This is a genomic window from Komagataeibacter xylinus NBRC 15237, assembly GCF_001571345.1.
GTDB lineage: Bacteria > Pseudomonadota > Alphaproteobacteria > Acetobacterales > Acetobacteraceae > Komagataeibacter > Komagataeibacter xylinus.
In genome coordinates, this window is record NZ_BCTP01000024.1 from 1 (window position 1) to 45,641 (window position 45,641).

At 64.1% G+C, this 45,641-nt stretch carries 48 protein-coding genes, 1 tRNA gene and 1 pseudogene; 28 read left to right on the forward strand and 22 right to left on the reverse strand.

From position 1 onward, the window contains the following. From GXY01S_RS18160 to GXY01S_RS10370, 4 genes are all read left to right on the forward strand, one after another. On the forward strand, positions 1–144 hold a 144-nt coding region (locus GXY01S_RS18160), incomplete at its 5' end, for a carbohydrate porin (RefSeq protein ID WP_174520947.1). Positions 145–353: 209 nt separating this feature from the next. Then, entirely contained in the window at positions 354–932 is a 579-nt protein-coding gene (locus GXY01S_RS10360; RefSeq protein WP_061274802.1) for a hypothetical protein, read from the forward strand. 166 nt (positions 933–1,098) lie between these two features. After that, positions 1,099–1,731, forward strand: coding sequence for a hypothetical protein (locus tag GXY01S_RS10365; RefSeq protein WP_242501171.1), 633 nt, complete (start codon positions 1,099–1,101; stop codon positions 1,729–1,731). A 17-nt stretch (positions 1,732–1,748) separates the two neighbouring features. Further along, the gene (locus GXY01S_RS10370; RefSeq protein WP_061274806.1) at positions 1,749–2,246 is read left to right on the forward strand and encodes a peptide deformylase; all 498 of its coding nucleotides are present in this window, start codon (positions 1,749–1,751) and stop codon (positions 2,244–2,246) included. Between the two features lie 91 nt (positions 2,247–2,337). Here the strand turns inward: GXY01S_RS10370 and GXY01S_RS10375 are convergent, their stop codons facing one another. Beyond that, positions 2,338–3,066 (reverse strand): response regulator, encoded by a 729-nt coding sequence (locus GXY01S_RS10375; RefSeq protein ID WP_061274808.1) that lies wholly within the window; start codon positions 3,064–3,066, stop codon positions 2,338–2,340. A 5-nt stretch (positions 3,067–3,071) separates the two neighbouring features. Next, positions 3,072–3,776 carry a phosphate signaling complex protein PhoU gene (phoU, locus tag GXY01S_RS10380; protein ID WP_061274869.1) on the reverse strand — a complete coding sequence of 235 codons (705 nt, stop codon included), beginning with the start codon at positions 3,774–3,776 and terminating at the stop codon, positions 3,072–3,074. A gap of 179 nt (positions 3,777–3,955) precedes the next feature. Between phoU and GXY01S_RS10385 the strand changes: the two genes are divergently transcribed. After that, the gene (locus GXY01S_RS10385; protein ID WP_061274810.1) at positions 3,956–6,277 is read left to right on the forward strand and encodes a TonB-dependent receptor; all 2,322 of its coding nucleotides are present in this window, start codon (positions 3,956–3,958) and stop codon (positions 6,275–6,277) included. Here the strand turns inward: GXY01S_RS10385 and GXY01S_RS10390 are convergent. After that, on the reverse strand, positions 6,226–7,599 hold the full coding sequence (locus GXY01S_RS10390) for an MFS transporter (protein WP_061274873.1): 1,374 nt from the start codon (positions 7,597–7,599) through the stop codon (positions 6,226–6,228). The genes GXY01S_RS10385 and GXY01S_RS10390 overlap by 52 nt on opposite strands. Further along, a complete protein-coding gene (gene panB, locus GXY01S_RS10395; RefSeq protein WP_061274871.1) occupies positions 7,596–8,426 on the reverse strand; it encodes a 3-methyl-2-oxobutanoate hydroxymethyltransferase in 831 nt (276 codons plus the stop codon). The genes GXY01S_RS10390 and panB overlap by 4 nt, the downstream gene beginning before the upstream one ends. A gap of 426 nt (positions 8,427–8,852) precedes the next feature. On the opposite strand from panB, the gene GXY01S_RS10400 reads away from it, so the two are divergent. The 3 genes from GXY01S_RS10400 (at position 8,853) to sodC (ending at position 12,992) form a co-directional block, all read left to right on the forward strand. Next, positions 8,853–9,848, forward strand: coding sequence for a hypothetical protein (locus GXY01S_RS10400; RefSeq protein ID WP_061274812.1), 996 nt, complete (start codon positions 8,853–8,855; stop codon positions 9,846–9,848). Positions 9,849–10,046: 198 nt separating this feature from the next. Next, a complete protein-coding gene (locus GXY01S_RS10405; RefSeq protein ID WP_061274875.1) occupies positions 10,047–12,041 on the forward strand; it encodes an AAA family ATPase in 1,995 nt (664 codons plus the stop codon). Between the two features lie 390 nt (positions 12,042–12,431). After that, positions 12,432–12,992, forward strand: coding sequence for a superoxide dismutase[Cu-Zn] (gene sodC / locus GXY01S_RS10410; protein ID WP_061274814.1), 561 nt, complete (start codon positions 12,432–12,434; stop codon positions 12,990–12,992). A gap of 98 nt (positions 12,993–13,090) precedes the next feature. Here the strand turns inward: sodC and GXY01S_RS10415 are convergent, their stop codons facing one another. Beyond that, positions 13,091–13,936 (reverse strand): acid phosphatase, encoded by an 846-nt coding sequence (locus tag GXY01S_RS10415; protein ID WP_174520948.1) that lies wholly within the window; start codon positions 13,934–13,936, stop codon positions 13,091–13,093. A 166-nt stretch (positions 13,937–14,102) separates the two neighbouring features. On the opposite strand from GXY01S_RS10415, the gene GXY01S_RS10420 reads away from it, so the two are divergent. Next, a complete protein-coding gene (locus GXY01S_RS10420; protein WP_061274818.1) occupies positions 14,103–14,312 on the forward strand; it encodes a hypothetical protein in 210 nt (69 codons plus the stop codon). 119 nt (positions 14,313–14,431) lie between these two features. Here GXY01S_RS10420 and GXY01S_RS10425 read toward each other — a convergent pair whose 3' ends face one another. Together GXY01S_RS10425 and GXY01S_RS10430 are read right to left on the reverse strand one after the other, a co-directional pair. After that, on the reverse strand, positions 14,432–15,196 hold the full coding sequence (locus GXY01S_RS10425) for an SDR family NAD(P)-dependent oxidoreductase (protein ID WP_061274819.1): 765 nt from the start codon (positions 15,194–15,196) through the stop codon (positions 14,432–14,434). Between the two features lie 102 nt (positions 15,197–15,298). Then, positions 15,299–15,655: a YidB family protein gene (locus tag GXY01S_RS10430; RefSeq protein WP_061274820.1), complete on the reverse strand. Its 357-nt coding sequence runs from the start codon at positions 15,653–15,655 to the stop codon at positions 15,299–15,301. Between the two features lie 232 nt (positions 15,656–15,887). Between GXY01S_RS10430 and GXY01S_RS10435 the strand changes: the two genes are divergently transcribed. The 4 genes from GXY01S_RS10435 (at position 15,888) to GXY01S_RS10445 (ending at position 18,770) form a co-directional block, all read left to right on the forward strand. After that, entirely contained in the window at positions 15,888–16,205 is a 318-nt protein-coding gene (locus tag GXY01S_RS10435) for a hypothetical protein (RefSeq protein ID WP_061274821.1), read from the forward strand. Positions 16,206–16,209: 4 nt separating this feature from the next. After that, on the forward strand, positions 16,210–16,386 hold the full coding sequence (locus GXY01S_RS18165) for a hypothetical protein (RefSeq protein ID WP_156470307.1): 177 nt from the start codon (positions 16,210–16,212) through the stop codon (positions 16,384–16,386). A 56-nt stretch (positions 16,387–16,442) separates the two neighbouring features. Then, entirely contained in the window at positions 16,443–17,855 is a 1,413-nt protein-coding gene (locus tag GXY01S_RS10440) for a cryptochrome/photolyase family protein (protein WP_061274823.1), read from the forward strand. A 270-nt stretch (positions 17,856–18,125) separates the two neighbouring features. Then, positions 18,126–18,770, forward strand: coding sequence for a hypothetical protein (locus GXY01S_RS10445; RefSeq protein ID WP_061274825.1), 645 nt, complete (start codon positions 18,126–18,128; stop codon positions 18,768–18,770). A 276-nt stretch (positions 18,771–19,046) separates the two neighbouring features. On the opposite strand, the gene GXY01S_RS10450 is transcribed toward GXY01S_RS10445, so the two are convergent. The 3 genes from GXY01S_RS10450 to GXY01S_RS10460 form a co-directional block, all read right to left on the reverse strand. Next, positions 19,047–19,253, reverse strand: coding sequence for a hypothetical protein (locus tag GXY01S_RS10450; RefSeq protein WP_061274827.1), 207 nt, complete (start codon positions 19,251–19,253; stop codon positions 19,047–19,049). Positions 19,254–19,370: 117 nt separating this feature from the next. After that, the gene (gene grxB, locus GXY01S_RS10455; protein WP_061274829.1) at positions 19,371–20,015 is read right to left on the reverse strand and encodes a glutaredoxin 2; all 645 of its coding nucleotides are present in this window, start codon (positions 20,013–20,015) and stop codon (positions 19,371–19,373) included. Between the two features lie 10 nt (positions 20,016–20,025). Then, positions 20,026–20,211 (reverse strand): YqaE/Pmp3 family membrane protein, encoded by a 186-nt coding sequence (locus GXY01S_RS10460; protein ID WP_061274831.1) that lies wholly within the window; start codon positions 20,209–20,211, stop codon positions 20,026–20,028. A 161-nt stretch (positions 20,212–20,372) separates the two neighbouring features. Between GXY01S_RS10460 and petA the strand changes: the two genes are divergently transcribed. After that, positions 20,373–21,008, forward strand: a complete 636-nt coding sequence (petA, locus tag GXY01S_RS10465) for a ubiquinol-cytochrome c reductase iron-sulfur subunit (RefSeq protein WP_061274877.1) — start codon at positions 20,373–20,375, stop codon at positions 21,006–21,008. Positions 21,009–21,210: 202 nt separating this feature from the next. Here the strand turns inward: petA and GXY01S_RS10470 are convergent, their stop codons facing one another. From GXY01S_RS10470 to GXY01S_RS10480, 3 genes are all read right to left on the reverse strand, one after another. Further along, the gene (locus GXY01S_RS10470) at positions 21,211–22,302 is read right to left on the reverse strand and encodes an L-dopachrome tautomerase-related protein (RefSeq protein ID WP_061274879.1); all 1,092 of its coding nucleotides are present in this window, start codon (positions 22,300–22,302) and stop codon (positions 21,211–21,213) included. Between the two features lie 279 nt (positions 22,303–22,581). After that, on the reverse strand, positions 22,582–23,118 hold the full coding sequence (locus tag GXY01S_RS10475; protein ID WP_061274833.1) for a DUF1269 domain-containing protein: 537 nt from the start codon (positions 23,116–23,118) through the stop codon (positions 22,582–22,584). Between the two features lie 133 nt (positions 23,119–23,251). Next, complete coding sequence (locus tag GXY01S_RS10480; RefSeq protein ID WP_061274835.1) at positions 23,252–23,986, reverse strand: lytic transglycosylase domain-containing protein; 735 nt, start codon at positions 23,984–23,986, stop codon at positions 23,252–23,254. A gap of 140 nt (positions 23,987–24,126) precedes the next feature. Here GXY01S_RS10480 and GXY01S_RS10485 point away from each other — a divergent pair, with 140 nt between their 5' ends. From GXY01S_RS10485 to GXY01S_RS10500, 4 genes are all read left to right on the forward strand, one after another. Next, positions 24,127–24,336: a hypothetical protein gene (locus GXY01S_RS10485; RefSeq protein WP_061274837.1), complete on the forward strand. Its 210-nt coding sequence runs from the start codon at positions 24,127–24,129 to the stop codon at positions 24,334–24,336. Continuing rightward, the gene (locus tag GXY01S_RS10490) at positions 24,333–25,235 is read left to right on the forward strand and encodes a TrbG/VirB9 family P-type conjugative transfer protein (protein WP_082770836.1); all 903 of its coding nucleotides are present in this window, start codon (positions 24,333–24,335) and stop codon (positions 25,233–25,235) included. Before GXY01S_RS10485 ends, GXY01S_RS10490 begins: the two co-directional genes overlap by 4 nt. After that, positions 25,232–26,203 (forward strand): TrbI/VirB10 family protein, encoded by a 972-nt coding sequence (locus GXY01S_RS10495; RefSeq protein ID WP_061274839.1) that lies wholly within the window; start codon positions 25,232–25,234, stop codon positions 26,201–26,203. The genes GXY01S_RS10490 and GXY01S_RS10495 overlap by 4 nt, the downstream gene beginning before the upstream one ends. 90 nt (positions 26,204–26,293) lie before the next feature. After that, entirely contained in the window at positions 26,294–26,632 is a 339-nt protein-coding gene (locus tag GXY01S_RS10500; protein WP_061274841.1) for a hypothetical protein, read from the forward strand. A gap of 90 nt (positions 26,633–26,722) precedes the next feature. Here GXY01S_RS10500 and GXY01S_RS18170 read toward each other — a convergent pair whose 3' ends face one another. After that, positions 26,723–26,953, reverse strand: a complete 231-nt coding sequence (locus GXY01S_RS18170; protein ID WP_146222784.1) for a hypothetical protein — start codon at positions 26,951–26,953, stop codon at positions 26,723–26,725. Between GXY01S_RS18170 and GXY01S_RS10510 the strand changes: the two genes are divergently transcribed. Both GXY01S_RS10510 and GXY01S_RS10515 read left to right on the forward strand, forming a co-directional pair. After that, positions 26,954–27,268, forward strand: coding sequence for an antibiotic biosynthesis monooxygenase family protein (locus GXY01S_RS10510; protein WP_061274845.1), 315 nt, complete (start codon positions 26,954–26,956; stop codon positions 27,266–27,268). Positions 27,269–27,415: 147 nt separating this feature from the next. Further along, positions 27,416–27,790 (forward strand): annotated as a pseudogene (locus GXY01S_RS10515) (SMP-30/gluconolactonase/LRE family protein); the annotation flags it as partial. Positions 27,791–28,048: 258 nt separating this feature from the next. On the opposite strand, the gene fumC reads toward GXY01S_RS10515, so the two are convergent. Both fumC and GXY01S_RS10525 read right to left on the reverse strand, forming a co-directional pair. Beyond that, positions 28,049–29,503: a class II fumarate hydratase gene (fumC, locus tag GXY01S_RS10520; protein ID WP_061274849.1), complete on the reverse strand. Its 1,455-nt coding sequence runs from the start codon at positions 29,501–29,503 to the stop codon at positions 28,049–28,051. A 165-nt stretch (positions 29,504–29,668) separates the two neighbouring features. After that, on the reverse strand, positions 29,669–32,008 hold the full coding sequence (locus tag GXY01S_RS10525) for a TonB-dependent receptor (RefSeq protein WP_082770837.1): 2,340 nt from the start codon (positions 32,006–32,008) through the stop codon (positions 29,669–29,671). A gap of 231 nt (positions 32,009–32,239) precedes the next feature. On the opposite strand from GXY01S_RS10525, the gene GXY01S_RS18175 reads away from it, so the two are divergent. Further along, a complete protein-coding gene (locus GXY01S_RS18175) occupies positions 32,240–32,509 on the forward strand; it encodes a hypothetical protein (RefSeq protein WP_129551461.1) in 270 nt (89 codons plus the stop codon). 83 nt (positions 32,510–32,592) lie between these two features. Here GXY01S_RS18175 and GXY01S_RS10530 read toward each other — a convergent pair whose 3' ends face one another. Beyond that, positions 32,593–33,222, reverse strand: a complete 630-nt coding sequence (locus GXY01S_RS10530; RefSeq protein WP_061274883.1) for a LysE family translocator — start codon at positions 33,220–33,222, stop codon at positions 32,593–32,595. Between the two features lie 112 nt (positions 33,223–33,334). On the opposite strand from GXY01S_RS10530, the gene GXY01S_RS18180 reads away from it, so the two are divergent. The 4 genes from GXY01S_RS18180 to GXY01S_RS10545 are packed head-to-tail and all read left to right on the forward strand — an operon-like array spanning position 33,335 to position 36,027. Continuing rightward, positions 33,335–33,532 carry a hypothetical protein gene (locus tag GXY01S_RS18180; RefSeq protein ID WP_129551462.1) on the forward strand — a complete coding sequence of 66 codons (198 nt, stop codon included), beginning with the start codon at positions 33,335–33,337 and terminating at the stop codon, positions 33,530–33,532. Continuing rightward, positions 33,529–34,260 (forward strand): metal ABC transporter ATP-binding protein, encoded by a 732-nt coding sequence (locus GXY01S_RS10535; RefSeq protein ID WP_370664432.1) that lies wholly within the window; start codon positions 33,529–33,531, stop codon positions 34,258–34,260. Before GXY01S_RS18180 ends, GXY01S_RS10535 begins: the two co-directional genes overlap by 4 nt. Beyond that, positions 34,257–35,129, forward strand: coding sequence for a metal ABC transporter permease (locus GXY01S_RS10540; protein ID WP_061274855.1), 873 nt, complete (start codon positions 34,257–34,259; stop codon positions 35,127–35,129). The genes GXY01S_RS10535 and GXY01S_RS10540 overlap by 4 nt, the downstream gene beginning before the upstream one ends. A 1-nt stretch (position 35,130) precedes the next feature. After that, positions 35,131–36,027 carry a metal ABC transporter solute-binding protein, Zn/Mn family gene (locus GXY01S_RS10545; protein WP_061274857.1) on the forward strand — a complete coding sequence of 299 codons (897 nt, stop codon included), beginning with the start codon at positions 35,131–35,133 and terminating at the stop codon, positions 36,025–36,027. Here GXY01S_RS10545 and GXY01S_RS10550 read toward each other — a convergent pair. Beyond that, positions 36,005–37,798 carry an ABC transporter ATP-binding protein/permease gene (locus GXY01S_RS10550; protein WP_242501176.1) on the reverse strand — a complete coding sequence of 598 codons (1,794 nt, stop codon included), beginning with the start codon at positions 37,796–37,798 and terminating at the stop codon, positions 36,005–36,007. The two genes, GXY01S_RS10545 and GXY01S_RS10550, sit on opposite strands and share 23 nt — an antisense overlap. A gap of 341 nt (positions 37,799–38,139) precedes the next feature. Here GXY01S_RS10550 and GXY01S_RS10555 point away from each other — a divergent pair, with 341 nt between their 5' ends. After that, complete coding sequence (locus GXY01S_RS10555; RefSeq protein ID WP_061274859.1) at positions 38,140–38,589, forward strand: DUF2501 domain-containing protein; 450 nt, start codon at positions 38,140–38,142, stop codon at positions 38,587–38,589. Between the two features lie 160 nt (positions 38,590–38,749). On the opposite strand, the gene GXY01S_RS10560 is transcribed toward GXY01S_RS10555, so the two are convergent. The 4 genes from GXY01S_RS10560 to GXY01S_RS10575 are packed head-to-tail and all read right to left on the reverse strand — an operon-like array spanning position 38,750 to position 44,080. Next, positions 38,750–40,435 carry an ABC transporter substrate-binding protein gene (locus GXY01S_RS10560; RefSeq protein WP_061274861.1) on the reverse strand — a complete coding sequence of 562 codons (1,686 nt, stop codon included), beginning with the start codon at positions 40,433–40,435 and terminating at the stop codon, positions 38,750–38,752. A 17-nt stretch (positions 40,436–40,452) separates the two neighbouring features. Continuing rightward, entirely contained in the window at positions 40,453–41,082 is a 630-nt protein-coding gene (locus GXY01S_RS10565; RefSeq protein WP_061274863.1) for an SCO family protein, read from the reverse strand. Further along, positions 41,082–43,850: a DNA polymerase I gene (gene polA, locus GXY01S_RS10570; RefSeq protein ID WP_061274865.1), complete on the reverse strand. Its 2,769-nt coding sequence runs from the start codon at positions 43,848–43,850 to the stop codon at positions 41,082–41,084. Before polA ends, GXY01S_RS10565 begins: the two co-directional genes overlap by 1 nt. Before the next feature lie 14 nt (positions 43,851–43,864). After that, complete coding sequence (locus tag GXY01S_RS10575) at positions 43,865–44,080, reverse strand: zinc-finger domain-containing protein (RefSeq protein ID WP_061274867.1); 216 nt, start codon at positions 44,078–44,080, stop codon at positions 43,865–43,867. A 76-nt stretch (positions 44,081–44,156) separates the two neighbouring features. Between GXY01S_RS10575 and GXY01S_RS10580 the strand changes: the two genes are divergently transcribed. Then, positions 44,157–45,239, forward strand: a complete 1,083-nt coding sequence (locus GXY01S_RS10580) for an alpha/beta fold hydrolase (RefSeq protein ID WP_165165717.1) — start codon at positions 44,157–44,159, stop codon at positions 45,237–45,239. A gap of 55 nt (positions 45,240–45,294) precedes the next feature. After that, a tRNA-Arg gene (locus GXY01S_RS10585) sits at positions 45,295–45,371 on the forward strand. Positions 45,372–45,641: the final 270 nt, after the last annotated feature.

Below are 45,641 nucleotides of genomic sequence, written 5' to 3' on the forward strand. Positions count from 1 at the left end.
CAGGTCACGCCATGGATGGTCATGCAGCCTGACTTCCAGTACGTGTGGAACCCGTCGGGCGGCGTGCCGGATTATGGCGTGAGCTACAATCGCCGTGTGGGCAACGAGGCCATTTTTGGCCTGCACAGCAGCATTACGTTCTGATGGGCACCCCCGCCACCCCGCGCATGCGGGGCTGGTCGGGCGCGATCGTGCTGCTGCTCATGGTACTGCTTTTAGCAGCCCGGACGGGCCAATGCCCCCCATCCCCGCAACGATACATCCCGGTAAAGGCAAAAAGCACAGGGCCGCATTGAGCATTTGTATTCTTGTTACGTCCTCCCCCCGCCTTATAAACAACGGGGGAGGAATCCATGTCCTACTACGACAGGTTTGATGATGTCCGGACCATCATGCGCACGGCGGCAAACGGGCGCTGGCTGGCATGCTCCCCCACCGACCCCAAAGGCAGGACCACCTTCATCCTGCTCGACATCTGCAACATCATCCAGTTGAAGCTGGAATATGATGGCGCGGCCCTGTACCGCAATATCGGCGATGCCGTGCGCTATCCGCTGCATGATTTTGATGATCCCATCCATGAACTTGCGGAAAGGCTGGGCGTAAAGGCCATCACGCACATCATGCAGCCGGACTATATCGTGCTGCGTGACCTTGAGGATTATGAAATACTGGGCGCGGGCGCGCCAACACGGGCGCAGCCCGGCCCGGCCTATACCGCGTGCAGCATGATCCATTGCGCGACATACGCCCAGTATGCCCGCCCGCCCACGCCGGTATGCATCGTCCATGAGTACGCCAGCATGACCCTGCGCTATAACCCCACCTTTGCGCGCAGCAGGCCCCAACAGCGCAGGCGGCGTGGCTTCCTCGGGCTGTTGAAATGGTTCTTCACGCCGCCGGGCCGCGGTGGCGGAAAATCCGCGGCGTAAGGCCGCCCGCATGCGCTGGCGCGTAGCTGCCTTGAAAAAACATCGCAGCCATCAGGCAAAAAACAGTTTCACGCCTTCTTTTTGCATTATATGCAGCCTTGATGATCCGGCCCGAACAACCCGCCGCATGACGGGTTTGCGCGCCCCGCCAAAAAGGAAAAAACCGTTGCGCCGTCTTGTTGCTTTATGTCTTCCGCTCGCCATGGCCGCCTGCGCGCAGCATGCACCCCGCCCCATGGTCAATTACTGCAGCCAGCCCGCCATTACCGCGGCCATCGTGCGCACGGCAAACCAGGGCGCGCCCACGGCCTCGCCCGCCATCCGTTTCGAGGGGGGCACGGTCAAGAGTTCGGTCTATAACGACCACGTCCAGGTGCTCGCCTGCCATGGCAGCCTCGTGCGCGGCGATGGCACGCGCGAGAATGGCGTGGCCATTGCCCGCCTGTCGCACATGCATACGGACTGGAAAGCCCTGTGGAGCACCACGGCAGCCACCCACCAGTGGATGTCGGATGCCGATATAGCGCGCAACCAGCAGGACCGTTACGCCAATTATTACGAACACACGCCGCAGGCCTGCAAGCCCTACGCGCATGACCTGTTCTATGGCGCCCCGAAATCGGACAAGGAAACCGACCACCTGCGCGAGACGCTGTATGACTGCCTTGCCGAGCATAACGTCAAGCCGCTGCGCCCCGTATCGGGCGTGGAGCATACCTACAGCCCGTTTGGCCTGAATTTCTACATTCCCTACTACACCAACCTCAACGCGGATGATAACGGTCCCTTCCTGTACTGAAGCCTGGGAACTCCGCCATGGCCATCGTGCCGATCATCCGCTACCCGCATGCCTGCCTCGAACAGGTCGCCCGCCCCGTTGACGCCACCAGCGCCGAAACGGCCCGACTGGCCCACGACCTGCTTGACACCCTGCGCGCGGCACCGGGCCTGGGGATTACCGCCAGCCACGTGGGCCAACCCCTGCGGCTGGTGGTGATCGACCTGCATGATGGCGCGGGCGCGCATGTCTATGCCAACCCCGAGATCATCTGGCACGCGGATGACACCGCCACGATGGAGGAAGGCAGCCTGTCCATGCCGGGCATCCACGCGCCCGTCACCCGGCCTGCACGCGTGCGGGTGCGCTACGACCGTCCCGACGGCACCGTGGCGCAGGACGAGGCCTGCGGCCTGCTGGGTGCGTGCCTGCAGCACGAGATCGACCAGATCAATGGCCTGTTCTGGACCCGGCGTCTGTCACGCCTGCGGCGCGAGCGCGCGCTCAGGCGGTATGCCAAGCTGGAGCGGGGATAAGCGTTTTCAGGTGCCGCCTTTTTTCCCAAAAAAGGCGTATTTTTCGAAGCTTTTTGAAAAAAGCTTCACCAGAAACCTTTATCGGTTTTCTTCAGTCCGCCTGGCCGTCATCGAGCATGTAGCCACTTGAGCGCACGGTGCGGATCAGGTCCGCCCCGCCCGTGGCGTTGAGTGCGAGGCGCAGGCGGCGGATATGCACGTCCACCGTGCGTTCCTCCACATGGATGCGGTCATCCCACGCGGCGGCCAGGATTTCAGCGCGCGAGAACACCCGGCGCGGATGGCGCATGAGATGCAGCAGGATGCGGTATTCGGTCGGCCCCAGCGCAATGGTGCTGCCCGCGCGCGACACGCGGCGGCCGCCATGGTCGATCGTGACATCGGCAAAGGTCAGGACATCGCCCTCCGCCACGGCAGCAGCCGCAGCCCCGCGTCCGGCGCTGCGCCGCATCACCGCGCGCACGCGCGCATGCAGCACGTCCATGCCGCAGGGCTTGACGAGGTAGTCATCCGCCCCGGTATCGAGCGCATGAATGGAATCCTGCTCCTCGCCGCGCGCGGTGAGCATGATGATGGGCAGGTAGCGCGTGGCCGCCGCCATGCGCAGCCTGCGGCACAGATCCACCCCCGACAGGCCGGGCATCATCCAGTCAAGCAGCACCAGGTCGGGCTTCCAGCTCGTTACACCGGTCAGCGCATCAAGCCCGTTATCGACCGGCATGACCGTATGCCCTGCCGCCTCGAGGTTATAGGTGAGCATGACGGACAGGGCGGCGTCGTCCTCCGCAACAAGGATGCGGAGCGGTTGATCAACCTGCACGGGGTCTAGCTTCCCTGGCCCGAGAACCCGCCGCGTGGCCGCACCACGGGCAGGATCTCGCCGGTGGCGGTGTAGTACACGCGCTCGGCAATGTTGGTGGCGTGGTCACCGATGCGCTCAAGGTTCTTGGCAATGAACAAAAGGTGGGTGCACGGCCCGATATTGCGCGGGTCTTCCATCATGTAGGTTACGAGTTCGCGGAACATGGCGTTGTAGAGTTCATCCACCGCCGTGTCGGACTGCCACACCTCGCGCGCAAGATCGGGGGTGCGCTGGCTCATGGCATCAATGGCGCGGCGCAGGTTGTCCTGCACCAGGCGGCCCATGCTGCGCAGGCCGCTGAGCGAGATGCGCGAGGCCACCAGTTCGGCCCGCAGCGAACGCCGCGCGATGGAGGCGGCGCAGTCGCCGATGCGTTCCATGTCACCGGTAATCTTGAGGGCCGAGACCACCTCGCGCAGGTCGCCCGCCACGGGCGAGCGCAGGGCGAGGATGCGGATCACCATTGCCTCCACATCGCGCTCGAGCGCATCGACCTGCGGGTCGAGGTCGGCTGCAATGCCGGCGGCGTTCTCGTCACGGTCGGCAATGGCGGCAACGGCCTGCGAGGTCTGGCGTTCAACCAGACCACCCATGCGCGCCATCATGGAGCGCAACTGCTCGAGTTCCTGCTCGTAACTGCGTACGATATGTGCTGATTCCTGTCCCACCACCCGCAACCTTTTTGCCTGCCTGCCCGCGCCATTCCGCACGATCCGCCCGATAACAGGGCTTACGATGCCTTACGGGACTATACTATATCGGTCCCCGATTTGTTCAAGACGATGTCATATCCCACCCGGATGAGACAGAATAATGAAATAAAAAGATATTTTTCAGGAACGCCCCCATGCCGCGCCCGCCTAGCCGCCCCGTTGTGTTCCCTGCGCCCTCCGCTGGCCGCCTGAATGTGCTCACGGTCGCCCTCAGCACCCTGCTTGGCCTCGGGCCGGGCATGGCGGCGGCTGATGACGCCACCACCACGCCTGCTGCTGCAAAACCGCCCCGCCCGCCTGCCACGGGCAAGGTGGAGCGGCTGACCGTGACCAGCCAGCGCGTGGTGGGCACCGAGCCCGGTGGCGGGCTGATCCGGGTGGAGGATGCAGCGAAATCGGTCAGCACCATCGGCACGGATTTCATGCGCAAGCAGGCGCCGAGCGCCACGGCGTTCGACATGGTCAGCCTGCTGCCGGGTGCGAATGTCTCCTCATCCGACCCGCTGGGCTTTTCACCCCAGACCAATATCAGCGTGCGCGGACTGGGCGGGGATTCGCTGGGCTACGTGCTCGAGGGCATGCCGCTCAATGATATTGCCTATTACAACGGCTATCCCGGCCAGTTTGCCGATACCGAGAACTACCAGAGCGTCTCGCTCGCACAGGGCTCGGCGGATCTCGACTCCCCCGTGCTCAACGCGGCGGGGGGGCTGATGAGCATGACCTTCCGCGACCCTTCAATGCGGGCGGGAGGATATGCCGATGTATCCTACGGCTCCTACAACACCAACCGCCAGTTCCTGCGGCTTGAAACCGGGCAGATCGGGCATACCGGCATCAGGGGCTTCGTGTCCTACTCGCATGGCTATACCGATAACTGGCGCGGGCCGGGCCATGACGAGCGCCAGCATATCGACTTCAAGTTCCTGCGCGAATGGGGGCAGGGCAACCGGGTCTCGCTGATCGGCACATGGAACACGATGGTGGCCAGCTACTACCCGCCGGTCGACAAATCCGACTGGCAGGCCCAGGGCGTGCATGGCGCGGCCAACAACCTCGCCGCCACCTACAACCCCAATAACGCAGCAGGCGGCACCGATTACTGGGCGCTGTACCGCCAGCCCGAGCGCATTGCCTACCTTGCCGCCCCTGCCCGCTTCATGCTGGCGCGCGGGCTGCACCTCAAGGTCACGCCCTATGCGCAGTGGAGCTACGGCAACGACCCCGGCGGCACGACGCTGGGCGATGCCGGGCTTGCAGGCGGGGCGGATGCGGTGGTGCGCTCGAACTGGACCCAGACCAGCTACCGCTCGGGCTTCAACGCAACCCTCGACTGGCAGCTTGGCAACCATGACCTCGTGTTCGGCTACTGGTACGACTACTCCGATGACAGCGAGCACCAGCCCTTCACGGCCGTGAACGCGCAGGGGTATGCACCCGATATCTGGGTAGACCGCATCAGCCGCACCCTGCTCGACGGCAGCGGCCAGCAGGTCGATGCGGGCAGCTACCACATGATATCCCAGACCAACGCGCTCTATATCGGCGACCGGATGCATTTCCTGCACAAGAAGCTGATGGTGGATGTGGGCTTCAAGGAAGTGATGCTCGACCGCACCGGCACCACCACATCGGGCGGCGTGCAGACGGCGGCAGGCAGCAACAGCGCAACACCGTTGCCACGCATCGCCATCCGCTACCAGATCACGCCACGGCACATGGTATTCTTCAACACCACCACCAATTTCCGCACGCCTGATGAAAGCGCGCTGTTTGGCGGCGTGACGGCCAGCGGCATCACGACACAGCTCAAAAACGAATATTCCGTGTCGGAGGAACTGGGCTACCGCTACAATGGCGACCTGATCGTGGGTAGCCTGACACTGTTCAACTATGACTTCACCAACCGCGAAATCCAGACCCTGCTCAACGTGAATGGCGCACAGGTCGATTCCACCATCAATGGCGGCGGCCAGACCTCACGCGGGGTGGATGTGGAGATCGGCCTCAAGCCGTGGCACCATTTCGCGCCCTACCTGTCGGGGGAGTACCTGCACGCGACCATCGACAGCGACATTCCATCGGCTACCGGCACGCTGGCAACCCGTGGCAAGACAGCGGTGGAAAGCCCGACGCTGCAGGCATCGGCGGGGCTGAGTTATGATGACGGGCATTTCTTCGGGCTGGCCTCGGTGCATTATACCGGGCGGCAGTATTCAACCTTCATGAACGACGAGCGCATGCCCGACCACACCACGGGCAACCTCGCCATCGGCTACCGCATGGATGACCATGCCTTCCTCTCGCACCCCGAATTCCGCATGAACTTCATCAACATCACCAACCAGCATTACCTCTCCGGCGTGGCCACCCCCACGCTGACCAAGGCCGACGGGCCGCAATATTACGTGGGCGGCGGACTGGCCGTGCTGTTCACCGCCGCCACGGGGTTCTGAACCGCAAGGCCACGCAGCACCACCGTGCCCGCCAGCAGGTACAGCACGGCAGGCACCAAAAGGCAGCCCGCATGAATGCCCGCCTGCGCCTGTGCCGTCTGATGTCCCGCGCCACTGACCAGCCCCGCCGCCGCCAGCACGCCCGCCAGCAGGCTGCCACCAATATCAAACGCCATTTTTGACGCCATGGAATTGAGCGCCCAGCCCAGCCCCACCGTGCGCAGGCCATCCGCCCCGCCTTCGTGCCGCATGGCATGCGCCAGCAGGGTGAAGCAGGCCGGGTTGCACACGCCCACGCACAGCCCGAACAGCCCCAGCCCCGCCCCGGTCAGGTCCAGCCGCGCCGGCAGCCCATAGGCCAGCAGCAGGACAGCCCCCGCCGCCACCGTGCCGTGGCGCATGACCACGCCTGCGCCCCACCGTGCGCACAGGGGCAGGGAAAGCCCGCACCCGGCCAGCACCATCAGGCTCATCATGCCCAGCAGCCAGCCCGCCATGTGGTCGCCCGCATGCAAAACGTAGCGCACGTCATAGACCAGTGCGCCAAACAGGAAGGTGCTGCCCAGCATGGTCAGCAGCATGGCCCCCGTCAGCCGCCGCCAGGCCCGGTTGGCCAGCAGCGATGCAACGAGCTGCCGGGGGGCCGCATCGCCGCCATCCGTCGCCACCCGCTCGTGGCACAACCGCGCAGGCAGCCACACCAGCGCGCCCACCACGCACACCACCACCACCATGAACAGGGCAAAGCCCGCCTGCCGGTTGCCGTGGCCCAGAAAATCCACGGCAGGCAGGGTGACCATGCTGACCGCAAGCCCGCCAAGTGTTGCCCCCACCATGCGGCTCGTGGCCAGGCGCAGGCGGATGGCGGGATCGGATGAAATCAGGCTGGTCATGACCCCGTAGGCGGTATTGACCACTCCGTAGCTTACGCACAGCCCCATATAGGCCGTGCCCGCGCACAGCCCGCGCGCCACGATGGGCCAGCCGCGCGGCAGCGGCACGAAGGTCAGCACCACCAGCACCATGAACGGCACGAGCCCGCCGCGCAGCAGCGGCAGGGCCTGATGGCCCGCGGGCCTGCGGTCGATCCACAGCCCTACGACAGGATCGGTCACGAGGCTTGCCGCGCGTGCGGCAAGCAGCATGAACCCCACCATGCGGGCAGGGAAAAAGCAGATATCGGTATAGAAATACGCCAGGTAGCTGAGCATCAGCCCCCAGATGATGTTGAACCCCGCATCACCCGCGCCAAATGCCACGATCTCCTTCAGCCCCACGCGGAGGGCGGAAGGAGGCGGCACCGGCGCGGGCGGGCGCATCATCCCGGCGTCACTGCGCGGCGGGTGCCAAAACATTCTTCCGGCCCCGGAAAGTCGCGGGTGCGCACATCCTCGGCATAGCGGGCAACCGCGCCGTCAATCACATCGCCCACATCGGCGTAACGGCGCACGAAGCGCGGGGTGTCCGTGCCGAACATGCCCAGCATGTCATCAACCACCAGCACCTGCCCATCGCACGCAGGCGAGGCCCCGATGCCGATGACCGGCACCGGCACGGCAGCCACGATCTCGCGCGAGACGGATTCGACCGTGCCCTCGAGCACCACGGCAAAGGCGCCAGCACCCGCAATGGCATGGGCATCATCACGCACCTTGCGCGCCTGCGCCGCGTCACGCCCCTGGGTGCGGAAGCCGCCCGTGGCGTTGACCGCCTGCGGCATCAGCCCCACATGCCCGCAAACGGGAATGCCGCGCTCGGCCAGAAAGTGCACGGTTTCGGCCATTTCCACCCCGCCCTCAAGCTTGACCGCGCCACAGCCGGTCCCTGCCATGAGGCGGGCGGCGTTGCGAAAGGCCTGCTGCGGTGATTCCTGATAGGAGCCAAAGGGCATGTCCACCACCACCAGCGCGCGCTGCGAGGCACGCACCACGGCAGCGCCATGGGCAATCATCATGTCCATGCTCACGGCCAGCGTATCGGGCATGCCGTACACCACCATGCCCAGCGAATCCCCCACCAGCATCACGTCAACATGCGCATCGAGCCTGCGGGCCATGGGCGCGGTATAGGCCGTAAGCCATACACCGGGTTCCCCGCCCTTGCGCACATCGCGGATGGTCCGCCGCCGGGGCTGTTCGCCCTTGCCCATGCCTGCCATTTTCCTGCCATATCCGTTGCGTTACGATGATATCTGGATATTGCAGGCCATCGGTCTTGGCAAATCCCCCGGTCGCCTGAATGGGCACGCGCCCAATTCAGGTGGAACCACAGCACGCGCCGCACCGTTGACTTACAGAACTGAAAGAGACCTATCCATCCGGCCGGGGGGAAACCTGTCCGGGATTTAATGTGATATTAATTACTATTATCACATAATATGCCTATGATATACATCAATACGGCATCAAACGATCCATCATGCAGGCCTCACCCCCCTAACAAGGCGCATGCCGTATCCCCCATGTGACCCGCCCCCATCCACTGTGGCGCATGGTTCCACGCGGCGCAGGCCCCTCCTGCCCGCTCCACCACCAGTACCAACCGTTCTGGCCACAGATACTTCAAGGACCGTCCGATGCGTGAAACACGTACCGCCCTGGCTGCCTGGCATCTGCAGCATTCCCGCCCCGAATGCCTGGTAAGCTACTTCGACCCCTGGCAGCCCGTGGCTCGGCAGCTTGACCTGCTGGCCAGCCGCTTCGGGGCCGTAAAAGCCCTGTGCGATGCCGAACGCGACAGCCTCGCCACCGAGGATGACGCGTTGGCGCAACTGCGTGATTCGCTGGCCTTTCACCTGCTCAGGGCCTGCGTGTGGTGGCAGGTCGATTTCTCGCCCCGCGCCGTAACGGGGCTGTCGGCGCCCAAGTTCATGGAGCATGCCCACCGCCATACCGCACGGCATGTGGATGACGAGACGATGCTCGATGTCATGACATGGCAGCATTACATGCACCGCGCCGATAGCGGCCACATCATGGTGACCGGCACCGACCCGCTCTATCGCGGCAACACCACCATCGTGTACGGCATCGACGGGCATCGGGGCTTCCGCTTTGGCATGCAGCGCCCCGGCCAGCCACTGGCGTGGAACGACATCACCCATCCGGATTTCATCGCCGCCAGCCTCAACGCCCGCGCGCTGCACTGCCTGATCGAGACGGAATGCGCCGCCATTGGCGAATGGGACCAGGCGCGTGAGGAGCATATCCAGGCCGCCCGCCACCACGCCCGGCACTTCCACATCGTGGGGCAGGCCGATCCCGTGGCGCGCTATGCGCGCGCCCTGGAGCAGTTCAGCCGGTGCCAGTCGCGTTTCGGGCGCTTTGCGTTCGAGAACATCGTCAACCACATGGCCTTTGCCGTAGCCCACGCCGCCCATGAGCAGGGGCTGAGCCTTGCCGAACTCCTGCACCAGGGCGACGGGCACCCGGTCAGCCCCAACATGGTCGACAGCCTGAAGCGGCGCGCGCACGCCCATGTCACCACCGGCACCGACCCGCTGCGCCAGGCGCAGTACGTGGCCATGCTCAACCGGGTTGAAACCGGCTTCGCCCTCTCGGGCGGGCAATAAGAGGCCATAAGACCGGGGGGAAGAGAAAACATATTCTTCTCCCCCCACGACATCCGGGCCTGCACTCCCTATATTCAGCAGGAATAGCAGGAGACCCGATATATGGCATTGGCCAAAAGCAGACGACCGGCACCCCGCCGCAGGACGGTACAGCCCCGCTCGCCGCGCGTTCGCGGCGAGACACGCCGCCTGCTGGAAATGCTGTGCGTGCTGCATGGGTCGATCCATCGCGGATCGCGTGATGCCGGTGCCCTCGTGCGCTGCGTGGTGCAGGCCCAGCCCGATCTTGGCCTGCCCGACAAGGACCTGCCCGCCGCCCCCCGCCATGATGGCGAGAACCCGCCCACCGCCACGGAATGGAAGCGCCTGGGCCATGCGCTGGAGGAAATCCGCCTCCAGCACATGAACGACCGGGGCTACGTGGATGCCTGGCTTGATGAACTCAGCCATGCCACCGGCCTTGGCAGCGTGGCCAGCGAGGTGCTCGGCCTTGCCATGTGCTACCGCCTGAACGGGCATTTCGAGCAGTTATGGGATGATCTGTGCGAGAACCGCTCGCGCGGGCCATTCCTGTGCGAGGACATTCCGCTGCTGCACCTGCTGCTCGGCCAGGAGGAGGACGCGATTGCCACCGCCCTCGCCCCCGATGGCCAGTTGCGCATGAGCGGCCTGATGACCGTGGACGAGGATGGCGACATCACGCTCCTGCCCCGGCTGATGGCGCTGATGAACCGCCGCGCCAGCGTGGTGGGCGATATCCGCTCCATGCTGCTCGGCCAGCCCCGCACGGCCACCCTGCCGTGGGAGGCCTTTGCCCATCTGGGCCAGCAGGCCGAGATTGCGGCCAAGCTGCTCAAGGCGGCGGTCGCCACCCATGCCAGCGGCATCAACATCCTGCTTTATGGGCCGCCGGGCACCGGCAAGACCGAGTTCGCGGCCACCCTCGCGCGGCATATAGGGGCGACGCTGTACCCCGTGGGCGAGGCCGACAGCGCGGGCGATGAACCCTCGCGCCATGAGCGCCTGGCCGACCTGCGGTGCAGCACGCGCCTGCTGCGCAACACCGAGTCCATCCTTCTGTTCGATGAGGCGGAGGACCTGTTTACCTCCAGCCTGTTCGACGCGCCGCAATCCTACAGCCGCGTGTTCTTCCACCGCCTGCTCGAGCAGGGGGGCACGCCGGTCATCTGGACCGCCAACGACCTTGATACCCTTGGCCCCGCCATTGCCCGGCGCATGGCGCTGTGCATCGAGGTGCGCCAGCCCGGCATCGGCGTGCGCACGCGGCTATGGCAGGACATGGCACGTGAGGAGAAAGTGGCCCTCGCCCCGCAGGATGCGGCCGACCTTGCGCGCACCATACCGGCGGCACCCGGCATCTTTCGCAACGCCCTGCGCTCCACCCACCTTGCAGGCGGCGATTCGGGCATGGCCAGCCTGATCGCCACCGGCATTGCACGCGCCGCCGCGGGCGGGCAGATGCCCATGCCATCACAGCCCGACGTGACGGATTATGACGCGACCCTCATCAACGCCGATTGCGACCTGCAGGCGCTGACAAAACGCCTCGCCCGCCCCGGAGCGCCCCGTGCGGTCTCCCTCCTGCTGTCCGGGCCGCCGGGTTCGGGCAAGAGCGCGTATGCTCGCCATCTGGCCGCCGAGATGGACATGCCGGTGCTGCAAAAGCGCGCCTCCGACCTGCTGGACAAATATGTGGGCCAGAGCGAGCAGCAGATTGCCGCAGCCTTTGCCGAAGCGTGCGACAGCGGGGCGTTTTTGATCATTGACGAAGCCGACAGCCTGCTTGGCGACCGCCGCTCCGCCGAGCGGTCATGGGAGATCAGTCAGGTCAACGAGATGCTGACCTGGATGGAGCAGCACCCGCTGCCATTCGCCTGCACCACCAACCTGGTGGAAAAGCTGGACCCGGCCAGCATGCGGCGCTTCCTGTTCCGCGCGCGTTTTGGCTACCTGAACGCGGTGCAGGCGGCGCATGCGTTCTCGCGCTTTTTCGGGCAGGAGGCACCTGCTGCCCTGCGGCACCTGCACACCCTCGTACCATCAGACTTCGCGCTGGTGCTGCGCCGGGCGCGGCTGCTCGATGAAAACCCCACGCCGGACGAACTGCTCGAGCGCCTGCGCGCGGAAACCGCAGGCCGCGAGGGCAACCGCAAGATCGGTTTCCTTTCCTGAAAATAAAGGTAACGCCCGGAAAGCGTCATCCCCTGCCTTTCACCCCCGCTGTCACACGCCGCCATCCATCAGGTGCCGCGACTTCCATGGGCATGCCACGGGTTGGTCCCGGATCTCCAAAACCCAGGGCGGACATGAACCGGAACCAAACCGTGACATGTCCGGCATCGCCTGCAACATGACGGGGCCGTTTTTCGTTGCGGGTACGCCTCCCTCACAAAGAGTTGGATTCCGGTTCCCCGCGCATGGGTCGAGACTGCATGCCCGTCATATCGCGCCCGGGTCATGGCGGACGGGGGCGGCATCCGGGCGACCGGCCGATGCATCGCAGTCCCGCCATCGCATACCCACGCACGACAGTACGCCTCCGTCGAAAAGGAAATCCATCCCATGTCCACCCGACGTCTCCGCCTTTCTGGCCTGTTTTCCCTCGGCCTGCTTTCCCTTGCCAGCGGCTACGCCGCGTTCGCCACACCCGCCCGGGCCGCCGATACGGCATCGGGCGCCCTGATGGGCACGGACGGCACGGCGCGGGGGTCGATCCATGTGACAGCGGCACCGAAGGGGGTGCTGCTGCGTATCGAGGCCACCGGGATGATCCCTGGCTGGCACGGCGTGCATTTCCATGAAAAAGGCATCTGCGGCCCGCCGAAATTCACCGATGCGGGCGCGCATGTCCATACGGCGACGCCGGTGGTCCATGGCCTGCTGAACGCCAATGCGAACGATGCGGGAGACCTGCCCAACATCTTCGTTGGACAGGACGGCAACGCGACGGTCGAACTGTATTCGACGCTGGTGACCCTTAACGGTACGGACGGCCACCCGGGGCTGCTCGATTCCGATGGGTCCGCCCTTGTCATCCACGCCAACCCCGATGATTACCGCACGCAGCCGATTGGCGGGTCGGGCGACCGCGTGGCCTGCGCCGTCATTCACCAGGGCGGGTAGCCGATCAGGCACCGTTGGGACGCAGCCCACCGTAATGAGGCAATGAAAACTTCCGGGTGCCGCATCTTTTCAAAAAGGCGGCACCCCAAAACTTCTGTTTACTGGGGCGGGTGGGCCGCGGCGTCGGCCTCGATGGCGCATTCGGCGGCAGGGGGGGCGGCCATGGTGGCGTGCAGCGCCGTCACCTCCGCCCGCGCGGCATCCATTTCCTGCCTGAAGCCATCATCCTGCTCCATGGCCGAATACAGCACGCCGCCATTGAGCCACCCCGCCGCGACATCGGTCTGCCACTGCACGCCACACACCACGCGGCTCTCGCCAAACACGCGGGCGCGCTGCATGATCGCAGCCGTGCGATCAGGCAGGATATCGGACAGGATCAGCCCCGTCACCCAGCCCAGCGTGGCGTGGAGCGAGGGGTAGGACGGATCACGCTTGAGGTCGGCGCGCAGTGGAATACAGGTGGGAAGTTCAGCCTCGGTAAAGGGGCGGGGGCGATTCCATAGCGCCTTCTCGGCATTGACGGCAGGTGTGAGGCGCTTTTCGATCCGCGCCACAAGGCCCACGAGTTCGGGCAACTGCTCGGGCGGCAGGGTAAAGCCCGCGGCACACGAAAAGGCCGAGACCATATGCGCGGGCGTATCGCGGTTATCGGCCTGCGCGAGTTTCCACCGTGGCGTGCCTTCAAGGGCGCGGGTGGCGGCAAAGATGGAGGCATCGGCCGCGCGCTGCGCCGTGTCCGGGCCGGGCGGGGGTGGCAGGAACACCTGCCCGTCAGGCAAAGGCGGGCCTGCGGGCACATCGGCCTGCGCTGCAGGGTGGGCATGGGCGGCGTGATGAGGGGCATGCGGATGCGCCCGGGCCGCCACAGGCGGCATGGCCAGCAGCCCCATTGCGGCACAGGCAGCCAGCCCGCGCGCCATGGCAGAACGATCGAGACGCATCTTGTTCCTGTCAGTTCACCTTTTGCCGCAGGCCACGGCGACACCCTGCCCATAGCATGAGGCGCAGAAGGGACAAATGCCACAACGCCCCCCTGCGGGCCAGACGCATCTTCTGCCCCGGCGGGTTTTATGGCATGCTGCACCAACAAGCTGGAGGCACGCCCCGATGAACCGCAGAAACCCGATATGGCCCACCACCGTCAGCCCCGTGCGGATCGGGCTGTGCGTGATCGGGCTGACGCTGGTGCTCGTCCAGTTCATTCACGGGCTGAACATCAGCCCCGATGCCATGCCGGGTCAGGTCATGTTCCATATCGCCATGCTGGCCCTTGGTGCCATCGTGTTCGTGGCCGGCATGTGGGGCCCGTCGCTTTAAGAGAAATTATTGGAAAGTAATAAGAGCCTATTTGAAAATAACTCATTGATAAAAAATAATAAAAGTTTTTGGGCGTCGCCTTTTCTGGAAAAAAGCGACACCCGGAAACCTTCATGGGTTCAGCGACCGCCCGATACCGTCATGACGCTACCGGTCATGTACGATGATGCGGGCGAAAGCAGGAACGCCACCGCCTGCGCAATTTCATCCACATGGCCCACGCGGCCCATGGGCACCACGGTTTCAGCCAGTTTTGCGGTTTCGGGGGGGACCATGTCGGTCGCGGTCAGGCCGGGGGCCACCGCGTTGACGCGTATCCCCTCGCGCGCGACCTCATTGGCCAGGCCGCGCGTAAACGCCTCGACCGCAGCCTTGGTGGCAGCATAGGGCACAAGCCCCGGCAGGCCGCCCAATCGCGCCGCAACGGAAGACAGGTTCACGATCACGCCGCCCCTGCCGCCGTGGCGGGTGGACATGCGGCGCACCGCCTCGCCCGCTGCCAGCATGGTGGCGCGGACATTGATGTCGAACAGTGCATCAAGCGTCTCGGCGGTCTGTTCTTCCACCCGCACCTTGGTGCCGGTCACGCCCGCGTTGTTGACCAGCCCCCAGAGCGGCCCGAGTTCATGCGCGCGTGTGAACAGGGCGCGGATCTCACCTGGCCGGGAAAGGTCGGCCCTGATGGCCATCGCGCGGCCACCACGTTCGGTAATGGCGCGGGCCAGCGCCTCGGCCCGAGCAGCGTTGGTGGCGTAATTGATGGCCACCGCATGCCCCTCACGCGCAAGCAGGGTGCTGATGGCATGGCCAATGCCCCGGCTGCCCCCCGTTACGATCACGACGCCGGGCGTCTGGGCCGGGGCGGGGGAATGGGCATCGTTCATGAAATCATCCTGCCTGGTGTGGGGTGTCTGATCAGGGGATCATAGGCCCCTGCCCCCGCCTGCAAACAGGAAAAAGGCCCGTTTGCAGGCGGCCAGCGTATATCAGCCATCCAGTCGCGCAAGGTGAGGCAGCAGGTCGCTCAGCCCCTTGATGGTGGCAGGGCGTGACAGACCTGTTTCATTTGAGAACCGGTCAATGACGGGATCGGGGATCAGGGTCGTGACCACGCTTTCATCAACCGGTGTGTTGGTGGGGTGGGTTTCCCAGCGGATGACCTGATCTTCCAGCCCGGCCTTGCGGGCGCGGGCATGCAGGTCCTTGCGGCCGGGGCTGTTGGCATTGCCCATATAGGCAATGACCGCGCTCATCAGGCCCGATGTATCGGTGCGGGCGCCGGTCAACACATCAGCAACCTTGCCTGCGGCCTGTCCGATCTGATCAGTACGGGTGGTAGCCATGGTTTATGCTCCTTTGTGGTCTGACGTTGTGGTCATGACAGGCCAACGAGGGCGGGGCGGCATTCGTGCCATCACGGATTTATGAAGACTATCGTGTATTTTTCAGGGAACTTTTAAAACGCACCCTTCGCGGCCCTGTTATGACAAAAAGGGTTGACAGTTGTAGCAAACTGCAATGCGCTGTGATGCGGCAAGACCACGCGACGACCTTGAACACAGAGGAGAAAACGCAATGCGACGCCTGCCCGATGCCCGGCGCTCCACCACACATGGACTGCTTGCGCTCGTCTGTGTGGCTACGGGTGCTGCCTGCGCCCTGTCGCCCGCCCATGCGACCGAGCGTGGGGATCAGGCCAGCGCGTGCAAGGGCGATGTATTCAGGCTCTGCTTTCTCGACATTCCGAACGAAAAGCTGATGACGGAATGCCTGGAAAGCAAGCTTGACCAGCTCTCGCCCAGATGCCGGGCCATGTTCGAGGATGATGGCCAACCCGAGCCCACCGGCACGCCCGCGCAGCCTGTGCCGCCAGCAGCCCCTGCCCCGCGCTGAAAACGTGCCGCTGCGCGGCCGGACCGAATTTTCTGGTGGTGCCTTTTTTCAAAAAGCGTCGAAGAAGGCGGCCATTTTGAAAAAAGGCACCACCCAGGAACTTTTATTATTTTTTATCAACGGGTTGTTTTCAAATAGTCTCTGCAACAGGAAAAATGGCGGCGACAGGGCGGTTATTTGACGGCCTGCCATTTGTACCCCACACAAACAGCCTGTCTTTTCTGGAACAGGGTCGTCATGCCTGATTATGCTCCCACCATCATGTGGTTTCGTGATGATCTGCGGCTGGCGGATAACCCGGCCCTGTCTGCCGCGGTGGCGGCGGGGCCGGTGGTGTGCGTGTATATCCATGACCCCGCGCTGAATCTGGGTGGCGCCGAGAAATGGTGGCTGCACGGCGCGCTTGAAGCCCTTGATGCCGACCTGCGCGCGCAAGGCGGGCAGTTATGCCTCATGGCCGGGCCGGAACAGGAAAGCCTTCTGTGGCTTGCGCAGATGCTGGGCGCGCGTGGCGTGGAATGGAACCGCCGTTACGCGGGACCGGCCCGCACGCGTGATGCCGCGATCAAGACCGCGCTGAAAGCCGGGGGCCTGATGGCCCAGAGCCACCCCGGCAATATGCTGCATGAGCCATGGCAGGTGCGCACGAAGCAGGGCGGCCCCTTTCGCGTTTTCACGCCATGGTGGCGAGCGGTGCAGGCCATGGGGCCGCCGCTGCCGCCTCTGCCCGTGCCGCATGGCCTGAATGCCGCCCTGGCAGCCGCCCCGGTGCCAGATGCCGTGGCCAGCCAGCTTGTGAAGCTGGCCGCCCTGTCGCTGCGCCCCGCCACGCCCGACTGGGCGGCGGGCCTGCGCGCCACATGGCAACCGGGCGAGACAGCGGCCCTTGAGCGGCTTGATACATTCCTGGCCGAGCGCCTGCCCGGTTACGCCACCGCGCGTGACCTGCCCGCCCGACCCGCTACATCGGGCCTGTCGCCATGCCTGCGCTTTGGCCATGTCTCGCCCCGGCAGGTCTGGCACGCGGTTGACGCACGCGGCGCGGGCGACCGCGACAGCGCAAGCTTCCTGAGCGAACTGGGGTGGCGTGATTTTGCCCAGTCCACCCTGTTCGACTTTCCCGACATGGCAACGCGCAGCCTGCGCCCCGAATTCGATGCCATGCCCTGGCGCACCGACCCCGCCGGGCTGCGGGCCTGGCAGCGCGGGCGCACCGGCTACCCCATCATCGATGCGGGCATGCGCGAACTGTGGCATACGGGCTGCATGCATAACCGCGTGCGCATGATCGTGGCGTCTTTCCTGACCAAGCACCTGCTGCTGGACTGGCGGGTGGGCGAACGGTGGTTTGCCGATACGCTGGTGGATGCCGATGCGGCGAGCAACCCGTTCAACTGGCAATGGGTGGCCGGGTGCGGGCTGGATGCGGCCCCGTATTTCCGTATTTTCAACCCGGTGCTGCAGGGCGAAAAATTCGACCCCGAAGGCGCGTATGTGCGGCGCTGGGTGCCCGAACTCGTGCGCCTGCCAGGGCGTGCCATCCACACGCCGTGGAAAGCCGACCTGCCCGCAGGCACGCGCTACCCCACCCCAGTGGTTGATCTGGCAGGCGGGCGGGCCCGCGCGCTGGCCGCGTGGAAAGCACTCTAGCCCCGATTATGGACGGGCCGCCCTGTAAGTAGACAGGCGCTTCATATGGTGTTAGGGATTTGCCAGACAGTAACAGATATTATGTATTAATTATTATATGAAACTAATTTCCGCCATTCCCCAAGCGGCATGAAAGTCATCAGCACGCCGCGCCCATGACGGATTGCGGCATTTTTTCAGTTGATCAGCATCAATATCTCAAAAATGACAATATTTTAGTCATGTCTCCCGCGCAGGCGACATGCATGCAGCACCTGGAGGCAGGATTTCATGGGTAGCAGGAACAGGTATGGCTCCACGCAGGCGGTGTCCTGTGAAAATGGGCAACTGGCCCTTGTATCCGGTCATTTCGATATGGATTCGCTCCAGCAGACCGTGGCCCAGTACCGCAGGGAAGGCCGCGTCTCGGCCAGCCGGGGCAATCAATGCCCCATCGTGGCGCAGAGCGGCGCGTGGCTAAGCATGAGCCTGACCGAACTCGACGGCTGGAAGGCGGGCGCCCTGCACCTTGATGGGGGCACGATCATCATAGGCCATGCACAGGGCACGAGCGTGACCATGCTGCCGGTGAACATACGCGCAGGCGGTGGCACTCTGATGTTTGACAGGGGCACGGCGCATGGTAGCAGCCTGCTCGTTGACCTCAAGCGCATGTGCGACTCCCACGCCACGCTGCAACTGGTCTTTGAAGGCCATGAGCGGCAGTTTGCCGCCTACGACCCCATGACGGACATAACCCTTGTCGGTCTGGCCCCCGGCAGCGACACCATTGAAGGCTGGGTTGCCCTGCGGCTTGATGGCAATCCGTGGCACATCGTCTGCCCCACGACCCTGGAAGGCGCGCCCCAGCCCCAGCTGCGCCGCGAATGGCGGGCCAACGGACAGCCACATGTGACCATGCACCTGCCGGGCTGAAAAAGGGCGCCAGAACAAATCACGAAAAAAGGAGGACTCTGCATTCCGATGCCTGATCTCCTCAAGCGTCAACAGACTTATCCACAGGCCTGCGTGAAAGATTCCATCTTGCGAATCCTGTTTCCTGTTGCGGTAAAGCGACAATAAATGGCTATTTTCCGCCATAATCAGGATTCTTTTTGCGCCCTTCTTTACGCCTGCAATTTCCTGTGCAGGGGACTCGGGCGGATTATGGTGAAAAAAATCCACACCTGACCAACCCGTTCCATCAGGGACTCAGCCATTCAGTCCCGGTTCACCGTCATGTTCCGCAAGGCCAGGGGGCATCGGGTCGGGCTGGGCTAAGTGAACCAGAATTTCATGGGGCAGATTTTCGGCAAAGACCCGGTCGAATCGCGCATGCAGCGCCTGACGGACCCAGACCTCGAACGGCGTGCCGCCACGCCTGGCGGGGAGGAGCGGCGTGTCGTGAAATGCTGGCATGGTGTCCCTCCCTGTGATGCCGGGCGTGTCCTGCACCGCAAACGGCCATGCCGGGCTGACAGTTTCCTGCCGTAGCAACCCGGCGGGGCTGCCATGCGCTTGGCTGGCACGCCCCGCTCAGGCCGCCATGGCGTCAAGCAGCGGAATGCCGGTGGCCTGCGCCATGCGCGTGGCATAGGCCCGTACCGGCTCGGGCCATACAAGGCCCGCCACCAGCGTCAGGTTGCGCAGGAAGGGAAAGAGATGGATGTCATCGGTTGAAAGCTGGCCGTTTACGGCGTCCGGGCTGCGAATCAGTCCGGACAGGCGGGGGAATGCCGCGTTGATGCGGGCGATCAGGGCCGGGCTTTCGGCCAGGCGCTGACAGAACGGGCCGACCATCTCCTCCTTGTTGCGGATGAAATACAGCCGCGCCGCCGTGGTCGCGAACTCCGGCAGGGGCGTTGCCGCCGTGCGCGGCAGTGTCAGGTTCAGGTAGGGTTCGTGCATCTCCTTCATCCACCCGATGACTTCGGGGCGCGTGGGGCCGGTCAGCAGGGGTTTGCCATCCAAGGCATCGACATGGGCGACAATATCCATGCTTTCCCCCATGAAATGGCCGTCCTGTTCCAGAATCGGCACCATCTTGCGGCCAATCATGCGGGTGGGCGTTTGCACGTCATCATTGAGCAGCACGATATCGGTCACCGGCATATGCTTGAGGCCGAAAATCATGCGTGGCTTCACGCAGAAGGGGCAGTGATCATAGATATAGAGTTTCATGCCGGTCCCGTTAGCGTTTCATGCCCGCAATCTTGCGATCGGTGGTGAACTGGCTCAGCGCATAGACCGACCAGATGGCGGCGGGAATCCAGCCAATGACGGTGACCTGCAGGATCAGGCACACGATGCCTGCGAAGGGCCGCCCGATGGTGAAAAACTGTAGCCAGGGCAGCAAAAGGGCCAGGATCAGACGCATCAACAATACCTTTCTCATGGTTCGGCAGGGCAGCGGGCATGACGCCATGCGCGGATGGGTGCGCCCCATATTTCTGCCTGTGCGGCACGGCTGGAGCAACATGACGCATGGCGCGCTGTATCCTCTTCCTTTTGGCGGAGGAGCGCAGTAAAAACATGATGATGGAAAACGCGTCGGATACACAACCCGCCCCCGGGGGGCGCCGGAATTTCCTCGGGCTTGTCACCACCGCCACCGCTGCTGCGGGGGCCGGGGCATGCCTGTGGCCTTTCCTGCAAAGTCTTGCCCCGCGTGACAGCGCTGCCGCCCACCTGCCGGTGGACGTAGACATATCCGCCCTGCCGCCGGGGCAGCAGATTGTCGTGACCTGGCAGGGCAAGCCGGTTTTCATTACCCACCGCACGCCCGAGGCGCTGGCCGTGCTGCAGGATGCGGCCCAGGCCGCCCGCCTGCGCGATGGGCCATCGCACGACAACCAGCAGCCGCCCTATGCCACGAACTGGCACCGCTCGCTTGACCCGCGCTACGGCGTGGTGGTGGGCATCTGCACCCATCTGGGCTGCGTGCCTGCCTACAAACCCCTGCCCGAGGGCAAGGGAGAAGCCGGTTGGCCCGGCGGCTATGCCTGCCCGTGCCATGGCTCCAAATTCGACCTTGCCGGGCGCGTGTTTCGCGGTGCGCCCGCGCCCTACAACCTGCCCGTGCCGCCATACAGCATGCCCACGCCGACCGTTATCCGGCTGGGCGAGAACCCGGCGGGGCAGGATTTTGACTTCTCGAGCATTCTCCAGCTCTGAAAAACCAGTAAGGTTCCGGGTGCCGCCTTTTTTCCAAAAAGGCGGCGTTCTTCGAAGCTTTTTGAAAAAAGCTTCACCAAAAACGTTCTTATGATTTCTGGATGTTTTCCGGACCGACTTTTCACACAGTCTCTTAAAAAAACTTCGGGAGAACGCCGCGTTTTTGAAAAAGGGGGCACCCGGAAGCTTTTATCACATGCTCCTAGCGCACCGGTTTGAGGTGCAGGTCCATGGTATAGATCGCAACCGGCAGGCGCAGGCGTGATTTTCCATCAGGCTGGAAGCTGGCTGTGCGGTTGAGCTGGACTGCGGGAATCCACAATGTGCCGTGGCTGTCGATCCACATGGCATCGGCCCAGACCAGCCGCCTGTCGCGCACCAGCGTGGTGGCCCTGCCCTGCGGGGTCAGGCGCAGGATACGCAGCCGGTTCACATCCGATACATACAGGTTGCCATCGCCATCAATGGCCGTGCCGCCGGTCGTGGGCGTGTTGTAGAACAGCCTTACGGTCCGGGCGAGATCCGGCGCGGGCAGGTCCGGGTTTTCCAGCGCGGCGGTGGGGGCGACCCATAGCGGGCCGGAACTGGGCTGGAAATAGAGTTTCGACCCATCGGGCGAGACCTCGAGCTGGTCGGCATGCACGCGGGCGGGGTGGCCGCCGGTGGTCAGCAGCCGGCCCTCGGCATACATCGGGCGTTCATCGGTGGTGGAACGGTCATGGGCCAGCACGCGGCGCTGCTGCCCCGTGCGCTGGCTGACCACGATCAGGGCGGGATCGCCTGCATCGGTGACGAAAATCGTGTTGTTATGAAAGCGGATATCGTCGATATAGCTGTGCGGCGTGCTGCTGGCGCGCAACGAGATGATGTGCACGGGCTGCCCGGTCGTGATGTCAAAGGCCAGCAGCCGCGCAGGCGCTCCCCCCATAGGGTTGGGCGGCCCGCCGACATTGGCATCGCCCGAATCCACCACCCACAGCAACCCGTCCGGCCCGATGCGCAGGGCGTTGACCCGCACGAAAGGCTGCATGTCGCCCTTCGTGCCATCGGCATGGTTCCAGCGCGCATCGGGGAAGGCATGGGGCACGCCCTGCGCATCGACCTCGGCCACACTCGGGCCGCCGCCACCCCCGCCCCAATACGGGAAAGAGACGAACATGCGCCCGTTATCCGCCACGGCCACGGCATTGAGCACGCGCTGCGAGGTCCAGGCCGTGTGCAGCGCCTCACGCGCGCCAGCCTGCCCCGACGGGCTGGCAAGCCCAAGGGTGAACACAATGCCCGCCACGGCCATGCCGCGCAGGGTCAGGGAAAAACCGGGAAAGCGCATGCCCCTACCCTATCACCCTCCGCCGCGCAGGCGGTTCACGGCTGCGTGTGGCACACGCCGTGGCGGCCCAGCGTGAGTTACCGGGCAGAAATGACCTGAAAATAAATGATTGATAGAAGTTTCCGGGTGCCGCCTTTTTTCGAAAAGGCGGCGTTCTTTGAAGCTTTTTGAAAAAAGCTTCACCAGAAACTTTCTGATGGCGCTGTTCCCCGCAGGCGCGACGGCCTTGCGGGGAACAAATCTTCAGGCGACAGGAGCGGCCGCGGCCATCTGGCCAAGGGCTGCGCGCAGCTTGCCTTCATTGGCGGGCGAGAGCGAGGTCTGGAGCACACGGGCGTGGCCCTTGAACTGGCTCAGGTCAGCCAGCACCTTGTCGGGCTGCGACTTGCGCACCAGCACGAACAGGGCAGACGTATTGGCGGGAATGGTCGCGCCAAGCGACTTGATGAAATTGTCATCAATACCGTAATCGGACATCTTGCCCGCCAGCGCCCCGGCGCCAGCGCCGACAATGCTGCCCGCGACAAAGCCTGCCAGCGGGTTCAGGCACAGAAGGCCGACCAGCGCGCCCCAGAACCCGCCCGAGAACAGGCCATAGGAGGCACCGACCTTTTCAAGGTTGATGCTCTGCTGCAGGTGCAGCTTGCCATCCGCCCCACGGACCACGACAACCGCGTCCTCAAGGTCAAGCAGGTATTCCTTTTCCAGCTTCTTGCATTCGGTCAGCGCGGCCGTGGCTTCGTTCTGGCTGTCAAAGCCGATAACGATCAGATCGGACATGGGATACTCCGTTGCATGCTACCGCCACGGTGGTGGCGGATCAGGATATTGATATTACATGCAGGCCGCCCATCTGCCGTGGTGGTTTTGGGCATGGCCGCCGCCTGCACGATGCAGGTCTGCGCCCGGGCATTCAGTCCCGGGGGGCCGCCCGTGGGGTGAACACATCGCGCGGCGCATGCGTAAAGGCGTCCTGCCCCGGCGCGTCATCGCCCTGCGGGTCGTGGCCGGGCGGGCTTGCGGGCTGTGGCGCCTGCGGCGGGGGCGTGGGTGCGTCATCGGACGGGGCGGGCGGGGCCTCAAGCACGGGGATCATCAGCGTTGTGGGGGCTGTGGGCTGGGCCACGCGGGCCAGCAGGCCATCGACATAGCCATTGCGCAGCCCCCGCGTGAGGCTGCCGGTATTGTAGCAGCTCAGCGCATGGCGCAGCGCGGCCTGCGGGCTGGCCCCACCGGGCAGGGCGGCGCGGTAGCATTGATGCAGGATCAGGCTGGCCACGCGCAGGTTGCGGCATGGCTCGAGCAGGGCTGCGGGGTCCAGCCCCAGCCGCGTGGCGTTGCGGCTGTTGATCTGCAGCAGCCCCGTATCAAAATCATGCCCGTGGGCCGCCAGCCAGCGCACGGTGGCGGTGGCTTCGGCCAGACTAGCGGGTGGCCGGGGCAGGCGGTACGGACCATTGACATGAATGGCCCACGGCACGCCCCCTGATTCCTGTGCCGCGACCAGCATGAGCGTGCGGGGCGCGGTATCGGGCGCGCAGCTTTGCGCAAGCGTGGCCAGCGGCACAGCGGGCACGCTTGCCCGCGCCGGGCCGATCAGGCCACATGAAAGCCACGCCAGAAGCGCGAGAAGGAACCGGCGCTGCATTTCTTCCTTCCCGGACTTGCCAATAACAGGGGGCTTTTTTATCCTTTTCGCATGCGAACGATGTCAAGAGACGGATTTGAGCAATCGGTAGCGGTCCGGTTCAGGGTCGGGCTGCCCGGTCTGTGAGGCGGGCTATCCGCATGTTTTCACGCCTGCGGCCCGTTGGCGCGCGCCTGGGCATGGGCGTGGCGATGGGCCTGCTGCTGGCTGGCTGCGCGCCCCGGACCGGCCATGTAACCCAGCCCAACATGTGGCATCTGGTGCCGGTCAACCGCACGCCGCCGCCTGAACTCTCGGGCCGCGCGAGCGCGTCCGCCACCACCTCCGGCACACAGGCGGCACGCCCATGATCCGCACACCCCACGGCGCATGGCGCATGGCACTGGTGGCGGCCCTCATGGCGCCCGTCCTGTGCGCGGCACCTGCGGGGGCCACGGGGCGCAAGAGCGCCTCACCCTATGACTACCGCATCAAGTCGGTCATCTATAACCCGCGTGATACGGTGGAAGTCGACGGCGTGGTGGGAATTGCGACCGACATCACCCTCGCCCCCGATGAGCATTACATCACCCACGCCTTTGGCGAGGAAGGCGGCTGGTCCTTCGCCTGCCGCGAGAACCACTGCTTCATCCGCCCCAAGGCGCAGGAGAGCGACACCAACCTGGCCATCGTGACCGACCGCCGCACCTACCATATCCTGCTGCATTACGTGGGCGGCCAGCAGGAAAAGGGGGCGGATGGCGTCATGCGCACCGTCTTTGCCCCCACGCCGTGGGCGCTGGCGCAGGCCACGGTGGAACTGACCTATGTCTACCCCGATGAAAATGATGGCAAAAAGGCTGCCGCAGCACAGGCCCGCCACATCGAGGCCGAACTGGCCGATCCGTATGGCGACGGGCCGCACAATACCGCCTATCGCCGCTCGGATGGCACGCAGGACCGGGCCATCGCCCCGCTGAACGTGTGGGATGACTATCGCTTCACCTATTTCCGCTTCCCTGAAAACGGGGTGCTGCCCACGCTGTATGTCATGAACGAAAGCGGGCAGGAAACGGTGGTCAACGCCGTGGTGCTGGGGCGCGACCACAATATCCTCGCCGCCCAGATGACCGCCCGCCAATGGCGCATCCGCTACGGCAGCCTCGTGATTGGCGTGGTCAATGACGGGTTCAACCCCTCGCTGGGCAGCACGCCGGGCGGCACCATCTCGCCCATGGTGCGCCGGGTCGTGCGTGACGGGGCATCATGAAGCGCGTGGCCGCAACCTGCGTGCTGGCACTGTGTGTAGGGGCCAGCGCCGCCCGCGCGCAGGATGCGGCCCAGCTTACCCTCAGGTGCCCCGGCAGCACCGTCATGGTCGATGGGCAGGGACAGGCCTCGTGCCCGCCCGCCGCGCAGGCCGCACCCGTGACCGCACCCGCCGCCGTGGTGGACAGCGCGCAGGACGCCGCCATGAAGCGCAGGCTCGGCCATGATTTCACCTTCGCCACCCCCGTGGCCGACACCACGGCAGCCCCGGCCGCCACTCCCGCTGCGGCCACGACGGCAACCAAGACCGATAACCCGCTCCTGACCCGCCTGCAGCCCGAGAGCACGCCCACGACCCATGCCAGCATGATGCAAGGCCAGAACCTGATCGTGGGCAAGGGCACGCTGATCCCGTGTGGCACGATCAACGAGATCAACACCACCCTGCCCGGACTGGTCACCTGCCGGGTCAGCCATGATGTCTATTCCATCAACGGCAAGGTGCGCCTGATCGACAAGGGTGCGGTGGCGGAAGGCGAGGTCACTTCCGCCCTGCAATATGGCCAGAAGCGTATTTTCGTGAACTGGCTGCGCCTGCGCAACCCCGAGGGCGTGACCATCGACCTGCTCAGCCCCGGCACCACGCCGCTTGGGGGCAGCGGGGTGAAGGGCAAGGTCAACACGCATTTCTGGGCGCGCTTTGGCGATGCGATCATGGTGTCGATCATCACCAATGTGGGGCAGATGATGGTGCAGGCCATCACCAACCTTGCCTCCAAGCCCGGCACCACCAGCATCACCACCAGCAGCGACAATACCAATTCCGTTGTCAGCGAGGTGGAAAAGGTCATCCTGGCCCAGACCAGCAACGTGCCGCCCAGCCTGTATGTGCAGCAGGGCAACATGGTGCAGATCTATGTGGCGCGCGACCTTGACTTCAGCAGCGTCTATACGCTGGCCGAGCAGTAGCCATGCACGCTGGCGGCGAACCATGCCCCTGCCCCGCGTGTTGTCTGCCCATGGGCCACCCGGCCCCAACACGACAGGAAAGACAGGCCCATGCCGCGCTCGATGAATGATGATGACCGCCCCGGTGATGACGGCGGAAACAAGCACGCAGCCGCCCGCCATCTGGCCGAAGCCGGCCTGCGCGCCGAACGCGCGGGCGACCAGGCCCGCGCCGATGCCCTGTTTGATGAAGCCGAACGCACCGACCCCGAGGCGCTGGCCACCGTGCTGGCGGAAAACCCCGCCCTCCGCCGCCGTGTGTCGGGCCAGGGGTTTGGCGATGATGCCGGTATTGCCCGCATGAGCCGCACGGTGGAACCCGGCGCGGACGCCCCCTCACGCGCGGGCATTACCGATGAGGGCAGCGGCGCGGATTCGGAGCGCCGCTGAAAGGCCGCCCCTGCGCGGGTGGAAAGGCAGGTTGCGGGCGGTGCGTTACGCCGCAATGTCATCATCTGGCCCGATGTGCATGGTGCGCCCTCATGGCTGCTTTTTTCGGAAAGACGACGTCTTCCGAAGCCGTTTGAAAAAAGCTTCGCCAAAAACTTCCATCAGTTTTTTCATCACGGATTTATTTTCAGGCAGTGCCGCGCCACGCCGTGCAAAGCGGGTGGAAATACCCCCGCCATGCGTTACCCTGCCCCTGCGGCGCGCCCTGCAGCCGGAGCGCAGGTAGGCTTTCAGAACAGCTTTTGAGGAGAAGCCAGACACATGTATATCGCCATGAACCGTTTCCGTATCCCGCCCGAGAACGAGGCCGAATTCCGTGAGCGGTGGCTGGGCCGCGAGGTGCATCTGCGCACCGTGCCCGGCTTTGTCAGCTTCCAGTTCCTCAAGGGCCCCGCGCACGAGGACTACATCCTCTACGCCTCCCATACCGTATGGAACTCCTATGAAGCCTTTGTAGGCTGGACCCAGTCCGAGCAGTTTCGTGCTGCCCACGCGCATGCGGGCAACCGCAAGCCGCTCATGGCAGGGCCGCCGGTGTTTGAAGGCTTTGAAGTGCTGCAGGATATCCAGAACTGAAAGCCGTCTTTTTTTAAAACTTCGAGCTATATTTTCAGGATCGCCTTTCATGCGGCGTCACCCGGCCCCTGCAGGGGCCGGGCTGTCCTGTCGTGATCCATCCTCATCAAAGGGAGGCCCCCATGCCGCCAGTCATCCATCCGTTCAATCCTGGCCGACGGGCCGGGACCGGGGCAGAACGGCCAGGGCGGGGACGGACGCATCCATGCCGCTGACGTGGCAGGCGGCGAAGTGCGCAACCTGCGCCCGTTTGCCGACATGATGCTGAACGGGCACGCGATGATTCCCGATGGCATGCGCACCGACATTTTCGGCAACCTGTGGTGCGGGGCCAACGGGCCGCTGGGGCTGTGCGGCGTGGTGGTGTACAACCCCCACGGCCACATGATCGGGCGCATCCGCCTGCCACGCGGGGTGTCGAACCTGACCTTCGGCGGCCCCAAGCGCGATGTGGTGTTCATGTGCGCGGGCGATACGCTGTTCACGCTGCAGGTCAACACGCAGGGCGCAGCGCCTTCGTAAATGAGACAGGTTTATCCCTGCGTGTGCGGGGAACACTCTTCGTGGAACCTATTGATTTAACAGCATTATTTTACTTTCAAAGAAACTACCAACCAAAGCGCCCTTTTTACCTCCCCCTTTCCATGCCCTCGGGAAAGGATCATCGTCAGGGTTCACGCCACAGCGCAGGCAGGCATCATCCGGGTGCGGCTTTTTTCAACTGGCTGCGAAAAAGCCCGCCTTTTTGAAAAAAGGCGGCACCCGGAAATCTTTATCCTGTCAGGCGCCGCCTACACCCTTGCCCACCATGTCGAGCGGGCGGACGAGGCGGTCGAAGGTCGCGCCGTCGACAAAGCCGGAGGCCAATGCGGCCTCGCGCAGGCTGATATCATGCTCCATGGCCTGATGGGCAATGGCCGAGGCCCGGTCGTAACCGATTTCGGGGCTGAGGGCTGTGACCAGCATGACCGAGCCCGCCACGTAAGACTCAATGCGCTTGCGGTTGAGCGTGGTGCCCGCCACCGAAAACACACGGAAGTTGTGGCAGCCATCGGCCAGGATGCGGATGGCATGCAGCACATTGGCCACGATCACCGGGCGCATCACGTTCAGGTCAAGCTGGCCCTGACTGCCCGCAAACGCCACCGTGGCGTCATTGCCAAGCACCTGCGTGCAGATCATCACCATCGCCTCGCACTGGGTCGGGTTGACCTTGCCGGGCATGATGGAGGAGCCGGGTTCGTTTTCCGGCAGGTGTAGCTCACCCAACCCGCAGCGCGGGCCGGAGCCGAGCAGGCGCATGTCATTGGCAATCTTGAGCAGGCTCACCGCAACCCCGCGCAGCCCCGCCGAGGCCCGCACCATGGCATCCAGCCCGCCAAGAGCCGCGAATTTGTTGGGTGCGGTCACAAAGGGCTTGCCGGTCAGGGCGGCGATGCGCCTTGCAATGGCGCGGCTGAAGCCCGGCGGGGCGTTCAGCCCGGTGCCCACTGCCGTGCCGCCCGCCGCAAGCTGCAACAGGCCCGGGCGCGCGGCCTCGACCGCTTCAAGCGCATCTTCCAGCTGCTGCGCCCAGCCCGACCATTCCTGCCCCACCGTAAGCGGCACGGCATCCTGCAGATGGGTGCGGCCGATCTTGACCACCTGCATCCATTCCTCCGCCTTGCTGCGCAGGCATTCGATCAGTTCACGCACGCGCGGCAGCAGGCGGCTGTCGATTTCAAGCAATGTCGCCACATGCATGGCTGTGGGGAACGAGTCATTGCTCGACTGGCCCATGTTCACGTCATCATTGGGGTGAACCAGGCTTTTGGAGCCAATGGTGCCGCCAAGAAGCTGGATGGCGCGGTTGGCGATCACCTCGTTCACGTTCATGTTCGTCTGCGTGCCCGAGCCGGTCTGCCAGACAAAAAGCGGGAACTCGGAGTCGAGTCTGCCCGCGATCACCTCATCGGCCACGCGGCTGATGGCATCGGCCTTCCATTGCGGCATGCGCCCGTCAGCGGCGTTCACCTGGGCGGCCGCCTTTTTCACGATGCCATAGGCATGGCACACCTCGATGGGCATATGGTCGCGCCCGATCGAGAAATGCACGAGGCTGCGCTGCGTCTGCGCCCCCCAGTAATGGCTGGCGGGCACGTCAATCTCGCCCATCGAATCCTTCTCGCGCCGCGTGCCGGTGGCATCAAGCCCGATGGGGCAGTCGGTCAATGTCGGGGGTGTGGGTTCGGTCATGGTGGCGTTCCTTCCCTTATGGTTGAAGGGAATATGAGCACACCGCCTGCCTTTCGCGCCCCTGCCTGCCATCACAAGCGAGTGCGCGGCACTTCATGAAAAAAATGCCGCCTTTTTAAAAAAAGGCGGCACCCAAAAACATGTACTGTTTTTTGAACGGTGTTTTTAGAAGTCGGCTTCCAGCGTGAAGTGGAAGGCGCGCGGCATGCCGGCATAGGCGACGCTGCCACTGTTGAGCGACGTGGCCGTGGCATCCTTGGTCGTGACACCCGCACTCGAGACCGTGCCATTATAGACCGAGGACCAGTACCGCTCATTGGCCACATTGGTCACACCAAAGCGGGCCATCCACGGGTGCTTTGCCGCACGGAACGGATAACGCAGGCCCATATCAAGCGTTACGTAGGAACCGGCATAGGTCGAATTCGTAATATCCGCAGCCCGGCGGCCCGTGTAATGCACGTTGGCATTGACCGCCAGACCATTGAGCGCGAAGCCACGCGGGAACGGAATGCGGTAATCCATCAGCGCATTGGCCTGCAGCGGAGCCACACCCACAACTTCCTTGTTGTTGAGGGCGGCGAAGGCTGCATGCGTTACCTCCGCATCGATCCACGTCATGCCACCGATAACCGACAGGCGGGGCGTGATGTGACCCATGGCCTGGAACTCCACGCCATAATTGCGCTGCGTGCCGAAATTGCCATACAGCGTGTTGCTGCCTTCATAAAAAGCATAGCTGCGCGTGGCGCGGAAACCCGCCACGTTGAACTGCATCTGGCGCCACTGCATCTTGTAGCCCACCTCATATTCCTCGCTGTGCACGGGGGATGTAAGGCCATTGGCATTGAGCGCATCGGCCGGGGCGGTCGTGCCCGCCTGCAGCGAACGGCCATAGGTGAAATAGGCGGTCTGGTTGTCGGTCGGCTTGTAGACCAAGCTGGCCATGGGGCTGAAGGCCGCATTGGCGCGGCTGTTGGTGGTGGCACCCTTGGCCAGATGGGTGGTGGTGACGGTATAGCCGTTTTCGATGCTCGTGGTGTTTTTCGCTGCCGTCGTGGTGCTCGTGGCGTCCTGATCCAGCCAGCTCCAGGCCAGCGTGCCCATGACCGACCAGTGCTTGTTGAAATGCAGCGTGTCACCCAGGATCATCGACTGGTAGCGCACGTACTGCGATTCATACTTGCCGCTGTAATAGGGCTGCGGGCCATTGGCCGCCACGGTGGGGTTATACAGCGAGCCCGACTTGATGGCGGTGTAGCTCTGCCCGCTCAGGGGGTTATAGCCGCCTTCCATGTAGCCATTGGTGCCAATGACCAGATCATGCCTGATGAAGCCCGTGCGCACATGGCCGTTGACATAGGCCATGTTGCTGCCAACCTTGAAGTCATTCACCGTGGTGGCGGCCGACAGCGCCTGCGTATAGCCGCCGGAGTTGTTGGTCAGTGAATCCGCTGATTCAAACACCTGCCGCCCGGAATCCTGGTACAGCCCGCCGATGACAAAGCTCCAGTTATCGTTGATGCGATGCTTGAGCTTGGCGAGGAAGACGTTGTTCTCGGAATTGTAGCCCGAATAGTCCTGCCCCATATGGGGCTTGCTCAGGTCAGGGGCCGCGGGCAGGTTGTAGCCCTTGAGGTTGACGCCCGCGGGCATGCCGCGCTCATCGAAGGTGTAATGGCTGGCATCGAGTTCCAGCACGGTATCGCGGTCGAAATGGATATCGAAATCGGCGCTGACCATGTTACGCCGCACCCAGCTGTCCTGCACATAGGACGTGCCATCGCCATGCAGCAGGTTGATGCGGTAGCCAAACCAGCCATGCTTGCCCGCGCGGCCCGATGCATCGACGTTTTCCATCAGCGTGCCAACGGAATCGACACCCACCACAAGGCGGTTGATGCGCTCGTCGGTCGGGCGCTTGAGGCCGTATTCAAACGTGCCCGCCGGGTTCTGGGGGCCATACAGGGCGCCTGCAAGGCCGTTGAGCACCTGCACGTTGTCGAACTGCTCGGCGGCATAAGGTGTAACGGTAAAGGCGTTCAGCCCGTCGATGCGGCTGTTGGAGATCACATCCGCCTCGAACCCGCGCGACTGCGGGCGGCTGGTGCCGGGGTCGGCGCGCGTTTCAAGCTGCACCGAGGGGATGTACTGCATCAGGTCGTTGATGTTGCGCGCCTGCTGGTTGACGATCACGTCATGCGGCACGGTCATGATCGACATGGGCGTATCAAGCGTGCGGCGCGTGCCCAGCGGGCCGAGATTGGCCATTTTCTTGTTATAGTTGGCCGCAGCGCCCGCCACCATGCGGTGATGGCCGATCACGGTCATTTCCTCCGCATTGGCGGAGCCTACGGCGTCATCTGCGGCAGGGGTGCTTTTGGCGGCCTGAAGGGCTTTTTTGCCCTTGTCCGCATCCGTGCCCTGTGCGTAAGCGGAGGGGATGAGCAATGCGCCAAGACTGGCCGAAAGCATCCACGCCATACCTGCGGTCATTCTGGCCATGCTGATTCCATTTCGTTAGCCATTTTGAACATGCATGGCCGTATATAACCCGCCTGCCGCAACGTCTATATCAGCATAAATATATTAATCACGTAATCGTCATATAGCGTATGACTGTGTCCTTATAGATACAGATGTCTATATATGGTTGTATATAGATGCGCCTACTTTACCAACCACCCCTGATGACCCGGCTTTTGCAGCCAGCACAGTGCGATACGGCACAACTATATGGAATCGATACTGAAAAACACGTTCCGCCCGTGGCATTTACAGCGGCCCGCGCCGCAATACCGCACGCAGGCGGAACGGGTGCTCCATTTCCGGCCACCCTGCCCCTTCGGGCGCAGGCCACGCCCATCCGGCCCGGACGCCATCAGTCAGAAAGCTTTTTTCCAAAAAGCTTTGAAAGGACAACGCTTTTTTGAAAAAGGCGACACTCTGAAATCCTTCGTCCATAAGCTGTTTTACAACTGGTTTTCCAGAGCAGATCCAGTTTGAATGGTCACATTCGAACTGACGAAGATGCTCGATAAATAATGAGCCAAAGCAATTCCACTGAGCCAGAGCCCTGTGGAATTGCTCTAGACGCGCGCCAGTAGCAGCATGGCTCCGAACCCCATGAATACCAGCCCGGTCACGATACCAAACACCCGCCGCACCACCGGTGTGCGCAACCAGGCCGACAGCATGCGCCCGCCGCCCGCGTAAACCAGGTACCAGAACGCCTCCACAAACACGAAGGTGGTCACGAGCAGGACATATTGCGGCATGTGCGCGGCTGCGGGATTGACGAACTGCGGCAGGAAGGCCGCCGCAAACAGCAGCAGCTTGGGGTTGCTGATACCGGTCAGGAATCCATCACGGAACAGTTCATGCCACGGAGCGGCCGGGCGCGGGGCCGCCGCCTGCGCATCCTCGCCTGCCGTGTCGCGCGCCATCCACACGCGCACGCCCAGAAACACCAGATAGGCCGCCCCCACCACGCGCAGCACCGCAAACAGCCGGGGCGAGGCGGCCAGCACGCCCGCCATGCCAGCAAGGGATGCGCACACCACCAGCACGATGGCCAGCATGCACCCCGCCATGACCCCCGTGCTGCGCAGCAGGCCGTGGCGCACGCTGATGGACATGACATGCATCATGTTCGGTCCCGGCATGGCCGAGAGCAGGAAGGCGGTGGCGGCGAACAGCAGCCATGTATGAAAGCTCACCCGTTTCACCCCGATCATGCCATGCGCATGGCGTAACAATGCAGCCTTCGCTTGACGGATGGCAAGCCCGTGCTGTAGACGAATGTTATATTATAACACTTTGGGCGTTCCCATGCCATTCCCCTCCCCGTCTGCCGCCCGTCACGCCCCGCAGGACCACAACACGACAATGCCCCACCCTGCCCCCAAGGCGGCAACGCCCCTGCCGCTTACATGGATGGCCCGCGCGGGGTGGCAGCGCCTGGTGTGCATGGCGCTGCCCTGTGGCCTGTTATGGGGGCTGGTGGCCTGGGCCGTGGCCCAGCCATGAGCCATGGCGCCATCGGGCTGGATGATGCGGGTGTCGCACTCAACGGCACGCCGGTGTGGCAGCATGTAACCGGCAGCTTCGCGCCCGGCAGCATGACCGCCATCGCAGGCGCCAATGGCGCGGGCAAGTCCACCCTGCTGCGCGCCATACTGGGCGAGGTGCCGCTGGCCGCAGGCAAAATCACGCTCGGGGGCCTGCGCGCGCAGGATTTTGGCTACCTGCCGCAGGCCCGCATCATTGACCGCGCCTTTCCCATCAGCGTAACCGACATGGTGCTCGGTGGCGCATGGCGCCAGACCGGGGCCTTTGGCGCGGCCAGCCCTGCCGTGCGCCAGCGCGCGGCCGATGCGCTGTGCCGCGTGGGGCTGGAAAAACAGGCCGGGCGCATGATCGATGCACTCTCGGCAGGGCAGTTCCAGCGCCTTCTGTTCGCGCGCCTGCTCATGACCGATGCCTCCGTCATCATGCTCGATGAACCGTTCACCGCACTTGATGCCCCCACCACGCAGGACCTGCTGGCACTGGTGCGCGAATGGCACGCGCAGGGCCGTACCATCATTGCCGTGCTGCATGACATGCACCAGATCCGCACCTGCTTTCCCCATGTGGTGCTGCTCTCGGGCGGGCAGGCCATCTGGGGCGAGACCGCGCGCATCCTTACGCCGGGCACGCTGCAACGCGCCTACGAGACGCCGCAGGCCACCCCGTGGGCAGGTGGCCCGGCATGAGCATGCTGGCCGGATTATGGGAGCCGTTCGCCACCTTCGGCTTCATGCGTCGCGCGCTGGTCGCCTCCATCACGCTGGGCATGGGGGCGGGGCCGGTGGGCGTGCTGCTGCAGCTACGCCGCATGAGCCTGATTGGCGATGCAATGAGCCACGCCATCCTGCCCGGTGCCGCCATAGGCTTTCTGGCGGCGGGCGGGCTGTCGCTTACGGCCATGGGGCTGGGCGGCATCGCGGCGGGGCTGGGGGTGGCGCTGCTGGCAGGCCTGGTCAGCCGCCGCACGCACCTGGCGGAAGATGCGAGCTTTGCCAGTTTCTACCTCACGTCACTGGCGCTGGGCGTGCTGATCGTCTCGGCGCGGGGGTCCAACATCGACCTGCTGCACGTGCTGTTCGGCACCATCCTCGCCATTGACGGGCCTGCCCTGTACCTGATGGCGGGCATCACCACGCTCAGCCTGTTCCTGCTGTCCTTCATCTGGCGGCCGCTGGTCATGGAATGTGTCGATCCCGGCTTCATGCGCATGACCGGCAGCCGCGGCGCGCTGTACCACATGGTGTTCCTGTTCCTTGTGGTCATCAACCTCGTGGCCGGGTTTGAAGCCCTGGGCACGCTCATGTCGGTCGGCATGATGATGGTGCCCGCCGCCACCGCCCGGCTATGGACACGCCGCCTCGTGCCGATGATGGCGCTCTCGGCCACGGTGGGCATGCTGGCGGGCTTCACGGGGCTGCTCGTGTCCTACCATTTCCGGCTGGCGGCGGGGCCGTGCATCATCCTCACCTGCTCGGCCGCCTACCTGTTCTCCCTTCTTGCCTCCCCCGCCGGAATCCGCGCGGGGGGTGGTTCATCCCCTTTCCGGAGTCACTGACATGCGCCGCCTCACCTGCCTTCTGGGCTTCTGCGGTTTCCTGTCCATCCAGCCTGCCCATGCAGCCCCCGCGCCGCATGTGGTGCATGCCGTTGCCAGCTTTACCGTGCTGGCCGATGTGGTGTCGCATGTAGGCGGCGCGCATGTCGCGGTCACATCACTGGTGCCGCCCGATGGCGACCCGCATGAATTCGAACCCGCCCCCGATGATGCCCGCGCCCTGCGGCAGGCCGATGTCGTGTTCATGAGTGGCGAGGGGCTGGAAAGCTGGTTTGGCCGCCTTGCCCACGCGGCGGGCTATCAGGGCAAGCCCGTCATCGTCTCGAACGGGATCGACATCCACACCGAACACGATGGCCAGCAGGTGGAAACCGACCCGCATGTGTGGAACAGCGTGCCCAACGTGATTGTATGGACCAACAACATCCGCGATGCGCTGATTGCCGCCGACCCGGCGGATGCCGATGATTTCCGCGCCTCCGCCGCAACCTATGCCGCGCAGCTCCAGACCCTTGACCATGACATCCGCACCGCGATCGACACCATCCCCCCCGCGCGGCGGCGCGTGCTGACCAGCCATGATGCCTTTGGCTATTTTGGCCGCGCCTATGGCGTGACCTTCATGGCGCCACAGGGCCTCTCGACCGAGACCGAAGCCTCCGCCGCCGATGTGGGCAGGCTGATCGCACAGATCCGCGAAAGCGGCATGACCACCTATTTCCTTGAAAACGCGACCGATCCGCGCCTTGTGCAGCAGGTCGCCCACGCCACCGGGGCGCAGCCCGGCGGCGAGCTTTATGCCGAGGCGCTCTCCACCGCGGGCGGCCCCGCACCCGATTACATCAGCATGATGCGCCACAATACCGAGCTGATGGTCAGGGCGATGCGTCCGCACTGACCACGTCGGTCGCACCCACGGCAAAGGGGGTGAGGTCAATGGCATTTTCATGCATGCCCACCACCGACTGCCGGTGCGTGATCGACACCACCGTCATGCCCGGGCAGGTCTGGGCCAGCAGGGCGTAAAGGGCGGCCTCGGACGCGGCATCGAGGTTCGAGGTCGATTCATCCAGAAACACCCAGCCCGGCCGCGCCAGAACGATGCGCGCGAAGGCCAGGCGCTGGAGTTCACCGGGCGAGAGGATCTGCCCCCACGGCTCCTCGTTTTCAAGGCGTGGCACCAGCGCGCCAAGGCCCACCTGCTGCAGCGCCTGCGCCACCTGTGTTGCGGCATAGGCCGTGCTGTCCGCCGGATAGGTCACGGCCCGGCGCAGCGTGCCAGTCGGCATGTAGGGGCGCTGGGGCACGAACATCATCGGCACGTCAGGGCGCGTGATCGTGCCTTTTGCAAACGGCCAGATGCCTGCCAGCACCCGGAACAGCGTGGACTTGCCGGTGCCCGACGGGCCGGTCACCACCGTCATCTGCCCATGCGGCAGCGTAAGGTTCACACCCCTGAGCAGGGCCGTGCCATCGGGGCGGAACACGTCCAGCCCGCTGACCTGCATGCCCGCCCCGGCGGGGGCCGCAATGAGGCTGACCTCGCTCTGCATGGCCTGCGCGCGGTCCATCACGCGCTGGAAGGTGGCCAGACGCGCCACCTCCGCATGCCATGTGGTCAGCGCGGCATAGGAGTTGGACAGCCAGCCCAATGCCCCCTGCACGCGCGAGAACGCCATGACCAGCTGCATGAGCGTGCCAAAGCTCATCTTGCCCGCGAAGTAGCGGATCGAGCCGATCAGCAGCGCAAAGTTGCCCGACACCACATCAAGCCCCGTGGTGAGCAGCCCCAGCCATTTGGTACGGCGCATGATGGACAGGAAATTGCCATAAACGGAGGCGAAGGATCGGTCGAGCCCGGCCTGTTCCTCCGCCTCGCCCCGATAGAGCGCGATGCCTTCGGCATTGTTGCGCACATGAACGAGGCTGTAGCGGAAATCGGCCTCGGCGCGCTGCTGGAAGAACTGCAGCCCCGCCAGCTTGTGCCCCGCCAGATGCGTGACCCACGTCGCCACCACGGAATAGATGAGTGCGGCCCAGAAGAAATAGCCCGGTATGGACATGCCCCATATTTCCAGCGGCCCGGACAGCACCCACAAAAGCCCGACATAGCTGAACAGCGTCACGATATTGGACAGCAGGTTGATGAACTGCGTCAGCGTATCGGTCACGAAGCTGTTCAGGTCCTCCTGTATGCGCTGGTCGGGGTTGTCGGCCCCGGCCTCAAGGCCCGACGTGGTGATGGCGATGCGGAAATAGGTCTGGTGCTCCATCCACTGCCGCGTCATGCGCGCGGTCAGCCAGCGCCGCCAGCGCAGGCCGAGCATCTGTTGCAGGTAGGTGGCATAGACACTGAACAGGATGGCCGGAATGGTGATGATGAAGAAGCCGGGCACGTACCCGCTGTCATTATGCACATACCAGAACAGCCCGCGCAGGAAGGTGGTGGCATCACGCTGCTGCAGCGCCGTGTAATACACATTGCGCGAGAAGGACTGGAGCAGGTCCATCCCCACGATGGAGAAGGTCAGCACCAGAACGGCCACGAGCAGGCCCCAGGCCCATTTTTTGTCCTCCGACACGAAATAGGGGCGGGTCAGGTACCAGACATCTTTCAGGAGAAGGCGCAAATGCTGCATGTTGATCCCGTGCAGTGGGGTGAAAGGCATGAACCCACAGCATTCCCACGAAGTGGGGGCGGACTCAATCATGATTGCGCCGCAGGCCCGTTTTGCATGCGAAAAGCCGGGAACATTAAGCATTATCACAACTTATTGACCACATGCGCCATTTGCGCGCGCCCGGCACCCGGTGGGCAATACTGGCTGACAACAGGGGTTTATGGCGCACAAAGCGCATGACAAGGGCGCCATATATCGAAAAGACGAATGCCTGACATATCCGCCGCAGGGGTGTGGCGCGCGCCCATCGTGTTATGCCTGACACATAGTTTCACAATTGAGTGGGCGCCTGCCGTGCCCGCCTGATGAACAGTGCAAGGAATAATGAAATGGTGTCGTTCGGTCGCGTCCTGTCCGCCAGTGCCTTCGCAACCGTGCTGGCCGCAGCACCGCTTGCGGCCCATGCCGCTGAAGTCTCGCCGCCCACGGGCGCAGGCGTTGCCAACCAGGTCGAGCAGATCAAGCCGGGTTCGCTCTCGGCTGATACGGTGTATTCCGCCGTTGCCTCCGCCAAGCCCGCTGATCTCGGCGGCATCATGAACTACTGCATCCAGTCCAACTACCTGACCGCGTCTGAAGCGTGGCCGGTGCTCGCGGCCTTCAACAAGAAGACCAACGACGTGCCGTCCAACCAGAAGGGCAACATGTCCTACGCCGATGGCTCGACCGGCCTGCTGAAGGTGGGTGGCAAGGCCCCCATCTCGCTCGAGGATGCCTCGAGCGACATCCGCAAGCAGGCCTGCGCCAAGGTGGAAGCCCGCGCGAAGTCCATGCTCTGATTACGGCGGCCTGACGCCTCGTTTACAGACCCCGTCAGTGAAGCTGGCGGTTTTTTTTATTTTAAAGAAGTTTTTGGTTAAGCTTTTTTCAAAAAGCTTCAAAGAACGCCGCCTTTTTGAAAAAAAGGCGGCACCCAAAAACTTTTATTCCGTATCTTCCTTACTGCACCCACACGCGTGAAAAGGCCATGTGATACAGGCTGGTCACGAAATAATGGCCCAGCCGGGGCGAGACGAGATCGACATACCGCGTGCTGATCATGGGGGCACCGGGTGCGAGGCGGGTGATGCGGTCATCCACCTGCCCCCACAATGCCAGCGCCACGTGCGGGTCGGGTTCGCTACGGATACGCGCCACGAGCCCCTGCACCACCGGGTCGCACAGGCCGGACATGTTGATGGAACTGTCGGAACCGGGATGGAAGTTCTCGCAGCCAAACAATGTGTCAAGAAAGTTGGAGGGCGAGGCGTAATCCGCATACCACCCCAGCAGGCTGATCTGCACATGGTTGGCGGTATTGGCCGCGTAAGTGCCCTCCATGGCGGGCGAGAGCGGATGCAGCCGCGCGTGGTAGCCAATCGCCTCGAGCATGTCGCGCAGATAGGTGCCCATGCTCACATACATGGCGGTGGCGGGCACGATCAGGGTCACGTCCATGCCCTCCGTGCCGCTTTCATGCACAAGCTGGCGGGCGCGTTGCAGGTCCGGGTGCGCCCAGGGCGTTGCCGGGTGGTCGGGGTCGGCGCCGCGCGTCCAGGCACACGCGCCATCACCGGGCAGCAGGCCGGGGGGCACCATGCGGCACAGCGGGGCTGCAATGCCCGACCCGCCGTACAGGATGGTCATAGCGCGGCGGTCAAGCGCGTAGTTTACGGCCTCGCGCGCCTTGGGCTGGTCAAAGGGCGGGATGTTGACGTTCATCGGCAGGAAGATCAGGCCATAAAGCGACGATACATGCACCTGCGCCGTGTAGCGGCTGCCGATCTCGCCCAGCCGGTCAAGCGGCTTGAGGCCCGCCATCCAGTCATATTGCCCGCGCTCGACGGCGGTAACCGCATCTTCTTCCGACAGGCCGAAATCATAAACGATACGGTCCACATACCCATCGGGCTGGGCCGCCTCGCTCCATTCATGAAAATAGGGGTTGCGCGCGAGCACCAGCCCGCGCTCGGGGTCGGATGACACGATCTGGTACGGCCCCGTGCCAGGGGCGGCCACATTGCCCAGGTCATGCGCGGGCGTGGAAGCTGGCAGGATGGTGGCATGGCCGAAGGCGAGTTTTTGCGGGAATTCCGAGTCAGGCTGGGTCAGGCGGATGGTGATGCGGCGGGTGGCGGGGTCGGTCTCCACGCCGCCTTGCAGCGTGCAGTGCGTACTATTACGCAGGCAGGCATCCGCCCCCACTATGGTACCGTAAAACGAACCTGCCGTGGGCGTGCCCACCTTGAAGATGCGCCGCAGGGACGCTGCCACGTCCTCCACCGTAACCGGCGTGCCATCTGAAAAGCGGATGCCATCGCGCAGGGTGAACACCCATGTGCGGCCGCCATCACGCGGCTCGGGCATGGCCTCGGCCAGATCAGGCACCACCTGGTTGCCTGCCGGCCCCTCCAGCTTGGGATAGGTGAGCAGCCCGTCATAGATGACGGTGGCAAGCTGCATGTACTGGCTGGTGTAGCTGATCTGCGGGTCAAGCGTGCCGGAAGCACTCGCCGCCGTCAGCCGCAGGGTGCCGCCGCGATGCGGGCTGCCCTGCGTGCCTTGTGCAAAGCCCGTGGCAGGCAGCGCGTGCAGGCCGCTGAGCATGAGCACGACAATGCCCAGCCGATGGCACAATGCCCGCATGCGCTGGCCCGCCCGGTTCAGTTATGCGCCGCGGGTGACATGAGTTCCGTCATGCGGGCCGTGATGTCGGCTGCCGTGGCGGTGGCGGGCAGGCTGCCCTCATAGCGCCCGGTGGGCGACATGATCACGATCTGGCTGGCAGGCTCCATGCTGTAATCCCCATTGGCGCCATCACGCCGCACGTAAGGGGCATGATACTCCTTGGCCACGGCCTGGATCATCTTGGGCGAGCCGGTCATGACCGTGACATGCGAGCCATAGCGCAGGGCATAGGTGCGCAGCACGTCGGAGTTGTCGCGCATGGGGTCAAGCGTGATGAAAATGGGCACCACCAGCCGCACGCGGTCATGGCCCAGCGCTTCCACGCCCTCGGCCATCGCCTTGACGGTCGCGCCACATACATCATCAGGGCAATGGGTATCGCCAAAATAGATCAGCATCCACCGGCCACGGAAGTCGGTGTCGAGCACCGAGCCATCCGCCCCGTTGATCAGCCTGAACGACCCGCCAACCGGGTTGCCATAAGTGGTCAGCGGCACGGGCGCGCTATCGGAATAACGGTAGCCGAAATACCCCGCCACCGAGGAGACCGCCAGTATCAGCAACCCGACCAGCATGAAAAACCGGTCCCGTTCATTTCGCATCATCAGTGTGCATCCGCCCAGTTCGTTCCGGTCCCGGTTTCCACGACCAGGGGCACAGACAGGGCCGCCGCGGATTCCATGACCTGTTTGACGAGGGCTGCCAGACGATCAGCATCATCCTTGCGCACCTCGAACACAAGTTCGTCATGGACCTGAAGGAGCATGCGTCCGTCAAGCCCCGCATCGGACAGGGCGGCAGGAATTCGCACCATGGCGCGTTTGATGATGTCGGCCGCCCCCCCCTGCAACGGGGCATTGATGGCCTGCCGCTCGGCATAGTTGCGGCGCACCGCACTCTTCTCGGCAATGCCCGGCACAAAGCAGCGGCGGCCAAAGGGTGTCGTGACATAGCCGTTCTTGCGTGCCTCCGCCTTCACGCGCTCCATGTAGTCGCGGATGCCGGGATAACGGGCGAAATAGGCATCGATGTAACCCCGTGCCTCACCGGGGGAAATGCCAAGCTGGCGGCTCAGCCCGAAAGCGCTGATGCCGTAGATGATGCCGAAATTGATCGCCTTGGCACGCCTGCGCGTGAGCGGGTCCATGCCCTCAAGCGGAATGCCGAACACTTCGGAGGCGGTGCGGGCATGAATGTCCTGCCGCAGCTCGAACGCCTCGCGTAATGCGGGAATATCCGCCACATCGGCCAGCAGCCGCAGTTCGATCTGTGAATAATCCGCCGAGACCAGCACATGACCCGGTTCCGCCACAAAGGCGCGGCGGATGCGCCCGCCCTCTTCCGTGCGGATGGGGATGTTCTGCAGGTTGGGGTCGTTCGATGACAGGCGGCCCGTTGTCGTTACCGCCATCTGGAAGGATGTGTGCACGCGGCCCGTGGCGGGGTTGATCTGGTTGAGCAGCGCATCGGCATAGGTGCTCTTGAGCTTGGCCAGTTGCCGCCACGCCAGGATCCGCGCGGGCAGGTCGTGGCCCTGGTCGGCCAGGTCCTGCAACACCGCCGAATCCGTGCCCCATGCGCCCGCCTTGGTGCGCTTGCCGCCGGGCAGGCCCATCTCGTCAAACAGGATCTCGCCAAGCTGCTTGGGGGAGCCGACATTGAAGTCACGCCCGGCCAGCTTGTGAATCTCGGCCTCGATCACTGCCATGCGGCCCGCGAATTCGGTGGACATGGCGCGCAGGTCATCGGCATCGACCTTGATGCCCGCCCGCTCCATATCCGCCAGAATGGGCACCAGCGGGCGCTCCATTTCCTCATACAGCGCCAGTGCCTTGTTGTTGCGCAGCTGGGGCCTGAGCACCTCCCACAGGCGCAGGGTCACATCCGCGTCTTCCGCCGCATACGGCGTGGCGCGGTCAATCGCCACCTGCGAGAACACGACCCGCTTGCGGCCCGTGCCGGTTACTTCATCATAGGGGATGGGCGTGTGATCGAGCGTGAGGCGCGAAAGCTCATCCATGCCCTGCCCGTGCTGGCCCGCGGACTGCGCGTAAGAGATCAGCATGGTGTCATCGATCGGGGCAGGCTGCACGCTGCCTGCCTGTGTCAGCACCAGCAGGTCGAACTTGGCGTTCTGGAATACCTTGAGCACTGACGGATCGGCAAAAAGCGGCCCGAGGATTTCCAGCGCGGTCTGCGCCTTCATCTGGGGTGTGCCCGCGCTGTCCATCAGGTCAACCTGATGGCCCAGCGGAATATAGCACGCACGCCCGCAGCGCGGCGCAAGCGAGATGCCGACCAGCGGGGCCGTGAGCGGGTCCAGCCCGTCGGTTTCGGTATCGACCGCGCACACGCCGCCTGCGCGGGCCTCGCTGACCCATTCCCGCAACATCTCGGGGTCGGTTATGGTGATGTAGGGGCCATACGGCTCCGGCGGAAAGGCCGGGCGTGGCGCCACCGGGGCCGCCGCCAGCGTGTCATGCGCCGAGATGCGCGGGCGCGGCTTTGCCTTGAGCCCCATGCGCTGCAACAGCGATGAAAACCCCATATCCGACAGCCATGCGCCCAACCGCTCCATGTCCACATCGCAGCAGCCCAGATCGGCCAGCTTCTCGGGGCAGGGCGCGTCCTCGCACAGCGTGACGAGCTTGTAGGACAGGCGGGCCATGTCGGCATGGGCCAGCAGGTTCTCGCGCCGCTTGGAAGGCTTCATGCCCTCCGCACCCGCCAAGATGGCATCAAGCGAGCCATATTCCGCCATCAGGGCCGATGCGGTCTTGGGGCCGATTCCGGGCACGCCGGGCACGTTGTCCACCGGGTCGCCGATCAGGGCCTGCACCTGCGCCACGCGGTCCGGGGTCACGCCAAACTTGGCCTCGACCTCCTTCGGCCCGATCGGCCGGTTCTTGATCGGGTCCATCATCATCACGCCGGGGCGGATGAGCTGCATCAGGTCCTTGTCGGATGAATAGATGGTGCACTGCCCGCCCGCATCGGTGGCCTTGCGGGCGTAGGCTGCGATCAGGTCATCGGCTTCCCAGCCTGCCTGCTCGATGGCGGGCACGCCAAAGGCTGCCGTGGCATCGCGCACGAGGCTGAACTGCGGGCGCAGTTCCTCGGGCGGTTCGGGGCGGTGGGCCTTGTATTCGCCATACAGGTCATTGCGGAAGGTATGGCGGCCTGCATCGAATATGACGGCCAGATGCGTGCCCGCATGCTCGCGCAAAAGCCGCGAGAGCATGTTGGTGAAACCATAGACCGCGTTGACGGGCGTGCCATCGGGGCTGGTCATGGGCGGCAGGGCGTGGAAGGCGCGGAAGATATACCCCGAGCCATCCACCAGGATCAGGTGAAGTGGCGTGTCGCTGGACATGGATGTAGAGGCTGTCAGTGCGCGTCACCCGCCGGTGCATCGGGGTTGAGCACGAACAGGCGGGAGCAGTAGGGGCAGAAGGTCTGGTGACGGCCGATGCGCAGGAACACGCGCGGGTGGCCGAGCGCGCCGAGGCCACCATCACAGGACAGGGTGCGCGAATCGACCACGATGGTTTCAATCGTGCCCAGGCGGGGGTGCGGTGCGGGATCGTGGGACAGGGCTTGCATTCTGATCGGCCTCGGGTTGTTGTCCGGCTTGGATTTGCATGGCGCGCCCGATGGGCAGGCCATGCGCTGGCCCATGATGATACGCAGGATTGCCGTGCTTTCAAACATTCGCCTGTCACGCCTGCTTTATCCAGCGCTTTTTGTGATGTTGACCGCCTGCGCCACCCATGAGGCCCCGGCCCCCACGCCGCCCGCGCGGCATGCCGGACTCGCCCGCCTCATACCGCCTGACCGCGTGGTGGATATTGCGGGCGTGGGTGCCGTGCCATTGCGCCTCTGGCCCGCCCGTGGGCCGGAACGCGCGGTGATTGTAGCGCTGCATGGCTTCAATGACAGCCGCGATGCGTGGGAGCGCCCGGCCCCGGCACTCAATGCCGCCGGGCTGAGCGTGGTCGCCCCCGACCTGCCCGGCTTTGGCCAGACACAGGCACGCGGCGGTTGGGTGGGCACGGACATGCTGCGCCGCACGGTCAGCACTCTGCTCACCACCATCGGGCGTGAACACCCTGGCGTGCCGCTCTACATCATGGGCGAGAGCATGGGCGGCGCACTGGCCGCCGTAATGGCGGCCCGGCCTGACGTCCTGCCGGTAGCAGGCACGATCCTGCTGGCTCCGGCGTTGTGGGATCTGGACGCGGGCGCGCGCCTGACCACCCACCTGATGGCGGCCATGGCCCCGCGCTGGCGGCTGAGCGGGCGCGAACTGCCCGTGCATGTGACCGCAGCCGATGACCAGTTGGCCCTTGCCCGCCTGTACTACGACCCGCTGACCCTACGCGACACATCAACCACGGCGCTCGCCGGGCTGACCGACCTCATGCATCAGGCCGCCCATGCCAGCGCCCACATGCATGGCCCCGTGCTGGTGGTGTATGGTGGGCGCGACCAGATCGTGCCCGCCGCCGCCATGGCGCGGGCGTGGCGGCACATGCCAGATGGCACAAGGCTGGATTACATACCCAACGGCTACCACCTGCTGACCCGCGGGCGGGCAGGCGAGAAGGTGACGGCGGACCTGACAGGCTGGATCCTGCACCCCGAACGCTTCCTGCCCTCGGGCGGGGATGCGGCGGCGGCGGCATGGATGGCCGAACCCGCTGGCCACGACGCCCCGCTGCCCATCCTGCCCGGACGGATGGACGCAATCGCGCCGCGATGATTTTTCCCGATTGGGGCTGGCGTTCCGGCCTGTGGCGATGTATGCAGGCGTGAGTGGACTCGTAGCTCAGCTGGATAGAGCGTCGCCCTCCGAAGGCGAAGGTCGAAGGTTCGAATCCTTTCGAGTCCGCCATTCCCAGATAAAATATAATAATACCATTTATTTAGATGGTAGTTTATTATCAGATAAAAGTTTCCGGGTGTCGCCTTTTTTCAAAAAGGCGACGTTTTTCAAAGCTTTTTGAAAAAAGCTTTACCAAAGAATTTTATACTTCCAAGGTATTATCGTGCTTGCCTGTTCAAACGGCCTCTTATCGCCGCAGCGTGGCAAAAGGCCGGAGTGGCTGCGGGGCAGGCACGCAGTCATCCGCGCGCCATGACCGGATCAGCCCATCAGTAACCT

Coding starts and splice junctions, on each gene's coding strand:
- petA (WP_061274877.1), top strand. CDS start 20,373: ATGGAAAACGCGTCGGATACACAACCCGCCCCCGGGGGGCGCCGGAAT.
- GXY01S_RS10525 (WP_082770837.1), bottom strand. CDS start 32,008: ATGGCCAGAATGACCGCAGGTATGGCGTGGATGCTTTCGGCCAGTCTT.
- GXY01S_RS10430 (WP_061274820.1), bottom strand. CDS start 15,655: ATGGCTACCACCCGTACTGATCAGATCGGACAGGCCGCAGGCAAGGTT.
- GXY01S_RS10490 (WP_082770836.1), top strand. CDS start 24,333: ATGATCCGCACACCCCACGGCGCATGGCGCATGGCACTGGTGGCGGCC.
- GXY01S_RS10440 (WP_061274823.1), top strand. CDS start 16,443: ATGCCTGATTATGCTCCCACCATCATGTGGTTTCGTGATGATCTGCGG.
- GXY01S_RS10545 (WP_061274857.1), top strand. CDS start 35,131: ATGCGCCGCCTCACCTGCCTTCTGGGCTTCTGCGGTTTCCTGTCCATC.
- GXY01S_RS10500 (WP_061274841.1), top strand. CDS start 26,294: ATGCCGCGCTCGATGAATGATGATGACCGCCCCGGTGATGACGGCGGA.
- GXY01S_RS10495 (WP_061274839.1), top strand. CDS start 25,232: ATGAAGCGCGTGGCCGCAACCTGCGTGCTGGCACTGTGTGTAGGGGCC.
- GXY01S_RS10560 (WP_061274861.1), bottom strand. CDS start 40,435: ATGCGGGCATTGTGCCATCGGCTGGGCATTGTCGTGCTCATGCTCAGC.
- GXY01S_RS10425 (WP_061274819.1), bottom strand. CDS start 15,196: ATGAACGATGCCCATTCCCCCGCCCCGGCCCAGACGCCCGGCGTCGTG.
- panB (WP_061274871.1), bottom strand. CDS start 8,426: ATGGGCAAGGGCGAACAGCCCCGGCGGCGGACCATCCGCGATGTGCGC.
- GXY01S_RS18180 (WP_129551462.1), top strand. CDS start 33,335: ATGCCATTCCCCTCCCCGTCTGCCGCCCGTCACGCCCCGCAGGACCAC.
- GXY01S_RS10565 (WP_061274863.1), bottom strand. CDS start 41,082: ATGATGCGAAATGAACGGGACCGGTTTTTCATGCTGGTCGGGTTGCTG.
- GXY01S_RS10415 (WP_174520948.1), bottom strand. CDS start 13,936: ATGCGTCTCGATCGTTCTGCCATGGCGCGCGGGCTGGCTGCCTGTGCC.
- fumC (WP_061274849.1), bottom strand. CDS start 29,503: ATGACCGAACCCACACCCCCGACATTGACCGACTGCCCCATCGGGCTT.
- GXY01S_RS10555 (WP_061274859.1), top strand. CDS start 38,140: ATGGTGTCGTTCGGTCGCGTCCTGTCCGCCAGTGCCTTCGCAACCGTG.
- GXY01S_RS10390 (WP_061274873.1), bottom strand. CDS start 7,599: ATGATGCGCCCGCCCGCGCCGGTGCCGCCTCCTTCCGCCCTCCGCGTG.
- GXY01S_RS10400 (WP_061274812.1), top strand. CDS start 8,853: ATGCGTGAAACACGTACCGCCCTGGCTGCCTGGCATCTGCAGCATTCC.
- GXY01S_RS10370 (WP_061274806.1), top strand. CDS start 1,749: ATGGCCATCGTGCCGATCATCCGCTACCCGCATGCCTGCCTCGAACAG.
- GXY01S_RS10445 (WP_061274825.1), top strand. CDS start 18,126: ATGGGTAGCAGGAACAGGTATGGCTCCACGCAGGCGGTGTCCTGTGAA.
- sodC (WP_061274814.1), top strand. CDS start 12,432: ATGTCCACCCGACGTCTCCGCCTTTCTGGCCTGTTTTCCCTCGGCCTG.
- GXY01S_RS10485 (WP_061274837.1), top strand. CDS start 24,127: ATGTTTTCACGCCTGCGGCCCGTTGGCGCGCGCCTGGGCATGGGCGTG.
- GXY01S_RS10450 (WP_061274827.1), bottom strand. CDS start 19,253: ATGCCAGCATTTCACGACACGCCGCTCCTCCCCGCCAGGCGTGGCGGC.
- GXY01S_RS10420 (WP_061274818.1), top strand. CDS start 14,103: ATGAACCGCAGAAACCCGATATGGCCCACCACCGTCAGCCCCGTGCGG.
- GXY01S_RS10480 (WP_061274835.1), bottom strand. CDS start 23,986: ATGCAGCGCCGGTTCCTTCTCGCGCTTCTGGCGTGGCTTTCATGTGGC.
- GXY01S_RS10470 (WP_061274879.1), bottom strand. CDS start 22,302: ATGGCCGTGGCGGGCATTGTGTTCACCCTTGGGCTTGCCAGCCCGTCG.
- GXY01S_RS18175 (WP_129551461.1), top strand. CDS start 32,240: ATGGAATCGATACTGAAAAACACGTTCCGCCCGTGGCATTTACAGCGG.
- GXY01S_RS10405 (WP_061274875.1), top strand. CDS start 10,047: ATGCTGTGCGTGCTGCATGGGTCGATCCATCGCGGATCGCGTGATGCC.
- GXY01S_RS10385 (WP_061274810.1), top strand. CDS start 3,956: ATGCCGCGCCCGCCTAGCCGCCCCGTTGTGTTCCCTGCGCCCTCCGCT.
- GXY01S_RS10475 (WP_061274833.1), bottom strand. CDS start 23,118: ATGTCCGATCTGATCGTTATCGGCTTTGACAGCCAGAACGAAGCCACG.
- GXY01S_RS10580 (WP_165165717.1), top strand. CDS start 44,157: ATGATACGCAGGATTGCCGTGCTTTCAAACATTCGCCTGTCACGCCTG.
- GXY01S_RS10360 (WP_061274802.1), top strand. CDS start 354: ATGTCCTACTACGACAGGTTTGATGATGTCCGGACCATCATGCGCACG.
- GXY01S_RS10510 (WP_061274845.1), top strand. CDS start 26,954: ATGTATATCGCCATGAACCGTTTCCGTATCCCGCCCGAGAACGAGGCC.
- GXY01S_RS10550 (WP_242501176.1), bottom strand. CDS start 37,798: ATGCCTTTCACCCCACTGCACGGGATCAACATGCAGCATTTGCGCCTT.
- GXY01S_RS10460 (WP_061274831.1), bottom strand. CDS start 20,211: ATGCGTCTGATCCTGGCCCTTTTGCTGCCCTGGCTACAGTTTTTCACC.
- GXY01S_RS10575 (WP_061274867.1), bottom strand. CDS start 44,080: ATGCAAGCCCTGTCCCACGATCCCGCACCGCACCCCCGCCTGGGCACG.
- grxB (WP_061274829.1), bottom strand. CDS start 20,015: ATGAAACTCTATATCTATGATCACTGCCCCTTCTGCGTGAAGCCACGC.
- polA (WP_061274865.1), bottom strand. CDS start 43,850: ATGTCCAGCGACACGCCACTTCACCTGATCCTGGTGGATGGCTCGGGG.
- GXY01S_RS10540 (WP_061274855.1), top strand. CDS start 34,257: ATGAGCATGCTGGCCGGATTATGGGAGCCGTTCGCCACCTTCGGCTTC.
- GXY01S_RS10435 (WP_061274821.1), top strand. CDS start 15,888: ATGCGACGCCTGCCCGATGCCCGGCGCTCCACCACACATGGACTGCTT.
- GXY01S_RS10535 (WP_370664432.1), top strand. CDS start 33,529: ATGAGCCATGGCGCCATCGGGCTGGATGATGCGGGTGTCGCACTCAAC.